This window comes from Pseudacidovorax sp. NFM-22 (genome assembly GCF_021401245.1).
Taxonomy (GTDB): Bacteria; Pseudomonadota; Gammaproteobacteria; order Burkholderiales; family Burkholderiaceae_C; genus Xenophilus.
On the sequence record NZ_JACBFY010000001.1, the window covers coordinates 508,539 to 565,275 of the forward strand.

At 69.5% G+C, this 56,737-nt stretch carries 49 protein-coding genes (1 of these 49 running past the window's edge); 14 read left to right on the plus strand and 35 right to left on the minus strand.

The genetic code is table 11. The features are described 5' to 3' along the window. From L0984_RS02265 to L0984_RS02280, 4 genes are all read right to left on the minus strand, one after another. Nucleotides 1–346 carry the 5' portion of a PqiC family protein gene (locus L0984_RS02265; protein WP_234192142.1) on the minus strand. 290 nt of this gene lie to the left of the window's left edge, so 346 of the gene's 636 nt are visible here — the first part of the coding sequence; its start codon is at nt 344–346; its stop codon lies beyond the left edge, outside the window. Beyond that, nucleotides 343–2,031 carry a PqiB family protein gene (locus L0984_RS02270; protein ID WP_234192143.1) on the minus strand — a complete coding sequence of 563 codons (1,689 nt, stop codon included), beginning with the start codon at nt 2,029–2,031 and terminating at the stop codon, nt 343–345. The genes L0984_RS02265 and L0984_RS02270 overlap by 4 nt, the downstream gene beginning before the upstream one ends. A gap of 109 nt (nt 2,032–2,140) precedes the next feature. Beyond that, nucleotides 2,141–2,902, minus strand: coding sequence for a paraquat-inducible protein A (locus L0984_RS02275; protein ID WP_370645872.1), 762 nt, complete (start codon nt 2,900–2,902; stop codon nt 2,141–2,143). Continuing rightward, nucleotides 2,899–3,570: a paraquat-inducible protein A gene (locus L0984_RS02280; protein WP_017760405.1), complete on the minus strand. Its 672-nt coding sequence runs from the start codon at nt 3,568–3,570 to the stop codon at nt 2,899–2,901. Before L0984_RS02280 ends, L0984_RS02275 begins: the two co-directional genes overlap by 4 nt. A gap of 158 nt (nt 3,571–3,728) precedes the next feature. On the opposite strand from L0984_RS02280, the gene L0984_RS02285 reads away from it, so the two are divergent. Together L0984_RS02285 and L0984_RS02290 are read left to right on the plus strand one after the other, a co-directional pair. After that, the gene (locus L0984_RS02285) at nt 3,729–4,316 is read left to right on the plus strand and encodes a DUF2239 family protein (RefSeq protein WP_234192144.1); all 588 of its coding nucleotides are present in this window, start codon (nt 3,729–3,731) and stop codon (nt 4,314–4,316) included. 59 nt (nt 4,317–4,375) lie between these two features. Beyond that, entirely contained in the window at nt 4,376–5,755 is a 1,380-nt protein-coding gene (locus tag L0984_RS02290; protein WP_234192145.1) for an MATE family efflux transporter, read from the plus strand. Nucleotides 5,756–5,812: 57 nt separating this feature from the next. On the opposite strand, the gene L0984_RS02295 is transcribed toward L0984_RS02290, so the two are convergent. Continuing rightward, nucleotides 5,813–6,808, minus strand: coding sequence for a LysR substrate-binding domain-containing protein (locus L0984_RS02295; RefSeq protein WP_234192146.1), 996 nt, complete (start codon nt 6,806–6,808; stop codon nt 5,813–5,815). 97 nt (nt 6,809–6,905) lie between these two features. Here L0984_RS02295 and L0984_RS02300 point away from each other — a divergent pair, with 97 nt between their 5' ends. After that, nucleotides 6,906–7,922 carry a zinc-dependent alcohol dehydrogenase family protein gene (locus L0984_RS02300; protein ID WP_234192147.1) on the plus strand — a complete coding sequence of 339 codons (1,017 nt, stop codon included), beginning with the start codon at nt 6,906–6,908 and terminating at the stop codon, nt 7,920–7,922. A 21-nt stretch (nt 7,923–7,943) separates the two neighbouring features. Here L0984_RS02300 and L0984_RS02305 read toward each other — a convergent pair whose 3' ends face one another. The 7 genes from L0984_RS02305 to L0984_RS02335 all read right to left on the minus strand — a co-directional run bounded on the left by L0984_RS02305 (nt 7,944) and on the right by L0984_RS02335 (nt 15,662). Further along, the gene (locus L0984_RS02305) at nt 7,944–9,359 is read right to left on the minus strand and encodes an MFS transporter (RefSeq protein ID WP_234192148.1); all 1,416 of its coding nucleotides are present in this window, start codon (nt 9,357–9,359) and stop codon (nt 7,944–7,946) included. A gap of 169 nt (nt 9,360–9,528) precedes the next feature. Further along, nucleotides 9,529–10,080, minus strand: a complete 552-nt coding sequence (locus L0984_RS02310) for a methylated-DNA--[protein]-cysteine S-methyltransferase (RefSeq protein WP_234192149.1) — start codon at nt 10,078–10,080, stop codon at nt 9,529–9,531. 21 nt (nt 10,081–10,101) lie between these two features. Further along, nucleotides 10,102–11,322 carry a multidrug effflux MFS transporter gene (locus tag L0984_RS02315; RefSeq protein WP_234192150.1) on the minus strand — a complete coding sequence of 407 codons (1,221 nt, stop codon included), beginning with the start codon at nt 11,320–11,322 and terminating at the stop codon, nt 10,102–10,104. 173 nt (nt 11,323–11,495) lie between these two features. Continuing rightward, nucleotides 11,496–12,566 (minus strand): ABC transporter ATP-binding protein, encoded by a 1,071-nt coding sequence (locus L0984_RS02320; RefSeq protein ID WP_234192151.1) that lies wholly within the window; start codon nt 12,564–12,566, stop codon nt 11,496–11,498. Nucleotides 12,567–12,571: 5 nt separating this feature from the next. Continuing rightward, the gene (locus L0984_RS02325) at nt 12,572–13,420 is read right to left on the minus strand and encodes a carbohydrate ABC transporter permease (protein WP_076509937.1); all 849 of its coding nucleotides are present in this window, start codon (nt 13,418–13,420) and stop codon (nt 12,572–12,574) included. 10 nt (nt 13,421–13,430) lie between these two features. After that, on the minus strand, nt 13,431–14,312 hold the full coding sequence (locus L0984_RS02330) for a carbohydrate ABC transporter permease (protein WP_234192152.1): 882 nt from the start codon (nt 14,310–14,312) through the stop codon (nt 13,431–13,433). Nucleotides 14,313–14,399: 87 nt separating this feature from the next. Beyond that, nucleotides 14,400–15,662 (minus strand): ABC transporter substrate-binding protein, encoded by a 1,263-nt coding sequence (locus L0984_RS02335; protein ID WP_234192153.1) that lies wholly within the window; start codon nt 15,660–15,662, stop codon nt 14,400–14,402. Between the two features lie 142 nt (nt 15,663–15,804). On the opposite strand from L0984_RS02335, the gene L0984_RS02340 reads away from it, so the two are divergent. Together L0984_RS02340 and L0984_RS02345 are read left to right on the plus strand one after the other, a co-directional pair. After that, nucleotides 15,805–16,503 carry a response regulator transcription factor gene (locus L0984_RS02340; protein WP_234192154.1) on the plus strand — a complete coding sequence of 233 codons (699 nt, stop codon included), beginning with the start codon at nt 15,805–15,807 and terminating at the stop codon, nt 16,501–16,503. Then, nucleotides 16,496–18,067 (plus strand): sensor histidine kinase, encoded by a 1,572-nt coding sequence (locus tag L0984_RS02345; RefSeq protein ID WP_234192155.1) that lies wholly within the window; start codon nt 16,496–16,498, stop codon nt 18,065–18,067. Before L0984_RS02340 ends, L0984_RS02345 begins: the two co-directional genes overlap by 8 nt. 146 nt (nt 18,068–18,213) lie before the next feature. Here L0984_RS02345 and L0984_RS02350 read toward each other — a convergent pair whose 3' ends face one another. Beyond that, nucleotides 18,214–19,203, minus strand: coding sequence for a LysR family transcriptional regulator (locus tag L0984_RS02350; RefSeq protein ID WP_370645873.1), 990 nt, complete (start codon nt 19,201–19,203; stop codon nt 18,214–18,216). Between the two features lie 32 nt (nt 19,204–19,235). Here L0984_RS02350 and L0984_RS02355 point away from each other — a divergent pair, with 32 nt between their 5' ends. Both L0984_RS02355 and L0984_RS02360 read left to right on the plus strand, forming a co-directional pair. After that, nucleotides 19,236–20,429, plus strand: a complete 1,194-nt coding sequence (locus L0984_RS02355; RefSeq protein ID WP_234192157.1) for an MFS transporter — start codon at nt 19,236–19,238, stop codon at nt 20,427–20,429. A 25-nt stretch (nt 20,430–20,454) separates the two neighbouring features. Beyond that, entirely contained in the window at nt 20,455–21,495 is a 1,041-nt protein-coding gene (locus L0984_RS02360; RefSeq protein ID WP_234192158.1) for an aldo/keto reductase, read from the plus strand. Nucleotides 21,496–21,564: 69 nt separating this feature from the next. Here the strand turns inward: L0984_RS02360 and L0984_RS02365 are convergent, their stop codons facing one another. From L0984_RS02365 to L0984_RS02460, 20 genes are all read right to left on the minus strand, one after another. After that, a complete protein-coding gene (locus L0984_RS02365; protein WP_234192159.1) occupies nt 21,565–22,479 on the minus strand; it encodes an SDR family oxidoreductase in 915 nt (304 codons plus the stop codon). A 135-nt stretch (nt 22,480–22,614) separates the two neighbouring features. Further along, nucleotides 22,615–23,556, minus strand: a complete 942-nt coding sequence (locus L0984_RS02370) for a glutathione S-transferase family protein (RefSeq protein ID WP_234192160.1) — start codon at nt 23,554–23,556, stop codon at nt 22,615–22,617. Between the two features lie 93 nt (nt 23,557–23,649). Then, entirely contained in the window at nt 23,650–25,317 is a 1,668-nt protein-coding gene (locus tag L0984_RS02375; protein ID WP_234192161.1) for an isovaleryl-CoA dehydrogenase, read from the minus strand. Nucleotides 25,318–25,344: 27 nt separating this feature from the next. Next, a complete protein-coding gene (locus L0984_RS02380) occupies nt 25,345–26,103 on the minus strand; it encodes a carbon-nitrogen hydrolase family protein (protein WP_234192162.1) in 759 nt (252 codons plus the stop codon). A 2-nt stretch (nt 26,104–26,105) separates the two neighbouring features. Beyond that, entirely contained in the window at nt 26,106–27,122 is a 1,017-nt protein-coding gene (locus L0984_RS02385) for an NADP-dependent oxidoreductase (RefSeq protein WP_234192163.1), read from the minus strand. 15 nt (nt 27,123–27,137) lie between these two features. Further along, on the minus strand, nt 27,138–27,572 hold the full coding sequence (locus tag L0984_RS02390; protein WP_234192164.1) for a PaaI family thioesterase: 435 nt from the start codon (nt 27,570–27,572) through the stop codon (nt 27,138–27,140). A 51-nt stretch (nt 27,573–27,623) separates the two neighbouring features. After that, the gene (locus L0984_RS02395) at nt 27,624–28,421 is read right to left on the minus strand and encodes an SDR family oxidoreductase (protein ID WP_234192165.1); all 798 of its coding nucleotides are present in this window, start codon (nt 28,419–28,421) and stop codon (nt 27,624–27,626) included. 167 nt (nt 28,422–28,588) lie between these two features. Further along, a complete protein-coding gene (locus tag L0984_RS02400; protein WP_234192166.1) occupies nt 28,589–28,804 on the minus strand; it encodes a hypothetical protein in 216 nt (71 codons plus the stop codon). Further along, nucleotides 28,804–30,636, minus strand: coding sequence for an acyl-CoA dehydrogenase (locus L0984_RS02405; protein ID WP_234192167.1), 1,833 nt, complete (start codon nt 30,634–30,636; stop codon nt 28,804–28,806). The genes L0984_RS02400 and L0984_RS02405 overlap by 1 nt, the downstream gene beginning before the upstream one ends. Nucleotides 30,637–30,711: 75 nt before the next feature. Further along, the gene (locus tag L0984_RS02410) at nt 30,712–31,137 is read right to left on the minus strand and encodes a PaaI family thioesterase (protein ID WP_200803393.1); all 426 of its coding nucleotides are present in this window, start codon (nt 31,135–31,137) and stop codon (nt 30,712–30,714) included. Nucleotides 31,138–31,168: 31 nt separating this feature from the next. Then, a complete protein-coding gene (locus tag L0984_RS02415; protein WP_234192168.1) occupies nt 31,169–32,344 on the minus strand; it encodes an acetyl-CoA C-acyltransferase in 1,176 nt (391 codons plus the stop codon). Continuing rightward, nucleotides 32,341–33,843 (minus strand): M20 family peptidase, encoded by a 1,503-nt coding sequence (locus L0984_RS02420; protein ID WP_234192169.1) that lies wholly within the window; start codon nt 33,841–33,843, stop codon nt 32,341–32,343. The genes L0984_RS02415 and L0984_RS02420 overlap by 4 nt, the downstream gene beginning before the upstream one ends. Nucleotides 33,844–33,881: 38 nt before the next feature. Continuing rightward, nucleotides 33,882–35,990: a 3-hydroxyacyl-CoA dehydrogenase NAD-binding domain-containing protein gene (locus L0984_RS02425; RefSeq protein ID WP_234192170.1), complete on the minus strand. Its 2,109-nt coding sequence runs from the start codon at nt 35,988–35,990 to the stop codon at nt 33,882–33,884. Nucleotides 35,991–36,249: 259 nt separating this feature from the next. Continuing rightward, entirely contained in the window at nt 36,250–36,948 is a 699-nt protein-coding gene (locus L0984_RS02430; protein ID WP_076512112.1) for an ABC transporter ATP-binding protein, read from the minus strand. Between the two features lies 1 nt (nt 36,949). Next, nucleotides 36,950–37,726, minus strand: a complete 777-nt coding sequence (locus tag L0984_RS02435) for an ABC transporter ATP-binding protein (RefSeq protein ID WP_234192171.1) — start codon at nt 37,724–37,726, stop codon at nt 36,950–36,952. Between the two features lie 52 nt (nt 37,727–37,778). Continuing rightward, nucleotides 37,779–39,095 carry a branched-chain amino acid ABC transporter permease gene (locus tag L0984_RS02440; protein ID WP_234192172.1) on the minus strand — a complete coding sequence of 439 codons (1,317 nt, stop codon included), beginning with the start codon at nt 39,093–39,095 and terminating at the stop codon, nt 37,779–37,781. A 3-nt stretch (nt 39,096–39,098) separates the two neighbouring features. Further along, entirely contained in the window at nt 39,099–40,046 is a 948-nt protein-coding gene (locus tag L0984_RS02445; RefSeq protein ID WP_370645874.1) for a branched-chain amino acid ABC transporter permease, read from the minus strand. A gap of 155 nt (nt 40,047–40,201) precedes the next feature. After that, nucleotides 40,202–41,434, minus strand: a complete 1,233-nt coding sequence (locus tag L0984_RS02450; protein ID WP_234192173.1) for a branched-chain amino acid ABC transporter substrate-binding protein — start codon at nt 41,432–41,434, stop codon at nt 40,202–40,204. 182 nt (nt 41,435–41,616) lie between these two features. Continuing rightward, a complete protein-coding gene (locus tag L0984_RS02455) occupies nt 41,617–42,852 on the minus strand; it encodes a branched-chain amino acid ABC transporter substrate-binding protein (RefSeq protein ID WP_234192174.1) in 1,236 nt (411 codons plus the stop codon). Between the two features lie 132 nt (nt 42,853–42,984). Then, entirely contained in the window at nt 42,985–44,616 is a 1,632-nt protein-coding gene (locus tag L0984_RS02460; RefSeq protein WP_234192175.1) for a 3-(methylthio)propionyl-CoA ligase, read from the minus strand. A 202-nt stretch (nt 44,617–44,818) separates the two neighbouring features. On the opposite strand from L0984_RS02460, the gene L0984_RS02465 reads away from it, so the two are divergent. From L0984_RS02465 to L0984_RS02485, 5 genes are all read left to right on the plus strand, one after another. Further along, the gene (locus tag L0984_RS02465) at nt 44,819–46,312 is read left to right on the plus strand and encodes a protein adenylyltransferase SelO (RefSeq protein ID WP_234192176.1); all 1,494 of its coding nucleotides are present in this window, start codon (nt 44,819–44,821) and stop codon (nt 46,310–46,312) included. Next, complete coding sequence (gene msrB / locus L0984_RS02470; RefSeq protein ID WP_234192177.1) at nt 46,309–46,731, plus strand: peptide-methionine (R)-S-oxide reductase MsrB; 423 nt, start codon at nt 46,309–46,311, stop codon at nt 46,729–46,731. The genes L0984_RS02465 and msrB overlap by 4 nt, the downstream gene beginning before the upstream one ends. Nucleotides 46,732–46,762: 31 nt before the next feature. Beyond that, nucleotides 46,763–47,311: a septation protein A gene (locus L0984_RS02475; protein WP_234192178.1), complete on the plus strand. Its 549-nt coding sequence runs from the start codon at nt 46,763–46,765 to the stop codon at nt 47,309–47,311. Further along, complete coding sequence (locus L0984_RS02480) at nt 47,308–47,586, plus strand: BolA family protein (RefSeq protein WP_234192179.1); 279 nt, start codon at nt 47,308–47,310, stop codon at nt 47,584–47,586. Before L0984_RS02475 ends, L0984_RS02480 begins: the two co-directional genes overlap by 4 nt. Nucleotides 47,587–47,694: 108 nt before the next feature. Further along, complete coding sequence (locus tag L0984_RS02485; RefSeq protein ID WP_043114965.1) at nt 47,695–48,474, plus strand: foldase protein PrsA; 780 nt, start codon at nt 47,695–47,697, stop codon at nt 48,472–48,474. A 54-nt stretch (nt 48,475–48,528) separates the two neighbouring features. On the opposite strand, the gene L0984_RS02490 is transcribed toward L0984_RS02485, so the two are convergent. Both L0984_RS02490 and purL read right to left on the minus strand, forming a co-directional pair. Beyond that, nucleotides 48,529–49,077, minus strand: coding sequence for a hypothetical protein (locus L0984_RS02490; protein WP_234192180.1), 549 nt, complete (start codon nt 49,075–49,077; stop codon nt 48,529–48,531). A gap of 31 nt (nt 49,078–49,108) precedes the next feature. Then, nucleotides 49,109–53,140 carry a phosphoribosylformylglycinamidine synthase gene (purL, locus tag L0984_RS02495; protein ID WP_234192181.1) on the minus strand — a complete coding sequence of 1,344 codons (4,032 nt, stop codon included), beginning with the start codon at nt 53,138–53,140 and terminating at the stop codon, nt 49,109–49,111. Nucleotides 53,141–53,255: 115 nt separating this feature from the next. Here purL and map point away from each other — a divergent pair, with 115 nt between their 5' ends. After that, nucleotides 53,256–54,101, plus strand: coding sequence for a type I methionyl aminopeptidase (gene map / locus L0984_RS02500; protein ID WP_234192182.1), 846 nt, complete (start codon nt 53,256–53,258; stop codon nt 54,099–54,101). Between the two features lie 14 nt (nt 54,102–54,115). After that, nucleotides 54,116–56,716: a [protein-PII] uridylyltransferase gene (locus L0984_RS02505; protein ID WP_234192183.1), complete on the plus strand. Its 2,601-nt coding sequence runs from the start codon at nt 54,116–54,118 to the stop codon at nt 56,714–56,716. The last annotated feature ends 21 nt before the right edge of the window (nt 56,717–56,737 follow it).

A 56,737-nucleotide genomic window follows, 5' to 3' on the forward strand; every position in this document is an offset into this window, starting at 1 on the left:
CGCGGGTCGCATCGGTGGCGCCGAGGCGCGCCGCCACGCCGCCAGCGAGTGCGTCGCGCAGTTCCTGCTCGAAGGAGGCCGCCCAGCGGCTCTGCTCCAGCACCTGCACCTCGGCGCCGGCCGGGCCGCGTACCACCATCTGCGGCCGCGCCAGGCGCTCGGGCACGGCCAGCGGCGCCATCTCGATGGCCAGGCCGCCGGGCGGCGGCGCCACCAGCGGCTGGGGCGCGGCCGGCTCCGCCAGCGTGTAGTAGCGGTCGGGCTCGGAAGCACAACCTGTGAGGACGGCCAGGGCCATCGCCAGGGCGGCGGTCGCGCCGATGCGTCGTGGTGCAAAGCGGCTCATCGCTTCTTGTCCTCGGGTTTGCCGCGCAGCAGCGATTCGGGGTGGCGCTCCAGGTAGTCCGTCAGCACGCGCACCGATCCCGCCGCGCGCGTCAGCTCCTGCAGCGTCGAGCGCAGGTCCTGCTGCACCGGCGCGTCCTCCGACAGCGTGCGGGTGGCGGCATCGATGGTCTTGCGCGCGTCCTTGACGGCGGCGGCGATCTCGGGCGTCACGTCGTTGTTGATGCGCGTGACGGTGGCCTCGGCGCTGCCCAGCGTCTTGTCGAGCGTGGCCAGGGTCTTGCGCAGGTCGCCCGCGATCTCCTGGAAGGGGATCTTGTTGACCTTGGTCGCGATCTCCTGCAGCTGCTCCTGCAGCTCGTCGAAGCTGCCAGCCACCGTGGGGATCTGGATCGGGTCCTGGTTGGTGTCGACCTTGACCGGCTTCTCCTTGGGGAAGAAGTCCAGCGCCACATAGAGCTGGCCCGTCAGCAGGTTGCCGGTGCGCAACTGGGCGCGCAGGCCACGGCCGATGAGGAAGCGCGTGCGCTCCTGCTGCGTGAAGCGGGGCTCCACCGGCAAGGGCGCCTGCTTGCCGTCGCGCGTGTCGGAGCGCCGCAGGCGGTCGGGGTAGACCGTGACCACCACCGGCATCAGGAACTCGCGCTCGTTGCGGTCGAACTGCACGCCGATGGATTTCACCTCCCCGATGATCACGCCGCGGAAGTCCACCGGCGCGCCGGGCGCCAATCCGCGCAGCGACTGATTGAAGTACATCAGCAGCGTCTGCGGCGGCCCATCCGGTGGCTTCATGGCCGTGGTCTCGTCGTCGGCCAGTGCGAACACGGAGTTCTCGTCGGCAGGCGGACCCATCACGTCATCCGGCGCGGCGAAGGCGATGCCGCCGAGCACGATGGAGGCCAGCGACTGGGTGCGCACCTCGAAGCCGCTGGCGCCCGCCTGCACCTGCAGGCCGCTGGCATGCCAGAAGCGGGTGTTGGCGCCGATGAAGCGGTCGTAGGGCGAATCGATGAACACCCGCAGCGCCACGCCGCGGCCATCGCCGTCGAGTTCGACCGAGGCCACCTGCCCCACCCGCACGCGGCGGAAGTACACCGGCGAGCCGATGTCGAGCGAGCCCGCATCCCGCGAATGCAGCTGGAACTGCCGGCCGCTGGCGTCGCGGGTGACGATGGGGGGCGCCTCCAGGCCAGCGAACTCGCTGGCGGTCTCTTCCTCGGCGCCCGCGTCGGCGCCGATGTACGCCCCCGAGAGCAGCGTGTTCAGGCCCGAGACGCCCGAGGTGTCGAAGCGCGGCCGCACCACCCAGTAGCGTGCGTCCTTGGCGGTGAAGCCCTCGGCGGCGTTCTTGTCCAGCTCGACCGTCACGCGCACATGCGAGCGGTCGCGTGCCAGGCGGATGTTGTGCACGGTGCCGATCTGCACGTCCTTGTACTTCACGGCCGTCTTGCCCGCCTCCAGGCCCTCGGCGGTCTTGAAGGTGAGGACGATCTCGGGACCGCGGTTCCAGAGCACCTTGGCCACCAGCGTGATGCCCACCATCGCCGCGACGATGGGGATCAGCCAGATCAGCGAGGGCACCCAGTCGCGGCGCCGTACCACGCGGGGGCGCGCCAACGCAGGCGGCGCGGCGGGCGCGCCGGCATCGGCAGGGGTCTGGCCTTCGCGAGGCCCGGGTTCACTCATTCACTCTCCTATGCCCTCGCGGGCGCGATTCGGTTGTCAGGCATGCGGACGATTGGCGGGAAGACCGTCAACGTCGCCACGCGCCCATCGGGACGGGGCGGAAAGGCACTCATGCGCCCGCCTTCGACGCTGGCGCGGCGGCGACGCAGTCCGGTTCGGCGGCCTCTTCGTCGTCGGGCATGCCGGCGTCCCAGATCAGCCGCGGGTCGAAGCTCAGCGAGGCGAGCATGGTCAGCACCACCACGGCACCGAAGGCAGCAATCCCCACGCCAGCCTGCACCACGGCGAAGCCCTGGATGCGCACCAGCCCCGCCAGCAGCGAGACCACGAACACGTCGAGCATCGACCAGCGACCGATGAACTCCAGCACCTGGTAGAGCCGCGCGCGCTCGCGCTGGCGCCAGCGGCTGCCGCGCTGCGTGGTGATCACCAGCACGGCCAGCGCCGCCAGCTTGAACAGCGGCACCAGGAAGCTGGCCGTGAAGATCAACGCCGCGAGCCCGTAGGAGCCCGAGATCCAGAAGAAGATGATCCCGCTGAGGATGGTGTCCTGCTGCGTGCCGAGCAGGCTCTTGGTGATCATCACGGGCAGCAGGTTGGCCGGCAGGTACAGCACCACCGCGGCAAGCAGGTAGGCCCAGGTGCGCCGCAGGCTGTCCGGCTTGCGGGCGCGCAGGCGTGTGCCGCAGCGGCCGCAGTGCTCGCCGGGCTGGGCGCCTTCCCACACGGTGCCGCAGCGGTGGCAGTCGAGCAGGCAGGCGTCGTGGGCGGTGACGATGGCACCGCCGCCCTCTTCCACCGGCAGGTGCGGCGTGGCCTGGCCCGCGAGCCGCGCCAGGCGCTCGCGCGTGGCGCGGGCGCGGCCCGTCAAGGCGTGCCTCCGGCGGCGGCTTCGCGCTCGAAGGCCATGCCCCAGAAGCTGCGCGGATCGAAGGACAGCAGCGTGGTCAGCAGCACCGTCAGCCCGACGAAGGCCCACAGCGCGGGACCGAGCACCACCGTCGCCATGCCGAAGAGCTTGACGATGGCCACCAGCACCCCGAGCAGGAAGACCTCGACCATGCCCCAGGGCCGCAGCGACTGCAGTGCCCTCACCAGCACGGCAAAGCCTGGGGGGCGCTGCGATGGACCAGCCGCGGCATCGCCATCGGCCTGCCCGGCCTTCCATACCCGCGGCGCGACCTGCAGGTAGAACAGGATGCACAGCTGCGCCAGCGGAAAGATCAGCGTCGTCGCCAGCACCAGCAAGGCGACGGGCGACATGCCTTCGCCGGCCAGCACCACCACCGCACCGGCCAGCGTGGTCTGGCTGGTACGGCCCTGCAGTTCGATCTCGACGATGGGAAAGAGATTGGCGATGGCGAAGAGGATGAGGCTGGCCAGCGTCAGCGGCAGCAGGCGCTCGCGCTGCTGACCCGGGTGGCGCGCCAGCTCGGTCCCGCAGCGCGGGCAATGCGCGATCTCCCGGGGACGAAGCCGCGGCGCGCGGAACACCGCGTCGCATCCTTCGCATACCGTCACGTCGGGCACCACATTCATCGGCGGGCATTCTGCCAACACCCCGTGAAGTCAGCGGGGCGGCAGGCGCACCAGCCCGCGGCATCCGCCGACCACTACCGCTGTAGGACAGTTTCCCAGTTCATTTTTACCCGGGCGTATTGCAGACTCGATTTCAGCCGGGTAATATTCGGCGCATCATGGATGCTCCCAGTGCGCCGCAGCTGACGGCTTTTCTCGGCTACCAGCAGATCGCCCACGGTCCGCGCGAATCGGTGCTCGCCGAATTGCGCCGCCGGCAGGACAACCCGCCTGCCATCGTGTTCGACGACCACAGCGGCGAGCGGGTGGAGCTGGAGGCGGCCCCCGGCTGCGGCACGCCCTGCCCCGCGGAGGCCGACACCGCAGGCGGCACCCGCCACGCCCGTGGCGTGGGGCGGCCGCGGCTCGGCGTGGTGGCACGCGAAGTCACGCTGCTGCCGCGGCACTGGGAATGGCTCAGCCGCCAGCCGGGCGGCGCCTCGGTGGCGCTGCGCCGTCTGGTGGACGACGCCCGCCGCGTCTACGCGGACCGCGACGCGGTGCGCGCCTCGCGCGAATCGACCTACCGTTTCCTGAGCACCGTCGCGAGCGCCCTGCCCGGCTTCGAGGAGGCCGCGCGCGCCCTCTTCGCCGGCGACCCGGCGCGCTTCGCCGAACAGATTCGCGACTGGCCAGAGGACGTGGCCCGCTACGCCCGGCACCTGTCCGCGAACAGCTGGGCCACCACGCCGGAGCAGACGGCATGAGCGTCCGCACGGCCGCTCCGAAGGACGCTTCCACCGCAGGCGAAGCCAAAGGGGTCTCCATGACTGCCCGCCCGGCGGCCCCAAAGGGCGCTCTCCCAAACCGTCCGCTCTGGAAGACCTTCCTCTTCTTCCTGCTGCCCATGCTGCTGTCCAACGTGCTGCAGTCGCTCTCGGGCACGGTCAACAACATCTACCTGGGGCAGATGCTGGGCGTGCATGCACTGGCCGCGGTCTCGGGCTTCTTTCCGGTGATGTTCTTCTTCATCGCCTTCACCATCGGCCTGGGCGCCGGCGCCTCGGTGCTGATCGGCCAGGCCTGGGGCGCGGCCGAGCCCGAACGGGCGCGTGCCGTGGCGGGCACGGCGCTGTCGGTGGTGCTGGTGTTCGGCCTGCTGGTGGCGGTGTTCGGCGGGCTGTTCACGCGGCCGCTGCTGCATGCGCTGGGCACGCCGCCGGACATCCTGCCCGACGCCACCGCCTATGCCCGCATCATCCTGATCGCGATGCCGGGGCTGTTCGTCTACCTGCTCTCCACCGCCATGCTGCGCGGCGTGGGCGACACCATGACGCCCCTCTACACGCTGGCCATTTCCACCGCCACCGGCCTGCTGCTCACCCCCGCCCTGATCCGCGGCTGGCTGGGCCTGCCGCAGCTGGGCGTGGCGAGCGCGGCCTGGGCCACGGTGGTGGGCTTCGTGCTCGCCAGCCTGTGGATGGGCCTGCACCTGCGCCGGCGCGGCAGCCCGCTGGCGCCCAACCGGGCCCTGCTGCGGCACCTGCGCATCGACTGGCAGTTGCTGCGCGCGGTGCTCAAGGTGGGCGTGCCCACCGGCGTGCAGATGATCGTGGTCTCGCTGGCGGCGGTGGTGCTGCTGTCCCTGGTCAACGGCTTCGGCTCGGCCGCCACGGCGGCCTATGGCGCGGTCAACCAGGTCATCGCCTATGTGCAGTTTCCGGCCATCTCCATCGCCATCACGGCCTCGGTGCTGGGGGCGCAGGCCATCGGCGCCGGCAAGGCCGACCAGTTGGGCCGCATCACGGCCACGGCGCTGGGCATGAACCTGGCGCTGACCGGCGGGCTGGTGCTGCTGGCCTACCTGGCCTCGCGGCCCTTGATGGGCCTGTTCATCACCGACCCGGCGGTGATCGAGGTGGCGCAGCAGCTGCTGCACATCATGCTGTGGAGCCTGGTGGTCTTCGGCATGGGCTCGGCCCTGGCCGGCGTGATGCGCGCCAGCGGCTCGGTGCTGGTGCCCACCGCCATCACCATCGGCGCCGTGCTGCTGGTGGAGGTGCCCGCCGCCTGGTGGATGAGCCACCGCTTCGGTCTCAAGGGCATCTGGATGGCGTACCCAATGGGCTTCTGCGCCATGCTGCTGATGCAGACGGCGTACTACCGCGCCATCTGGCGGCACAAGAAGATCCAGCGGATCGTCTGACATCAGGCCCGCTGCGCAGCGCCGCGGCGCGGCGCCTGCTGCAGGGACGACGCGCCGTCAGTCGTCGAGGCGAAGGGCCGGCCTGTCCGGACCTTTCGCGGGCGCAGGAGACGAGGCGACAGTCGGACCGCCCTGTGCCAGCCGCAGCGGCAGCCGGCTGGCCAACAGGTCGATGGCCATGCGCGTCTTGAGCGGCAGCACGCGTGAGTGGGGCCAGACGGCCTGCAGCGCATAGCCGTAGGGCGCCGGCTCGTCGAAGACCCGCACCAGCGTTCCCGCCTGCACGGCATCGTCCACCAGCCAGGCCGGCAGCCGGGTCAGGCCCATGCCGGCCAGGGCCGCGCCCTTGTTGGCCTCCAGGCTGTTGCAGCTGAAGGAGATGTGCGCGGGGGCATCGAAGACCCGCACGCCGCCGTGCTCGTCGTTGAACTGCCAGGGATGCGGCCCATGCTCGCGCGCATAGCCCACGAAGCGATGCTGCGCCGCCGTGGCGGCCATCGCGTCGAAGCTTCCGGGCGGCGGATGGCGCGCCAGATAGCCGGGCGAGGCGTAGACGCCCATCCATTGGCGCCCGAGCATCCGCGCCGCCAGCACGCTGCTGTCGCCCAGCGGGCCGCTGCGTACCGCCAGGTCGAAGCGCTCGTCCACCAGGTCGATGACGCTGTCGCTGAACACCATCTCCAGCACCAGTTCCGGATGGGCCGCGGCGAGTTCCAGCAGCAGCGGCGCCACCAGCTCGCGCCCCACCAGGATGGGTGCCGTCACCCGCAGGCGCCCGCGCGGGGCGGTGCGGCCCGCATCGACGGCGGCATCGGCTGCGTCGAGTTCGGCCAGCGCGCGGCGGCAGCGCTCGTAGTAGAGCTGGCCGTCCTCGGTCAGGCTCTGGCTGCGCGTGCTGCGGTGGAACAGCCGCGTGCCCAGGCGCGCCTCCAGCCGCGCGACGCTCTTGGCCACGGCCGAGCGGGTGCGTTGCAGCCGCTGCGCGGCCAGCGCGAAGTTGCCCGACTCCGCCGCCGCCACGAAGGCCTCGATGCCCGCCAGTCGTTCGTTCATTGGCGATATTTCCTATCCACTGCGTCGATCCAGTTGCGCCACCAGCGACTTTAGCGCGCCAATAGCATGAACGCTCCCTCAAACAACAGGAGCTTCCATGACGTCCGCGACCACGCTGCAGCGCTGGCAATTCACCGATTTCGGCCTCGAACACCTGGCGCGCGCCGAGGCGCCGATGCCCTCGCCGGGCCCCGGGCAGGTGCTGGTCCAGGTCGACGCGGCATCGCTCAACTACCGCGACCTGCTCATCGCCCGCAACACCTACCGCTGGTCGGCGCCCCTGCCCTTCGTGCCGGCCTCGGACATGGCAGGCACGGTGCTGGCCGTGGGCGACGGCGTGAAGCGCTGGCGTGGCGGCGAGCGCGTGATCAGCACCTTCGTCGCAGGCTGGCTCGACGGCGCGGCGCCCGCCACCGCCCAGACGCTGGGCGTGCCCGGCCCCGGCGTGCTCGCCTCGCACGTGGTGCTGGATGCCGACTGGATCACCGACGCGCCCGCATCGCTGAATGCGGCCCAGGCCAGCACCCTGCCCTGCGCGGCCCTGACCGCCTGGTTCGCCCTGGTCGAGGAAGGCGGCCTGCAGGCCGGCCAGACCGTGCTCATCCACGGCACGGGCGGCGTGGCGCTGTTCGGCCTGCAGTTCGCCCGCATGCATGGCGCGCGGGTGGTGATGGTGTCGGGCAGCGCGGACAAGCGCGCCCAGGCGCTGGCGCTGGGCGCCCACCATGTGCTGGCCCGCGACGCGGACTGGGCGGCCGAAGTAGTGCGGCTGACCGACGGCCGCGGTGCCGAGCAGGTGCTGGAGACCGTGGGCGGCGCCAACCTCGGGCGCTCGCTGCAGGCGCTGGCGCGCAATGGGCGCGTGTCGGTGATCGGCGTGCTGGAAGGCGGGGACATGGCGGGTTCGGCCTTCGACGCCATCGGCCGCCGGGCGCGCATCCAGGGCATCAGCGTCGGCAGCCGCGCGGCGCTGGACCGCATGGTGCGTGCCATCGACCTCAACCGGCTGGAGCCGGTGGTGGCGACCGAGTACGGCTTCGACGACGTGCCCCAGGCCTTCGACCACCTGGCGCGCGGCGCCTTCGGCAAGGTCGTGGTTCGCCTCTCGCGCTGATCGCGAGCGCGGCCCGCCGCGTCAGGCCGCGGCGTGCCCGCTGGCCGTCCTGACGCGCAGCGAACTGAACACGCCGGACACCGCCGCAAAGGCAGCGGCCACGCCCAGCGCCACCTCGGGCCCGGTGCGCAGGTGCGGGTCCCACACGCTGAAGATGACGGCGAGCACGACCGCCCCCACCGTCTGCCCGGTGAGCCGCGCTGTGCCCAGCATGCCGCTGGCGGCACCGCTGCGGTGCGGCGGCGGCGCAGTCACGATGGTGTGGTTGTTGGGCGACTGGAACAGCCCGAAGCCCACGCCGCACAAGGCCATGCGCCAGGCGATGTCGCCATTGCTGGGCGCATCGGGCAACAGGGCCAGCAGCGTCAGACCGATGGCCAGCAGGCCCAGGCCGACCCCGCCCAGCAGCCCGTCGGGCACGCGGCCGATCAGCCGGCCCGCGATGGGCGCCGTGGCGACGATGGCCAGCGGCCACGCCGTCAGCAGCAGGCCGGCCTGCACATGCGTGCGGCCGAAGGCATCGAGCAGCAGGAAGGGCAGCGCGATGTAGGCCAGCATCTGCGCCGCGAAGGCGCTGACCGAGGTGCCCATGGACAGCGCGAAGACCGGGATGCGCAGCAGGTCGACCGGGAACAGCGGCACGCGCATCGGCCACTGCCGGCGCATGTAGATGGCGCCCAGCAGCAGCCCCGCGCCCAGCCACAGCCAGCCGTCGAGGCGAGCGCTTGCCTGGCCGTCCTGCACGCCCAGCCGGTCCACGCCCAGGAAGAAGAGCGAGAACATGCCGACGTTGAGCAGAACGTCCAGCACCCGCATGCGGTCGCCCAGCGCGGGCCCCACATTCGCGGGCAACGCCCCCCAGCCCAGCCACAGCACCGCCACGCCCAGCGGCAGGTTGATGGCGAAGAGCCAGGGCCAGTCGGCCACCGCCAGCACCGCCGCCGCCACCGAAGGGCCCGCCACCGACGAGGCAGCCACCACCATCGAGTTGATCGCCATGCCCTTGCCGAGCTGGGCCCGCGGATAGGTCAGCCGCACCAGCGCCGCATTCACGCTCATCAGGCCCGCCGCGCCCACGCCCTGCACGGCACGCGCGGCGATCAGCCAGCCCAGGCTGCTGGACATCATCGCGCCCAGCGAAGCCACCGTGAACAGCGCCATGCCGGCCATGTAGACGCGCCGGAAGCCGATCTGCTCGCCCAGTCGCGCCAGCGGCAGCAGCAGCACCAGCGTGGCGATCTGGTAGGCGTTGACCACCCACACCGCGTGGGAGGCACTGGCATTGAGCGAGCGGGCGATGCCGGGCAGTGCGAGGTTGAGGATGGTGCTGTCGAGCACCGAGACGATCATGGCCACGATGATCACGGCCATCGCCCGGCCGCGCTGCGGCTGGGGCAGGCCGTCGTAGGCCGGGCTCTGCGTCGCGGCCGGTGTCATGCGCCGCTCCGTGCCGCCAGGCCGGGAGGGGTGGGAACGAAGGCGGGCGGCAGGCGCAGGGAAGGCATCGGCATCCGCCGATTCTGCGCCGCGCACCGCGCTGGCGCCGGCGGGCGGGGCGATGGCCGAGTGCGCGCCGGGGTGGTGCGTGGCCAACTGTGCAGGATGCTCAGCGTTCGTCGAAGAGCGGCTCGCTGCCCCAGGGCCGGGCGCCCTCGATGGCCAGCATGCGCAGCTTGAGCAGCGCCCCGCCCGGCGCCGAGAAGCCGCCCGGCCGGCCGTCCGCGCCGAGGACCCGGTGGCAGGGCACGACCGGCGCGAAGGGGTTGTGGCCCAGGGCCTGGCCCACCGCCCGCGCCCTGCCCTTGCCGCCCAGCGCCTCGGCCAGTTCGCCGTAGGTGCGGGTCTGGCCGGGCGGGATCTGCCGCGCCAGCGCATAGACGCGGCGGTGGAAGTCCGGCACGCCGCGCTCGTCCAGCGGCAGCTCGCACAGGTCGCGCGGCTCGCCCGCCAGCAGGGCGCGGATGCCGTCGATGGCCTGCAGCACCCAGTCGGGGGGCGGCACGGCATCCGACGCGTCCGGACAGCGGCGCAACAGGTGGGCGCGCAGGCCGGCGGCGCCGCCGTCGGCCTCCGGCAGCAGCACGCTGCGCAGGCCGGCCTCGCCCCAGGCCAGGCCGCAGTGGCCGATGGCGGTGTCGAAGACGGCGAGGCCGGTCATGCGGGGCCTGGGCTCAGGTGATCACGTCAGGCAATCGGGCCGCGATGGCAGCCGCCGGCCGCGCACACCCAGCGTCACCAGCGTGAGCGTGAGCGACAGGTACAAACCCGCCGCCATGCCCAGCACCATGGGCAGCGGCCGGCCGTCGTTGAACAGGCTGACCACCGCCATGCCCACCGCCCCGCCCAGCATCTGCAGCGTGCCCATTAGCGCCGCCGCCGTGCCGGCGATGGCGCCGTGGTTCTCCAGCGCAAGCACCGCCGTGGTCGGGATCACCAGGCCCATGAAGGCGCTGGCCACGAAGTACAGGCCGATCAGCACCGCCAGCGAATCGCCGCCCGTCAGGTAGTGCGCCAGCATGAGGCTGATGGCGACGCTGGCGCCCAGCACGCCCACGCGCACCAGCGGCACCAGGCCGAAGCGGGCCGACAGCCGCCCGTTGAGCTGCGCCGCGCCGAAGAAGGCCGCCGCGTTCACGCCGAAGGCGATGCTGTACTGCGTGGGCGTGAGGCCATAGTGGCCGATCATCACGAAGGAGGACGTCGACAGGTAGATGAAGAAGCCCATCATCGCGAAGCCGCCGATGAAGACCAGGCCGAGGAAGTGCGCGTCCAGCAGCAGCCGGCCGTAGGCGCGCAGCGCGCTGCCCAGGCTGCTTTCCACGCGGGCCGAGGGCGGCCGCGTTTCTTCGAGGCTGAAGGCCAGCAGCGCCAACCCGGCCACGGCTGCCACGGCGATGGCCCAGAACACCGCACGCCAGCCCGCGGCGGCGATGACGCCGCTGCCGGCCAGCGGCGCCAGGATGGGCGAGACGCTGAACACCAGCATCAGCAGCGACATCAGCCGCGCCGCGTCGGGCCCGGTGTGCAGGTCGCGCACCACGGCGCGCGGGATCGCCATGCCCGCTGCTGCGCCCAGGCCCTGGACGAAGCGCAGCACGATCAGCGTGTGGATGTCGGTGGCCAGCGCGCAGCCCACGCTGGCGAGCGCGAACAGCGCCATGCCGAAGAACATGGGCGGCCGTCGACCCACCATGTCCGACACCGGGCCATAGAGCAGTTGGCCGATGCCGATGGAGATGAAGAACACCGTCAGGCTCAGCTGCGCGGTGCCGAAGTCGGTGCCCAGCTGATGGCCGATGGCCGGCAGCGCCGGCAGGTACATGTCGATGGCGAAGGGGCCGATGGCCGAGAGCAGGCCGAGGACGACGGCGATGCGGAGGAACCGGGGAGACGAAGACATAGGCGGCGCATTGTCCCGGCTTGGGCGGCATGCCGCCCGTCGGCCCGGATGCGGCCCCGGGCCGTCACGGGCATTGGGCCGGGCCGCGACTAGGCGCCAGCGGCAAGCCTGTCCAGCCAGATGACGGACACGGCTGGCGGCGGCGCCCTTCCCTGCCCGCCGCAGCCGCCGCCTCAGAGCCGCCGCGCGCCCTCTGCGTCGAACAGGTGCACGCTTTCCGCGCCCCACTGCAGGTGCACCGCCTCGCCCACCCGGTCACGCAGCGTGCCGGGCACACGCACCGTCAGCAGGCCCAGCGGCGTGGCCACCTCCGCATAGGTCTCGGGGCCGGTCGGCTCGATCAGCTCCAGCACGCCCTCCAGGCCCGCATCGGCGAAGACGATGTTCTCGGGCCGCAGGCCATACAGCAGCTTCGTGCCGGCAGCCTGCGCCGGCAGCGCCGGATGGCGCGACGGGTCGCAGGGCATCACCAGCCCGCCCGCCTCCACGCCACCGCTTGCCCCCGTGGCGGCATCGATGAAGTTCATGGCCGGCGAGCCGATGAACTCCGCCACGAAACGGTTGGCCGGGCTGCCGTAGATCTGCTCGGGCGTGCCGAACTGCTGCACGAGGCCGTCCTTCATCACCGCGATGCGGTCGCCCAGCGTCATGGCCTCGACCTGATCGTGGGTGACGTAGACGGTGGTGGTCTTGGTGCGCTGGTGCAGGCGCTTGATCTCGGCGCGCATCTCCACGCGCAGCTTGGCGTCCAGATTGGACAGCGGCTCGTCGAAGAGGAAGAGCGCCGGGTCGCGGGCCAAGGCCCGGCCCATGGCCACGCGCTGGCGCTGGCCGCCCGAGAGCTGGCCGGGCTTGCGGCCCAGCAGCGCCTGCAGCTGCAGCATCTGCGCCACGCGCTGCACCGTGGCCTCGCGTTCGGCCTTGGGCACCTTGCGCAGCTCCAGGCCGAAGGCGATGTTCTGCGCAACCGTCATGTTGGGGTAGAGCGCATAGCTCTGGAACACCATGGCGATGTCGCGGTCCTTGCTGGGCAGGTTGGTGACCTCGCGCTCGCCGATGTGCACCGAGCCGGACGTCGGTGCGTCCAGCCCCGCGATGATCGACAGCAGCGTGGACTTGCCGCAGCCCGAGGGCCCGACCAGGATCAGGAACTCGCCGGCCTCGATCTCCAGGTCGATGCCCTTGAGGATGTGGGTGTTGCCCGCGTAGGTCTTGTGGATCTGGCGGATGCCGAGTGCGCCCATGTTCTTCATCCCTTCACCGCGCCGGCCGTCAGCCCGCGCACAAAGTACTTGCCCGCCACCACGTAGACGAAGAGGGTCGGCAGCGCGGCGATCAGCGCCGCGGCCATGTCCACGTTGTATTCCTTGACCGAGCTGGTGGTGTTGGCCAGGTTGTTCAGGCCCACGGTGATGGGCTTGCTGTCGGCGCCGGAGAACACCACGCCGTAGAGGAAGTCGTTCCAGATGGCCGTGAACTGCCAGATGACTGTCACCACCAGGATCGGCACCGACAGCGGCAGCACGATGCGCCGGAAGATCTGCCAGAAGCTGGCACCGTCGAGCATGGCCGCCTTGACCAGCTCGGGCGGCAGGCCCACGTAGTAGTTGCGGAAGAACAGCGTGGTGGTCGGCAGCCCGGCCAGCAGGTGCATGAGGATCAGCCCCCAGATGGAGCTGGCGATGCCCAGCCAGCCCAGCACCTGGCTCATGGGCAGCAGCACCACCTGCATGGGCATGAAGACGCCGAAGAGCATCAGCGCGAACATCGTCTCGCTGCCTCGGAAGCGCCACTGCGCCAGCACGTAGCCGTTGAGCGCGCCCAGCAGCGTGGAGATGGCCACGGCCGGCACCACCATCAGCACCGAGTTCATGAAGAAGGGCTGCAGGCCGCGGCAGTCGGTGCCGGTGCAGGCGGAGCTCCAGGCCTTGCTCCAGGCCTCGAAGGTGGGCTGCGTGGGCAGGGCCACCATGCTGGTGGCGCGCACCTGGTCCATGTCCTTGAAGGAGGTGACCAGCATGACGTACAGCGGCGCCAGGAAGTAGGCCGCGAAGAGCAGCAGCAGCGCCCAGAGGATGGTGCGGTGAACGACGCGCATGGGTGTGTCCTCAGCCCTTCTTGGTCCGCAGTTCGGAGTACAGGTACGGCACCACCACCGCCGCAACGGTGGCCAGCATGACGGTGGCGCTGGCCGCGCCCAGGCCGATCTGGCCGCGGGTGAAGGCCATGGCGTACATGAAGGTGGCCGGCAGGTCGGTGGCGAAGCCGGGACCGCCCGCAGTGAGCGCCATCACCAGGTCGAAGCTCTTGATGGCCAGGTGGCTGACCACCAGCACGGTGCTGAAGAACACCGGCCGCAGGCTGGGGATGATGATGCGCCAGTAGATGCGCGGCAGGCTGGCGCCGTCCACCTGCGCGGCCTTGATGATGGCGTCGTCGATGCCGCGCAACGCCGCCAGGAAGAGCGCCATGACGAAGCCCGCGCTTTGCCACACGCCGGCGATCACCACGCAGTAGATGGCCCGGTCGGGGTCGACCAGCCAGTCGAAGCTGAAGCCCGCGAAGCCCCAGGACTGCATCAGGTGCTCCAGGCCCATGCCGGGGTTGAGCATCCACTTCCAGGCCGTGCCGGTGACGATGGCCGAGATGGCCATGGGGTACAGGTACACCGTGCGCAGCACGCCCTCGGCGCGGATCTTCTGGTCCAGCAGGATGGCGAGCAACAGGCCCAGCAGCGTGCTGCCCCCGATGAAGAGCACGCCGAAGATCAGCATGTTCGTCATCGCGACGCGGAAGCGCTCGTTCTCCCACAGCGTGAGGTAGTGGTCGAGCCCCGCGAAGTCGTAGTTGGGCAGCAGCCGCGACTCCGACACCGACAGGTAGCCGTTCCAGGCGATCAGGCCGTAGATGAACAGGAAGGCCAGCACGAAGCTGGGCGCGATGACCAGCTTGGGCAGCCAGGGCGTGGGCAGGCGGGAAGGCGCGGACATGGGGCTCCCTCGTCGGGCGATGCTGCGGCGGCCCCGGCGCGGGTGGCGGCCGGGGCGGTGCTCGTCAGGTATGCAGCGCGGGGCCGGTCAGCGGGTCTTGGCCGCGGCGGCGATCTTGGCGACGGCGTCCTGTGCGCTCATCTTGTCGCTGTTCCAGTACTGGCTCACGGCGTCCTTCAGCGCGCCTTCGACGGCCGAGGGCACGGCCATGCTGTGGGCCGCGCTGGGCACCAGGGCGCCCGACTTGGCGGTGGCGGCGAAGTCCTTGGCCGAGAGCTTGGCGCAGTCGTCGAACTTGTCCATGGGCACGTCCAGCCGCACCGGGATCGAGCCCTTGGCCAGGCTGAAGGTCTCCTGGAAGGCCGGCGACATGATGGCCTCGGCCAGGTCGTTCTGGGCCTTGATGCGGTCGTCGCCCTTGACCTTGAACATGGCGAAGGAGTCGATGTTGAAGGTGAAGGCCTGCGCGGTGCCCGGCGCGGCCATGCACAGGAAGTCGGTGCCCGGCTTCTTGCCGGCGGCCACGAACTCGCCCTTGGCCCAGTCGCCCATGAACTGCATGCCGGCCTCGCCCTTGATGACCATGGCGGTGGCCAGGTTCCAGTCGCGGCCCGAGGCGGCCTTGTCGGTGTAGGGCTTGATGCGCTTGAAGGTCTCGGCGGCCTTGATCATGGTGGGGCTCTTGAGCGCGTCCTGGTCCAGCTGCACCAGGGCCTTGCGGTAGAAGTCGGCGCCCCCCACGCCCAGCACCACCGTCTCGAAGGTGGTGAAGTCCTGCCAGGGCTGGCCGCCGTGGGCCACGGGCGTGATGCCGGCCTTCTGCAGGGCATCGGCGGTGGCGAAGAACTCGTCCCAAGTGGTGGGCGCCTTGGCCTTGGCCTTCTTGAGCGCCTCGGGGTTGATCCAGAGCCAGTTCACGCGGTGCACGTTGACCGGCGCGGCCACGTAGTTGCCCTTGTATTTCATGATGGCGGCCACGGTGGCCGGCAGCGCCGCGTCCCACTTGTTGGCCTTGGCCACGCCGTCGATGCTGGTCAGCACGCCCTCGCGCGCCCATTCCTGGATGGCCGGGCCCTTGATCTGGGCGGCCGAGGGCGCATTGCCCGAGACCACGCGCGACTTCAGCACCGTCATGGCCGAATCGCCACCGCCGCCGGCGACGGCGAAGTCCTTCCAGGTGTCGCCCTTGGCCTGCAGCGTGGCCTTGAGGGCGGCGGCGGCCTTGGCCTCGCCGCCGCTGGTCCAGTAGTGCAGCACCTCGACCTCGCCGGCCTGGGCGGCACCGGCCAGCGCCAGCAGTGCGGCCGCGGCGGCGGTGCGGGTGAAGGAAGCAGTCGGAAGAACGCGCATGGTCAGGTCTCCTTGAAGCGCCCCGCGGGGCCGTTGAGTGGTCGGCGTCGTCGCCGCGGCCGGATTATTAAAGTCTCTTTAATTTATTAATCTAAGGTTAAACCCGAGGCCGAAGCGGCCCCGCTTCGTTAATCTCGGCGGGATGCACATCCTGCTTGCCGAAGACGACGCCCTGCTGGCCGACGGACTGGCGGCCCAGCTGAAGGGCGCCGGCTTCGCGGTGGAGCACGCACCCAACGGCGCCGTGGCCGAATACCTGCTCGGCCGCCACCGCTTCGACCTCGCCATCCTCGATCTGGGCCTGCCGCTGCTGGACGGCCTGAGCCTGCTGCGCCAGGTGCGCGCCCAGCAGCCGCTGCTGCCCATCGTCGTGCTCACCGCCCGCGACAGCCTGGAAGACCGCGTGAGCGGCCTGCAGGCCGGCGCCGACGACTACGTGACCAAGCCCTTCGACTTTCCGGAGCTGGAGGCGCGGCTGCATGCCCTGCTGCGCCGCACCCGGGCCCGCGGCAGCGGCCTGCAGGTGGGCGGCATGCTGCTGGACCGCGACAACCGCCGCGCCACGGTGGGCGGCGAGGCCATCGAGCTGAGCGGCCGCGAATGGGCCATGCTGGAACTGCTGGCCGAGCGCGCCGGCGAGGTCGTGACCAAGGACGAGATCGTGCGCGCTTGGATGGGCGACGAGGGCGACAGCGCCGCGGTGGGCAACGCGGTGGAGGTCTACGTGCACAAGCTGCGGCGCAAGCTGGAGAAGCCGGGCCTGGTCATCCGCACGGTGCGCGGGCTGGGCTACCTGCTCGAAAGCCCGGCGCCGGCCGCGACGGCGGGCGCACGTGGCTGATCGGCCCTCTCACGCCCCCCGCCGCTTCGCGCCCACCCTGCGCCGCCAGCTCTTGCTGTGGCTGCTGCTCCCGCAGCTCGTGCTGTGGCTGGCCGGCGGCCTCGCGGCCTACCAGCTGGCCGAGCGCTACACCAACGCCGCCGTCGATGCCAGCCTGCTGCAGGCCTCGCGCGCCCTGGCCCGCCAGCTGCGCCCGCTGGACAACGGCCTCCTGATCGACTTTCCGCGCGCCGCTCAGGACGTGCTGGAGGCCGACCCCGACGACCGTCTGCACTACATGGTCAGCACGCCACCGGGCGCCTTCATCCTCGGCAACCACCAGCTGCCGCTGCCGCCGGCCGCCGTCATGGCGCGGCCACCCATCGGCCAGCCCTACTTCTACGACGCGCTGCTGCCGCCCGCCAACGACGAGGTCGGCGCCCGCCAGCCGCTGCGCGTGGCCGCCCTCTTTCTGCGCCAGGGCGGCCGCGACGACCCGAACGCAGTGCTGCTGGTGCAGGTGGCGCGCAGCCGTACCAGCCGCGAGGAACTGGCGCGCGGCATCCTGTGGGACACGCTGCTGCCCCTGGCCGGCCTGATCCTGCTGATGACCACGGTGATCTGGCTGGGCATCCGCGCCGGCCTGGCCCCGCTGCTGCGCCTGCGCCGCGAGGTGGAAGGCCGCGCGCCCACCGACCTCACACCGATCCGCCTCGACGCCGCGCCGGGCGAGGTGCGCGCGCTGGTGATGGCCGTGAACGGCCTGCTGGCGGCCGTGCAGCACAACCTGGCGCAGCAGAAGCGCTTCATCAGCGATGCTGCGCACCAGATGCGCACACCGCTGGCGGGCCTCAAGTCACAGGCCGAAGTGGCGCTGGCCCTGGCCGGCGACGAGGCCCAGCGCGAGCGCCTGCGCCGCGTGCACGAAAGCGCCGACCGCAGCGCGCACCTCGTCAACCAACTGCTCACCCTGGCGCGCGCGGAGCCCGACACCGCCGCGGCCCGGGGCTCGCCGGTGGACGTGCGGACGCTGGCGCAGGAGCTCACCGCCACGCTGGTGCCGCGGGCGCTGCGCGAGGGCATCGACCTGGGCTTTGCGCCCGTGGAGGAAGAAGGAAGCCCGGTGGGTGAGATCGCGACAAATGCTTCCGACGCCGCTGGCGCTGGCGCTGGCGATGGCAATGCCCACAAAGCGATGGACTCCGCAGCAATCACCACGCCCGCCGAGGCGCCACCTCTCGTCGTCATCGGCCATGCCTGGCTGCTGCGCGAGGCCCTCAGCAACCTGATCGACAACGCCCTGCGCTACGCCGGCCGCGGCGCCGTCGTGACCGTCGACGTTCAGCGCGACGGCGACGAGGCCGTGCTCAGCGTCACCGACGACGGCCCCGGCATCGCGCCGGAGGACTCGTCCCGCGTCTTCGAGCGCTTCGTGCGCGCCACCGATCAAGGCAACGGCTGCGGGCTGGGCCTGCCGATCGTGAAGGAGATCGTGGAGCGCCAGGGCGGGCGCGTGACGCTGGCGCCGGTCCAGCCGCGCGGGCTGTGCGCCCGCATCCATCTGCCGCTCGCGCCGGCAACCTGAAACCCCGTGCTGCGCCGCGCCGCGCCCAATGCCGGCCGATCATTCAAGAACCGTTCGGGCTGAGCCTGTCGAAGCCGGGGCGCAAGCCCGCCGACCCGCTCAGAGCGGCAGGGTCGAGTGACCGGGATTGCGCGCAAAGACAGTGTTCAGGCCGCAGGCTCCGGCACCCGGTCCGCACCCTCGAAATCCGCATGCGCGGCCAGGAAGTCCAGCACCGCCCGCACCCGCGCCGGCAGCCGCCCGGGCCGGCCCAGGTAGACGGCATGCAGCGGCTCCAGCTCGTGCGGGTTGAACGCCTCCATCACCGGCACCAGACGCCCCGCGCGCAGGTCGGGCAGCACGTGGTAGACGGACAGGCGCGCCAGCCCCACGCCTTCCATCGCCAGCAGGCGCAACGCCGCACCGTCGCTGGCGCGGGCGCTGCCCACCACCGGCATCGCGGCCGCACGGCCATCGACGACCAGCGGCCAGTCGGGCACGTTGCGGCGGTAGGTGGAGCCCAGACGGTTGTGGCGCGCGAGCTCCTCCACCGTGGTGGGCGTTCCGTGCCGCGCCAGGTAGTCGGGTGAGCCGACGATGGCCTGCGCCGTGTGGCCCAGCAGCCGGCCCACCAGATCCGAAGGCGGCAGCTTGCCCCAGCGGATCGCGATGTCGCAGCGCTCCTCCATCAGGTCGACCACGCGGTCGGTCAGCACCACGTCCACCTGCAACTCCGGATAGGCCTCCAACAGCCGCGGTACCAGTGGCAGCAGCAACCGATGCCCGAAGGGAATGCTGGCATTGATGCTGACCCGCCCGCGCGGTGCAGCGCCGGCCCCGACGCAGCGTTCGGCCTCGTCCAGGTCGGCCAGCACCCGCAGGCCGCGCTCGTAGAAGAGCTGGCCTTCGGCCGTGAGCTGCAGCTTGCGGGTGGAGCGGTGCACCAGTTGCACCGACAGGCGCGCCTCCAGCCGGGCCACCAGCTTGCTGATGGCCGAGGGCGTCAGGCCCAGGTGCCGCGCCGCGGCCGAGAAGCCGCCGCGGTCCACCACCTGCACGAAGGCCTCCAGTTCGCCGGCGCGGTTGACCTCGACCCGCGCGGGGCCCGACTTGTGAATTGGCTTCACAGCTGCTTGTCCAGAGAGCGTCCTAGTCATCGTGGCGCGATCAGATCACAGTCTCGGCCATCATGCCTCTCGCACTTCTTGCCCTCACCGCCGGCGCCTTTGGCATCGGCACCACCGAATTCGTCATCATGGGCCTGCTGCAGCAGGTCGCGGCCGACCTGCGCGTGTCCATCACGGCGGCTGGCCTGCTCATTTCCGGCTATGCGCTGGGCGTCGCCGTCGGCGCGCCGGTGCTCACGCTGGCCACGCGGCGCCTGCCGCGGCGCACGGTGCTGATCGCGCTGATGGGCGTGTTCACCGCCGGCAACATCGCCTGCGCCCTGGCGCCCGACTACGCCACGCTGATGGCCGCCCGGGTGCTGACCTCGCTGGCGCACGGCACCTTCTTCGGCGTCGGCGCCGTGGTGGCCGCGGGCCTGGTGCCGCCCGAGCGCCGGGCCTCGGCCATCGCACTGATGTTCACCGGCCTCACCGCCGCGACGCTGCTGGGCGTGCCGGCCGGCGCCTGGATCGGGCTGCAGTGGGGCTGGCGCGCCACCTTCTGGGCCGTGGCCGTGGTCGGCGTGGTGGCGCTGGCAGTGCTGATGCGCTTCGTGCCGCAGCAGGTGCAGGCAGAGGCGCCCGCCACGCTGGCCGAGGAGCTGTCGGTGCTGGCCCGGCCGCAGGTGTGGCTGAGCCTGGCCATCACCATCCTGGGCTTCGGGGGCGTGTTCGCCTTCTACACCTACGTGCAGCCGGTGCTGACGCAGGTGACCGGCCTGTCCGTCGCGGCCGTGTCGCCGCTGTTGCTGGTCTTCGGCGGCGGGCTGGCGGTGGGCAACATCCTCGGCGGCCGGCTGGCCGACCGGGCGCCGATGCCGGCCGTGATCGGCACCCTGCTCGCGCTGGCCGTGGTGCTGGCGCTCGCCCCGCTCGCCATGCCGCACCGGGTGGCGGCGGCGGTCTTCCTGGCGGCGCTGGGCGTGGCCGCCTTCGCCACCGCCGCGCCGCTGCAGGCCCGCATGCTGGAGCAGGCGGCCGGCGCGGGTCAGAACCTCGCGTCCAGCCTGAACATCGCCGCCTTCAACCTGGGCAACGCCCTGGGCGCCTGGGTGGGCGGCGCGGTCATCGACCACGGGCCCGGGCTGCAGGGCCTCGGTCCGGCAGCGGCCGGGCTCACGCTGGCCGGGCTGGCCCTGGCGCTGGTCAGCCGGGCGATGCAGCGTCGTCGCCTGTCCGCCGACACGCCTTCCGCGCCGCGCCGCTGCAACGCCTGACTCACACACCCAAGGAGAAACAACCATGGAACACCGACTGCTCGGCCGCTCCGGCTTCCGCGTCCCGGTGCTCGGCTTTGGCGCCGGCACCTTCGGCGGACAAGGGCCGCTCTTCAGCGCCTGGGGCCGCACCGACGTGGACGAGGCCCGCGAGATGATCGCCATCTGCCTGGAGGCCGGCGTCTCGCTCTTCGACACGGCGGACGTCTATTCCGACGGCGCCTCCGAGCGCGTGCTGGGCGAGGCGCTGCAGGGCCGGCGGCATGAGGCCATCCTGTCGACCAAGCTCACGCTGCCCACCGGGCCCGGGCCCAACGACCGCGGCTGGTCGCGCCACCATCTGATCGGCGGCGTGGAGGCCGCGCTGCGACGGCTGCGCACCGAGCACATCGATCTGCTGCAATTGCATGCCTTCGACGCCGCCACGCCGGTGGAGCAGATGCTGCGCACGCTGGACGACCTGGTGCGCAGCGGCAAGGTGCGCAGCATCGGCGCCTCCAACTTCGCGGGCTGGCAGCTGATGAAGGCGCTGGCCGCGGCCGACCGACTGGGCACGGAGCGCTTCGTCGCCAACCAGGCCTACTACTCACTGGTCGGCCGCGACTACGAGTGGGAGCTGATGCCGCTGGGCATCGACCAGGGCCTGGGCGCCATCGTCTGGAGCCCGCTGGGCTGGGGCCGGCTGACGGGCCGCATCCGCCGCGGCCAACCGCTGCCCGAAGGCAGCCGCCTGCACCAGACGGCCAGCTTCGCACCGCCGGTGGAGGACGAGCGCCTGTTCCGCGTGGTCGAGGCCATGGACACCGTGGCCGAGGAAACGGGCCGCACCCTGCCGCAGATCGCCATCAACTGGCTGCTGCAACGGCCCACGGTGAGCAGCGTGCTCATCGGCGCGCGCGACGCGACGCAACTGCGCCAGAACCTCGGCGCCATCGGCTGGCAGCTGAGCGCCGCGCAGATGGCCCGCCTGGACGCCGCCAGCGCGGTGACGCCGCCCTATCCCTACTACCCGTACTGGAACGGCCAGTTCACCGAGCTGGCACCGCCAGCCGTGCCTGTGGGTTGAGGCCAAGCGCGCGCAGCGACCTCGGCCTTGCTCGCCTGCAAGCGTGCGCTCCGCCGAAGGCAGCCCCGCTCAACCGCCGCGCAACTGCGCCTTCAACTGCGCCCCCACTTCCGGCCGCTCCAGGAAGGGATCGGCCGGGTTCTGGATGGCCACGATGTTCTCCATGCGGCTCTTGACGTTGCCCAGGGCCTTGGCGCCGGTGTGGCTGAAGACGTAGAACTGGTTGTCGCCGATGGCCTGGAAGACCTTGTGCGCCACCTCGGCCGCCGTGACCTTGCCGCTGGAGACGGCCTTCTCGGACATGGCCTGGCCGATCAGCTGGCTCTTGGTCAGCTGGCCCTGCGCCAGCGCGCCGCCCGGCCGGTTGCGCTCGCTCTGCACGATGGCAGTGGGCACGAAGTAGGGGCACAGCAGGCTGGCGCCGATCTGGTCGGTGACCAGGCGCAAGTCCTGGTACATGGTCTCGGTCAGGCTCACCACGGCCGCCTTGGCGGCGTTGTAGATGCCCATGTTGGGGGCCGTGAGCAGACCGGCCATGCTGGCGGTGTTGGTGATGTGGCCGCGGTAGGCCGGGTCTTTCTCGGCGGCCTCCAGCATCATGGGCACGAACAGGCGCACGCCGTGCACCACGCCCCACAGGTCCACGCCCAGCACCCATTCCCAGTCGGCGACCGAGTTCTCCCACACCAGACCGCCGGCACCCACGCCCGCGTTGTTGAAGACGAAGTGCGGCGCGCCGAAGCGCTCCTTCACGGCCGCGGCCAGGGCTTCCATCTCACTCGCGTTGGAGACGTCCACCTTCCGCGCCATCACCTGCACGCCGGCGGCCTTCATCTCGGCCTCGGCCTTATCGAGTGCGTCCTGCTGCACGTCGACCAGCACGAGGTTCATGCCGCGCGCCGCGCCGATGCGCGCGCACTCGAGGCCGAAGCCGGAAGCGGCGCCGGTGAGCACCGCGGTCTTGCCGTGGAAGTCCTGGATCATGGAAGTCGGTCCTTTTGCCGTTGTCTCTGGAATGCGGAGGATTGCCGCTGTGCGACCGATTGGAGCGCCCGCGGTGCCCCATGGCTGTCTTGCAGGCGACGTCGGCGGGCAGCCACCCCGCCGCCATCGCGCCGATCAGCCCGCGTCGGCCGCCTTCAGCACATAGCCCGTGCGCGGAAAGTGCACATGCAGCGTGCCCGCGCGCTCGTCCTCGCGGGCCAGCGTGAAGTGCGTGCGCGTGGCGGCCACCAGCGTGCCGACGGTCTCTTCCAGGCCGAAGCTCTCGGCGCGGATGGTCACCGCGCTGCCCAGCGGAATGCCATGGTCGTCCTGGAAGGTGCTGTCGGTCAGCAGGGTCTTGGGTGCGGCGGCCTTGGCGATGGCCAGCGCATCGGCCGAGCTGATCTTCTCGAAGCTGCCGTGGCCGATGGCCTTGATGCGGTCCATCCAGTCGACCACCGCGGGCGTGAGCTGGAGGATGGACTTCACGGCATTGACGCGGCTGGTGTACCAGAGCGGGTGGTAGGCCGCGAAGTCGGCGATGCAGGGCACCTCGCCGAGCAGATGGCTGCGGTCGTCCAGCATGTCGGACAGGCGCCGCAGGTAGTTCTTGTACGCGGCGGCGGCATCGGCGGGCTTGATGCGGGCCATGTTGCCGGCGGTCATCTTGCCGCGGTCTTCGCCAAAGGCCTTGGCCGCCTCGGCCGGCAGGCTGGCGAAGAGTTCGGCCGCGCCCTTGGGCTGCAGGTTCCAGGCCATGGCAGCCCAGAACAGCGTGCTGTCGGCCCACTGCGCCACGATGCGGGCCAGGCCTTTCTCGGGCTCGGGGTAGAGGGTGGGCTCGGGCTGCAGGTGCTCCAGCACGTCGGCGATGAGGGCGGTGTCGCAATACACGTCCGCGCCCACCTGCAGCACCGGCGTGCGGCGGTAGCCGCCGGTCAGCGCCACCAGGTCGGGTTTGGGCATGACCGAGGGAATGATCACCGACTTCCAGGCCAGCTTCTTGTGGCCGAGCAGCAGGCGCACCTTCTCCGAGAAGGGCGAGGCGGCGTAGTGGTGCAGGATGATGTCTGCCATGGGGACTCCGGAAAGGGACGGCGGCGTGGCGCCGGATTCAGCGGCGCGGGCCGCTGCGTGGGTCGGATGCGAAGAACGGGTGGAACGGGCCGGTCAGCGCGGCATGGCCCGGGCCAGGATGGCGTCGAAATCGGCGCCCTCGCCCAGTGTGCCGAAAGTCTGGCCCCAGTCGCCCCCGATGCGCGAGGCGCAGAAGGCCTCGTGCACCGCGGCCGGCGCCGTCTGCACCAGCAGCGCGGCCTGCACGGCCAGCGCCACGTCCTGCGCCAGGCGACGCGCCTGGGTTTCGGTGGCCATGGCCTCCACACGCGTGGGCAGGGCGTCCATCAGCCGGTCGAGCGCCGGATGCGCGCCACGGGCGGGCGCCAGTTCGTTGGCGAGCGCGGCGGCGATGTCGCCCTTGCGCAAGGCGCGCAGCAGGTCGATGGCCATGATGTTGCCGGCGCCCTCCCAGATGGAGTTGACCGGCATCTCGCGGTAGATGCGGGCCAGCACGCCTTCGCCGCCCTCCTCCACATAGCCGTTGCCGCCCAGGCATTCCATGGCCTCCTGCGCCAGCGCGGCGCCGCGCTTGCAGATCCAGAACTTGGCGATGGGCGTGAGCACGCGGGCGAGCAGCCGCTCGCGCGGGTCCTGCGCGCGGTCGAAGGCACGCGCGAGGCGGATCGACAGGGCGACGGCCGCTTCGCTTTCGAGCGCCATGTCGGCCAGCACGTTCTTCATCAGCGGCTGCGCGATCAGCGGCTTGCCGAAGGCGCTGCGTTGCGCCGTGTGGTTGAGCGCCTGGGCCAGGGCCTGGCGCATCAGGCCGCTGGTGCCCAGCGAGCAGTCGAGCCGGGTCATGGTGCCCATCTCGAGGATCTGCGGCACGCCGCGCCCCTCCTCGCCCACCAGCCAGGCGGTGGCGCCGTGGAACTCGACCTCGGAGCTGGCATTGGCCTTGTTGCCCAGCTTGTCCTTCAGGCGCTGGATGCGCAGCGCGTTGCGCGTGCCGTCCGGCAGCACACGCGGCAGGAAGAAGCAGGAGAGCCCCGCCGGCGCCTGCGCCAGCACCAGGAAGGCGTCGCACATCGGCGCCGAGAAGAACCACTTGTGGCCGGTGAGCGCATAGCGCTCGCCCCAGGCGTCGCTGCCGTCGCGCACCGCCTGCGTGGTGTTGGCCCGCACATCGGAGCCGCCCTGCTTCTCGGTCATGCCCATGCCCATGGTCACGCCGGGCTTGTCGCGCCAGACGGCCAGCTGCGGGTCGTACCAGCGGCTCTGCAGCTTGGGCGCCCAGTCGGCATAGATGGCCGAATTGCCGCGCAGGCCGGGCGTGGCCGCATAGGTCATGGAGATGGGGCACAGCATCGAGGGCTCCAGCTCGGTGAAGAGCATGAAGCCGGCGGCGCGCTGCACATGCGGCGAGCGGCCGGCCGCGGTTGCTGCCGGATCGCCCGCCTCGGCCCAGGGCGTGCCGTGCAGGCCGGCGCCCACGGCGGCGCCCATGAGCGCGTGGTAGCTGGGATGGAACTCCACCTCGTCGATGCGCCGGCCGAAGCGGTCGTGCGTGTGCAGCACCGGCGTGTGCACATTGGCCAGGCGCGCATGCTGCTGCATCTGCGCCGTGCCCACCTCGCGGCCCAGCGCCTGCAGCGGCGAAAGGTCAAGACTGGGTGCGTTGAAGCGCAGGGCGTCCTGCAACGCACGGTGGGTGGCGAACAGGTCGTAGTCGACCAGCGGCTCGGGCTGGTTGAAGACTTCGTGGGTCATGTCGGCCATGGCGCCCTCCTTGAACAGGCTCGTCGTTTACAGCGGCACGACGCGGGCCGACCAGCCAGCCCCCGCCGCCTCTTGATCGATCACCAGCAGATGCTCGCCAGGGCCTTCGACCTCGGCAAGAAGACTTCCATCCGGCAGCCAGAAGGCGCTGCGCCCTGCCGACACATAGCCGCCGGACGGGCCGCCATGGTTGCTCAGCAGCACAGGCATGCCATGGGTCTTGGCACGCATCTGGAGCAAGGCCGCGTCATGGCCATAGCCGCCCACGGAGATGAGCGCGCTGGCCACATAGACCTGCGCGCCCGCTTCGTGCGCCTGCGCCGCGTGGCTCGCCGTGCAGAAGTCGGCGCAGACCGCCAGGCCCGCGCGCAGGCGGCCCGTGTCGATGAGAAAAGCGCCGCCGGGCCCCGCCGATGCAAAGGCATCCTCTCCCGGATGCAGATGCTGCTTCAGACACACCCGCGGCGGCGCGTGTGGCGAGAGCACGATGGCCGCGATGTGCGGCAGTCCGCCCGCCGCATGCGCCACCGGCGCGCCCACGACGACGGCCATGCCTGCCGCATCGACCGCCGACTGCAGTGGCGCCAGTACGCCATCGGGTAGCGACGCATCGATCAGGCAATCGCGCAGCAGATCCGGCTCGTAGCCGCTCAGCGAGAGTTCGGGAAACACCAGCAAGTCCACGGCTGCCGCCTGCGCCGCACGGATGAGGCGCAGGTGCGACGCCACGTTCGCCGCCAGGTCGCCCGGGCGGGAGATCGACTGCGCCGCGGCGAGCCGGACCATGCTCAAACCAGCTTGACCAGCTGCTTGCCGAAGTTCTTGCCCTTGAGCAGGCCCAGGAAGGCCTCGGGCGCTTTCTCGATGCCCTCGGCGATGGATTCGCGCGGACGCAGCTTGCCGGTGGCGACCAGCGTGCCCAGCTCCTTGAGCGCCTCGGGCCAGACTTCCATGTGCTCGCTGACGATGAAGCCTTCGAGCTTCACGCGGTTGATCAACAGCAGCGTGGGGTTCTGCAGGGGCAGCGGCTGGCCGTCGTAGCCGGCGATCATGCCGCACAGGGCGATGCGGGCGAAGGCGTTCAGGCGCAGCAGCACCGCATCGAGGATGTAGCCGCCCACGTTCTCGAAGTAGCCGTCGATGCCGTCGGGGCAGGCTTCCTTCAGCGCGGCGCTCATGCTCTTGACATCGGGGTGCTGGCGGTAGTCGATGCAGGCGTCGAAGCCCAGTTCGTCCGTCACGTACTTGCACTTGTCCGGGCCGCCGGCGATGCCGACCACGCGGCAGCCACGGGCCTTGGCCAGCGCGCCGAAGGCGCTGCCGACGGCGCCGCTCGCGGCCGTGATGACCATCGTCTCGCCGGCCTTGGGCGCGATGATCTTGACCAGGCCGTACCAGGCCGTCACGCCGGGCATGCCGACGGCGCCCAGGTAGTGCGACAGCGGCACGTGCGTGGTGTCGACCTTGCGCAGCATGCCGGGCTGGTTGGCATCGACCACGCCGTATTCCTGCCAGCCGCCGAAGCCCACCACCTTGTCGCCCACGGCGAACTTGGGATGGCGGCTCTCGACCACCTCGCCCACCGTGCCGCCCTGGAAGGTCTGACCCAGGGGCTGCGAGGCGGCATAGCTCTTGGAGTCGTTCATGCGGCCGCGCATGTACGGGTCCAGGCTCAGGTAGTGGTGGCGCACCAGCACCTGGCCCTCTTCCAGCGCCGGGGTGTCGGCGACGACGAGCTTGAAGTTGGCCAGTTCGGCCTCGCCGGTCGGGCGGTTGTCCAGGTGGATCTGCTTGTTCTGCGGCATGGTGGGCTCTGTGGGTCAGTCGGTGGAAACCGGTTGGAGGGAATGCACGCCCCGGCCATCGACCGGCAGGCGCTTGACGTACTTGAAGGTGCCGGTGGCGTGCGTGCACAGGCGGCCCGCGGCATCGACGATGCGCGCCTCGGTGAAGGCCATGGTGGCCGTGCGGTGCATCAGGCGGCCGTAGGCCACCAGCGGTCCGCGGGCGGGCTGCATGAAGCTGGTCTTCATCTCGATGGTGACCACCCCGATCTCCGGCTGCACGCTGCGTGCGGCGGTGGCCATGGTCACGTCCAGCAGCGTCATGCAGGCGCCGCCGTGCGCCACCTGGAAGCTGTTGAGGTGCTCATCGGCCGGCGTGTAGTGCAACTCCGATTCACCGCCCTCGAAGCGGTGCATCGTGAAGCCCAGGTGGTGGACGAAGGGAATGTCGACGCCGAAGGAAATGTTCATGGTCTGGAAGGCCGCCGCACGAGGCGGCGCGGGTTCGATGGAAAAGCGGGTTCAGGCCGCGCCCAGCACGACGCTGGTGCCGCCATCCACCGCCATCCACTGGCCGGTGATGTGCTTGCCCGCGTCGCTGGCGTACAGCAGCGTGATGCCCTTGAGGTCTTCATCATCGCCCAGGCGGTTGAGCGGCGCGGCGGCCTTCATGTTGTCCTCGCCCAGCGCGTCGATCAGGCCCGAGGCCATCTTCGTGCGGAAGAAGCCCGGGCAGATGGCATTCACGTTGATGCCATGGCGGCCCCACTCTGCCGCCAGCGTGCGGGTGAAGCCGATCACCGCGGTCTTGGAGGTGTTGTAGGCCAGGGTCTTCATACCGATCGGGTTGCCGTTGAGGCCCGCGATCGAAGCGATATTGATGATGCGCCCGGTCTTCTTCGGGATCATGTAGCCGTTGGCGATCTGCTGGCTCAGGATGAAGTAGCCGCGGACGTTGAGGTTCATCACCTTGTCCCAGGCGGCCACCGGATGCTCCTCGGCCGGGGCGCCCCAGCTGGCGCCGGCGTTGTTGACCAGGATGTCCACGGCGCCCATGCGCTCCAGCGTTTCGTCGGCCAGGCGGCGGGTGTCTTCTTCCTTGCTGCAGTCGGCGGCGATCCAGCGCGCATCGATGCCGGCCGCCTGCAGCTCGGCCGCGGCCTGCTCCAGGTCCTCGGCCTTGCGCGAGCTGAGCATGACCCGGGCACCGGCCTCGCCCAGCGCATGGGCCATCTGCAGGCCCAGGCCGCGGGAGCCGCCGGTGATCAGGGCGACTTTGCCCTTGAGGTCGAACAGTTGCTGGACGGTGCGTGCGGTCATGGCTTATGTCTCCGAAAGTTTGGAAAGGACGGGGGCGGCGCGACGCCAGTGATCCAACCCGTTCGCCCTGAGCCTGTCGAAGGGCCTCGGCACTGGCGCCCCCGGCTTCGACAGGCTCAGCCCGAACGGTCCTGGGTCAACGGGCCGTCATTGCCTCAGGGGCCGGTTCAGGGCTTGATGCGGGAACGGATGTAGATCAGCACCACGCCGGCCAGCACGGCCACGCCGCCGGGCACGCCGATGGACCAGCCCAGCGGCTCGTCCTGGCGCGCGGTGGCGATGCCCAGCACCACGGTGAACAGGCCGGCGTAGATCAGGATCCAGCTCAGCTTCTCGGTCCAGTGGCGCTGCTTGGCCGGGCGGGCGGGGGCTTGGGAGGTCATCAGAAGGCGTCTTCGGGAAGGTCTGCGCAGACGGGCTCGCGGCTCTCGACCACGTTGAGCCAGGCGCCGATCTTGGGCAGTTCGTAGCGGAAGAAGTAGGTGGCGGCGCCGAGGCGGCCGGTGGTCGACACCGAGGTCGCGCCATTGTCCTTCTCGATGGCCTTGTCGGCGACATCCAGCCACATCCACGCCAGGACCATGTGGCCGAAGGCCTGCATGTAGGGCACCGCATTGACCAGCGCCTCGGCCGGGTTGCCGGTGGACCAGGCGGCCTGGATGGCCGCCGTGACGCGGCCGAAGGCCTGGCCCAGCGCGTCGGCAAAGCCGGCCAGCTCGGGCCGTGCAGCGGCGCGACCAATGGTCTCTTGCACGCGAGCGCCCAGCAGCTGCAGGCCCTTGCCACCTTCCATCAGCACCTTGCGGCCCAGCAGGTCGGCGGCCTGGATGCCATGCGTGCCCTCATGGATCATGTTCAGGCGGTTGTCGCGCCAGTACTGCTCCACGGGAAAGTCGCGGGTGTAGCCGTAGCCGCCGTGGATCTGGATGGCCAGCGAATTGGCCTCCAGGCACCATTCGCTGGGCCAGCTCTTGGCGATGGGTGTCAGCACCTCCAGCAGCAGGCGGGCATCGTCGGCGGCCTCGGGCGTGCCGGTCTTCTGCTCGTCCACCAGGCGGGCGCAGTACAGCTGCAGCGCCAGCGCGCCTTCGCAGTACGCCTTCTGTGCCAGCAGCATGCGACGCACGTCGGCGTGCTCGATGATGCGCACCTGCGGGCGGGTGGCATCCTTGCCGGCCGGGCCCACGGGCCGGCCCTGCGGCCGGTTCTTGGCGTAGTCGAGCGAGGCGTGGTAGCCCGCCATGCCCAGCATGACGGCAGCGGTGCCAACGCCGATGCGGGCCTCGTTCATCATGTGGAACATGCAGGCCAGGCCCTGCCCCGGCTTGCCGACCAGGTAGCCCACGGCGCCGGCCTTGCCGTCGACCGGGTACTTGCCCTCGCCGAAGTTCAGCAGCGTGTTGGTGGTGCCGCGCCAGCCCAGCTTGTGGTTGAGACCCGCCAGCGCCACGTCGTTGCGCACGCCGGTCAGACGGCCTTCGGTGTCCACCATCCTCTTGGGGACGATGAACAGGGAGATGCCCTTGACGCCGGGGATCAGCTTGCCCTCGGCGTCCGGAATCTTCGCCAGCACGATGTGGACGATGTTCTCGGTCAGCTCATGGTCGCCGGCCGAGATCCACATCTTGTTGCCCTTGAGCCGGTAGCGCGGGCCGAGCGGGTCGTTCTCGAAGCCGTCGCCATCCGGCACGGCGCGCGTGGCCACGTCCGACAACGAGGAGCCGGCCTGCGGCTCCGACAGGCACATGGTGCCGGCCCAGCGGCCCGAGAACTCGTTGAGCGCGAACACCTGCTTCTGCATCTCGGTGCCGTGCACCATCAGCAGGTTGGCATTGCCGCTGGTCAGCATGTTCGAGCCGATGCTCACCGACGCCATGGCGAAGAAGGAATTGGCCGCCGCCTGCACCGTGTAGGGCAGCTGCATGCCGCCGATGTCGTAGTCCTGCGCGGCCGCCATCATGCCGCTCTCGACGAAGGCCGCATGCGCTTCGTGCGTGGCGCGCGGCAGAACGACCTTCTCGCCGTCGAAATGCGGCTCTTCCACATCCACCGTGCGATTGGCCGGCGCGTACTTCTCGCGTGCGATGCGCTCGCAGGTGTCGAGCACGGCATCGAAGGTCTCGCGCGAATGGTCGGCGAAGCGCTGGCGCTCGTTCAGGCGCTCGGCATGGAGCCAGTCGTAGAGCAGGAAGTCGAGGGTGTCGCGATAGCTCATGGTTGTCTCGTCGTGAAGAAGACCGCGCCGGGGTTCGGCGCGGGTTGGGGCGGTAGTGGCCTGGACGCCCTGTGCTCAGCCCTGCGCCGCGATCAGGGCCATGGTGCCCGCCGCCTTGACGGCCAGCGTGCGCTGCCCATCGGCCGCCACCGCATAGACCTCGGCCTCGGCAAAGCTCAACTGGCGTCCCGCCCGCAGCACCCAGGCCTCGCACTCCAGGCGCACACCGCGGGCGCCTCGCAGGAGCGTGGTCTTGAACTCGGCGGTGACGATCCAGAAGCCATCCGGCGCCATCGTCTGCGCCGCCGCGCCCATCGTGTGGTCGGCGATGGAGGCCATGACGCCGGCATGGACCACCCCGGTGTGCTGCAGGTGGCGCGGCGCGAGCGTGAGCGCCGTGCGCACCCGCCCTGCTTCGCCGCCCGTGGCCTGCACGCCCAGGTCGGCCATGAAGGGCGCACTGGCGAAGAAGCCCTGCAGCGTGGGCAGATCGACCTTCATCGCCATGCCTTCGGTGCGCGTCCGCTGAGGATCAGAGAACCTCGAACACGCCGGCAGCGCCCATGCCGCCGCCGATGCACATGGTCACCACCACCTTCTTGGCGCCGCGACGCTTGCCTTCGATCAGCGCATGGCCGGTCAGGCGCTGGCCGCTCACGCCGTAGGGGTGGCCCACCGCGATGGCGCCGCCATTGACGTTCAGGCGGTCGTCCGGCAGGCCCAGCTTGTCGCGGCAGTACAGCACCTGCACGGCGAAGGCTTCGTTCAGCTCCCACAGGTCGATGTCATTGACCGTCAGGCCCAGCTTCTTGAGCACCTTCGGGATGGCGAAGACGGGGCCGATGCCCATTTCGTCCGGCTCGCAACCGGCGACGGAGAAGCCCAGGAAACGACCGAGCGGCTTCAGGCCCTTGCGCTCGGCATAGGCTTCGTCCACCACCACGCAGGCACCGCCGCCGTCCGAGAACTGGCTGGCATTGCCGGCCGAGATCAGGCCGCCGGGCATGGCCGGGCGGATGCCGCTGATGCCTTCCTTCGTGGTGCCGGGACGGATGCCCTCATCGTTCTCGACGGTCACTTCCTTGGTGATCAGGCCCAACTGGCCGTCGGCCACGCCGGCCAGCACGGTGATCGGCGCGATCTCGTCCTTGAACTTGCCGGCTTCGAGCGCGGCGGTGGCGCGCTGCTGGCTGCGCGCGCCGTATTCGTCCATGGCCTCGCGGCCGATGTTGTAGCGCTTGGCCACCTGCTCGGCGGTCTGCAGCATGTTCCAGTAGATCTCGGGCTTGTTCTTGACCAGCCAGGGATCGGTCAGCATGTGCTTGTTGGCCTCGTTCTGCACGCACGAGATGCTTTCCACGCCACCGGCCACGTACACGTCGCCCTCGCCCGCGATGATGCGCTGGGCGGCGGTGGCGATGGTCTGCAGGCCCGAGGAGCAGAAGCGGTTGATGGTCATGCCCGAGGTGGTGATGGGCAGGCCGGCGCGCAGGGCAATCTGGCGCGCGATGTTGCTGCCAGTCGCGCCTTCGGGCGTGGCGCAACCCATGATGACGTCGTCGACCTCGGCGCCATCGATGCCGGCGCGCTGCACCGCATGCTGCACGGCGTGGCCGCCGAGCGTGGCGCCGTGGGTCATGTTGAAGGCCCCCTTCCAGCTCTTGGCGAGCGGCGTACGGGCGGTGGAAACGATCACGGCGCGGGTCATGGTGTCTTCCTTTGAATGGAGGCGGAAACGGAAGCGGGCTGCGACGCGTTGCGCAGCAGCTGCTGGTAGAAGCCGATCATGTCGCCGTAGGCGGCAATGCTCAGGCGTTCGTTGGTGCCGTGGAAGCGAGGCAGGTCCTCGTTGTTCACACGGATGGGCGAAAAGCGGTAGACCGCCTTCGAGATGCCCGTGAAATGGCGCGAGTCGGTGGCGGCGGTCATCAGGCCGGGGGCCACCACCGCATCGGGAAAGCGCTCGCGGATGCTGCGCTCGATGAGCGCATAGCCCGTGCTGTCGGTGGGCGAGACGGGCGAAGGCTCGGCATTGCCGGGATAGGCCTTGATCTGGATGTCGTCGTCGGCCAGCGCCTTCTTCAGGTGGGCCTGCACGCTGTCCAGCGTATCGCCGGGCAGCACGCGGAAGTTGACGGCCGCCTCGGCGCGGCCAGGCAGCACGTTGTCCTTGTTGCCGGCGCGCACGATGGTCAGCGCCGTGGTGGTGCGCAGCATGGCATTGCTGCTGGGGCTCTTCTCGAGCTGGCCGCGCACCAGCGGCTCGGTCAGCCACAGGTTGGAGAGCATCACGCGGTTGAGCGGGCTCATCTCCGGCGCCAAGGTGCCGAACATCTGACCCGCCACGCCGCGGATGCCCCCCGGCATGGGCGAGGCCTCGAGCCGGGCCAGCGCCGCGCTCATGCGACCGATGGCGCTGTGCGCGGGCGGCATGGAGGAATGGCCGGGCGAAGTGTCGAGCGTGAGGAAGAAGGTGCCGTAGCCCTTCTCCGCCAGGCCGACCAGCGCGGCCGGCTTCGACAGGCCGGGCAGCACGCCGTCGAGCACCAGCAGGCCCTCGTCGAGCACCCATTCCAGCTCGACGCCGCGCGACTGCAGCAGCTCGGCGATGGGCCTGGCGCCGCGCAGGCCGCTGACCTCCTCGTCGTCGCCCATCACGAAATAGAGGGTCTGGCGCGGCTGGAAGCCTGCCGCCAGCAGCGACTCCACGGCCTCGAGCTGGGCCAGCAGGTTGCCTTTGTCGTCCATGGTCCCGCGGCCCCAGATGAAGCCGTCCTTCACCTCGCCGGCGAAGGGGTCCACGCTCCAGGCGCGCTCGGTGCCAGGCGCGATGGGCACCACGTCCTGGTGCGCCATCAGCGCGGCGGGCATGGCCTTGGGGTCGCGCCCTTCCCAGGTGAAGAGCAGCGCATGCCGGCCCACCACCTCCTTGCGCAGCGCCCCATGCACACGCGGGAACTGCTGGGCCAGGTAGGCCTGGAACCTGTCGAATTCGGTGCTGGACTCGCCCGAGCCGTCCATGGCCGAGATGGTGCGAAAGCGCACCGCCCCGGCCAGCCGCTGCGCTGCCGACGCGAGGTCGATGTCCGCCTTCGGTGCGGGCGCCACGGTGACCTGCCGCGAGCCCTGGCGCCAGGTGTTGAGGCCCAGCGCCGCGGCCAGCAGCACCAGCGCGGCGAGCAGGATCAACAAGAGGCGGCGGATCATCGGCAGTCGGTGCGGCAGTGCGTCAGTGGTTCAGCGCCTCAGGCCTGGTCGAAGCCCTTGCCCTCGGCCGCCAGCTTGCGGATCAGCCCCGCCGGCTCCCAGAACTTGGCATCGTCGTTGGGGTTGCGGCCGAAGCGCTGCATCGCCTGCACCACGTTGAACAGCCCCTGCTGGCTGGCATAGTGCATCGGCCCGCCGCGGAAGATCGGGAAGCCGTAGCCCGTGATGTAGACCATGTCGATGTCGCTGGCCTTGCTGGCGATGCCGTCTTCGAGGATGTGCGCACCCTCGTTCACCAGCGAATACACCAGTCGCTGCACGATCTCGTCGTCGCTGATCTTGCGCGGCGTGATGCCCAGTTCCTTGCGGTGGGCGACGATCATGTCCTCCACCAGCTTCGACGGGATCGCGTCGCGCTTGCCCGCCTGGTAGTCGTACCAGCCTGCACCCGTCTTCTGGCCGAAGCGGCCCAGCTCGCACAGCTTGTCGGCGGTGCGGCTGTACTTCATGTCGGGCTGCTCGACCGAGCGGCGCTTGCGGATCGCCCAGCCGATGTCGTTGCCCGCCAGGTCGCCCATGCGGAAGGGGCCCATGGCAAAGCCGAACTTCTCGATGGCCTTGTCCACCTGCGCCGGCGTGGCGCCTTCGTCCAGCAGGAAGCCCGCCTGGCGGCTGTACTGCTCGATCATGCGGTTGCCGATGAAGCCGTCGCACACGCCCGAGACCACGGCCGTCTTGCGGATCTTCTTGGCCAGGCTCATCACCGTGGCCAGCACGTCCTTGCCCGTCTTGGCGCCGCGCACCACTTCCAGCAGCTTCATCACGTTGGCCGGGCTGAAGAAGTGCATGCCGATCACGTCCTGCGGACGCTGGGTGAAGGCCGCGATCTTGTCGACGTCGAGCGTGGACGTGTTGGAGGCCAGGATGGCGCCTTGCTTGGCCACGGCGTCCAGCTGGGTGAACACCTTCTCCTTGACGCCCAGTTCCTCGAACACGGCCTCGATGATGAGGTCGCAGGCCTTCAGGTCGTCGTAGCTCAGCGTGGTCTTGAGCAGCGCCATGCGCTCCTCGTACTTCTCGGCCTTGAGCTTGCCCTTCTTGACCTGGGCCTCGTAGTTCTTGCGGATGGTGGCGACGCCGCGGTCCAGCGCGTCCTGCTTCATCTCGAGGATGGTCACCGGGATGCCGGCGTTCAGGAAGTTCATGCTGATGCCGCCGCCCATGGTGCCGGCGCCGATCACGCCCACCGTCTTGATGGCGCGCTGCGGCGTGTCGTCCGGCACGTCGGCGATCTTGCCGGCGGCGCGCTCGGCCATGAACAGGTGGCGCAGGGCCGCCGATTCGGGCGTGAACATCAGGGCGATGAAGTTCTGGCGCTCGAAGGCCATGCCGTCGTCGAACTTCATCTTGGTGGCGGCCTGCACGGCCTCCACACACTTGAGCGGCGCGGGATAGTTCTTCGACATGCCGCCCACCATGTTCTTGGCGAACTGGAAGTAGGCATCGCCCTGCGGATGGCGGCAGGGCAGGTTGCGCACCAGCGGCAGGTCGCCGCCCTTGGCGGCCACGTCGCGGGCGAAGGCGATGGCTTCTTCGAGCACCGACTCGGCCGAGCCGGCCATCTTGTCGAACAGCTTCTGGCCCGGCAGGCTGGCCAGGCGCTCGCTCTTGACCGGCTCGCCGCTCACGATCATGTTGAGGGCGGCCTCGACGCCCAGCACGCGCGGCAGCCGCTGCGTGCCGCCAGCACCGGGGATCAGGCCCAGCTTGACTTCCGGCAGGGCCACGTTGGTGCCGGGCGCGGCCACGCGGTAGTGGCAGCCCAGGGCCAGTTCCAGCCCACCACCCATGCAGACCGAATGGATGGCGGCCACCAGCGGCTTGGTCGAGGCTTCGAGCGCCAGGATCACCGACAGCAGGTTGGGCTCGGCCAGCGCCTTGGGCGAGCCGAATTCCTTAATGTCCGCGCCGCCGGAGAAGGCCTTGCCCGCGCCGGTGATCACCACGGCCTTGACGGCCGAGTCGGCCAGGGCCTTGGCCAGGCCGTCGGTGATGCCGACCCGCGTGGCGTAGCCCAGGCCGTTGACCGGCGGGTTGCTCATGGTGATCACGGCCACGTCGCCGTGGACTTTGTATTCAGCCGTCATGCTGCGTTCCTTGGGTTGCGATGAGGGAGCGTTCGGAGCCTTGCGCAGGTCGCCGGCGAGCCCGGCGTGCGCTGTTGTCTCCTAAAAAAGCACGAGTGTTCTTTTCGGGGCATTCTAGGCAGATCGGATGTCGCGACAACCGCTGCCAGTCGCTCCCGGGACAAACAGCCGGGAGCTTGCACCGGCGGCCGCGCGAAGGCAAAAAAGAAGGGGCTCGCGCCCCCACTTTCGGCAGGGCCAAGGCCCTTGCATGGAAGCTTCAGACCTCCAGCCATTCCTTGCGGATGTTGGCGTCCGCTCGCAGGCCGTCGGGCGTGCCGTCGTACACGATGCTGCCGTGGCCCATCACCAGCGCCCGGTCGGAGATGTGCATGGCGATGGTGAGCTTCTGCTCGATCAGCAGCACCGACACGCCCTTGTCCTTGAGCGTGCGCAGGTACTGACCCACCAGCTCGACGATCTTGGGCGCCAGGCCCTCGGTCGGCTCGTCGATGATGATGAGTTCGGGGTCGCCCATCAGCGTGCGGCACAGCGTCAGCATCTGCTGCTCGCCGCCCGAGAGTACGCCGGCCTCGGTGTGCTGGCGCTCCTTGAGGCGCGGGAACATCTGGTACATGTCGTCGAAGCCCCAGCGGCTGCCCTTGCCGGCGCCCTTCTGTCCGAGCATCAGGTTCTGGTGCACGGTGAGCTTGGGGAAGATGTCGCGGTTCTCCGGCACGTAGCCGATGCCGAGGTGCGCGATCTCGTAGGCCTTGCGGCGCAGGATGTTCTGGCCCTTCCAGTGCACCGCGCCCTCGCCGTGCACCAGACCCATGATGGCCTTGGCCGTGGTGGAACGGCCCGAGCCGTTGCGCCCCAGCAGCGCGACGATCTCGCCGGGCTGGATGGCGAAGGAGACGCCATGCAGCACATGGCTCTTGCCGTAGTAGGCGTGCAGGTCTTCGACCTTGAGCGTCATCTCAGTGTCCTCCTTGTTCGTCGGCCACCGGCGAACCCAGGTAAGCCTCCTGCACGCGCGCGTTGGCGCGCACGGCCTCGGGCGTGTCGAAGGCGATCACCTCGCCATACACCACCACCGCGATCTTGTCGGCCAGGCCAAAGACCACGCCCATGTCGTGCTCCACCGTGAGCAACGTCTTGCCGACGGTCACTTCCTTGATCAGGTTGATGAAGTGCGTGGTCTCGGTCTTGCTCATGCCGGCCGTGGGCTCGTCCAGCAGGATCACGCTGGCACCGCCGGCGATGGTCACGCCGATCTCCAGCGCGCGCTGCTCGGCATAGGTCAGGTTGACAGCCAGCACATCGCGCTTGCGCTCCAGGCCCACTTGGCGCAGCAGCACCTCGGTGCGCTCGTTGGCGTCGTCCAGCCGCGACAGGAAGCGCAGGAAGGTGTAGCGGTAGCCCAGGCTCCACAGCACGCCGCAGCGCAGGTTCTCGAACACCGACAGCTTGGGGAAGATGTTGGTGATCTGAAAGCTGCGCGACAGTCCCTTGCGGTTGATCTCGTACGGCGCCAGGCCGTCGATGCGCTCGCCGTGCAGCAGCACCTCGCCGCTGGTGGGGTGAAGGCGGCCGCTGATCAGGTTGAACAGCGTGGACTTGCCCGCGCCGTTGGGGCCGATGACCGCGATGCGCTCGCCGGCGCGCACCGCCAGGTGGGCGCCGCGGATGATCTCGGTGCGGCCGAAGCTCTTGCGCAGGTCCTTCAGCTCGATCGCGTATTCGCTGTTGCTCATGCTCGGCTCTCCACGCGGGCCATTGAATGTCGGGGTGCCATGTTCATGCCCTTCATGCGGCCGTCTCCTGACGCTTGATCTGCGCCTCGATCTCCTCTTGCGCCTGGCCCCAGCGGCGGGCGAAGCGGCGGCGGACCTGGTCGAACAGTGCCAGACCCACCAGCGCGACGGCGGCGACCAGCGTCCAGTGCGTGGCCGAGGATGTGTCCAGGGCGATGCCGAAGAAGCTCACCGTCGGCCCGAGCGCCGCATTGAGTTGCATGTGGTAGAGCATCTCGACGATGCCCGCGAAGCCCGCCGCCATCAGCGCGCCCGTGGCCGCCAGGCCGACATAGAGCCAGGTGAAGCGACCCAGCTTGCCGAAGCGCGCCACCCGCACGTTCATCATGATCAAGCTGGCCACGCCGCCGGGCGCGAACATCACCATGAACAGGAACACCAGGCCCAGATAGAGCAGCCAGGCCTTGCTCAGCTCCGACAGCAGGATCGATGCGAACACCAGCAGCACCGCGCCGATGATGGGACCGAAGAAGAAGGTCGCGCCACCCAGGAAAGTGAACAGCAGATAGCCGCCCGAGCGGATCGTGGAGAGGCTGTCCGACGCGTTGACGATCTCGAAGTTGATGGCAGCCAGCCCGCCGCCGATGCCGGCGAAGAAGCCCGCGATGATGAACGAGAGATAGCGCACGCGCTGCGTGTTGTAGCCCACGAACTCCACCCGCTCCGGGTTGTCGCGCACGGCGTTGAGCATGCGGCCCAACGGCGTGCCCGTGAAGGCGAACATCAGGGCCGTGCAGATGAAGCAGTAGACGGCGATCAGGTAGTACACCTGGATCTGCGGGCCGAAGTTCCACATCAGGAACTTGCCGTAGACGCGGTCGGTGGTGATGCCGCCCTCGCCGCCGAAGAAGCCCGGGAACATCAGCGACATGGCCGCCACCAGTTCACCGATGCCCAGGGTGATCATGGCGAAGGTGGTGCCCGACTTCTTGGTGGTGACGAAGCCGAAGAGGGCGGCGAAGAAGGCCCCCGCCACGCCGGCCACCACCGGGATCAGCACCAGCGGCATCGGGATCTGGCCCTTGGAGGCCATGTTCATCGCATGCACTGCGGCGAAGGAGCCCAGGCCGGTGTAGACGGCATGGCCGAAGCTCAGCATGCCGCCCTGCCCCAGCAGGATGTTGTACGACAGGCAGATGATGATCAGGTAGCCGATCTGCGAGAGCATCGTCAGCGCCAGGCTGCTGGTGAACACCAGCGGCGCCACGATCAGCGCGAGCGCGAACAGGCCCCACACGAGGATGCGGCCCAGGTTCAGCGGCTTGAAGCGGTGGTAGGTGGTCGGCGAAGTCATGGGAAGGGCACTCATCGATCAGTCCTCACGGGTTCCAAGCAGGCCCTTGGGCCGGAAGATCAGGATCAGCACGAGGAAGAGGTAAGGCAGGATGGGCGCCACCTGCGAGATCGTGAGCTTGAGCAGCGGATAGCCGAAGGTCTGCTCGGTCACCGCCATGCCCAGCGCGCGCAGGCCGGAGGCCATGGACTGGTCCAGCGCCACGGCGAAGGTCTGCACGACACCGATCAGCAGCGAGGCCAGGAAGGCACCGGCCAGCGAACCCATGCCGCCCACCACCACCACCACGAAGATGATCGAGCCCACCGAGGCGGCCATGGCCGGTTCGGTGACGTAGGTGTTGCCGCCGATCACGCCGGCCAGGCCGGCCAGCGCGGCGCCGCCGCCGAACACCAGCATGAAGACGCGCGGCACGTTGTGGCCCAGCGCCTCGACCATCTCCGGATGCTTGAGCGCCGCCTGGATCACCAGCCCGATGCGGGTACGGGTGAGCAGCAGCCACACGGCCACGAGCATCAGCAGCGCCACCAGCATGATGAAGGAGCGCGACTTGGGGAACTGCGTGCCGTACAGCGTGAACAGCGGTCCCTGCAGCGCCTCGGGCAGGCCGTAGGGCACCGTCGAGCGACCCCACACCAGCTGCACCACTTCGAGGATGAGATAGGACAGGCCGAAGGTGACCAGCAGTTCGGGCACGTGGCCGAACTTGTGGACCCGGCGCAGGCTGTAGCGCTCGAAGGCGGCGCCCAGCGCCCCCACCAGCAGCGGCGCGACGAACAGCGCCGGCCAGAAGCCGAGCACGCCCGAGAGCGTGTATGCGAAGTAGGCACCCAGCATGTAGAAGCTGGTGTGCGCGAAGTTGAGCACCCCCATCATGCTGAAGATGAGGGTCAGGCCGGAGCTGAGCATGAAGAGCAACAGCCCGTAGCTCACGCCGTTCAGAAGAGAGATGAGAAAGAATTCCACTGTCGTCGAGCCTCAGGAAAACATCCGGCCTCGGGACCGGAGGCGGTCTCCGGCGGGCGCGGTGAGCGTGGCCGGCGATGCGCCGGCTGGCAGCGGAGGGGCCGCATCCGGGCCGGCGCGCGGCATGCCGGCGCGGCCCGTGCTACCCGACGGTATCAGGACGGCCGCTTCATCTGGCAGCTGGTCGGGGTGCTGGCCACATAGGGCTCGTAGTACTTGACCGGTGCCAGCGTGTAGCCCGTGTTCTCGGGGCTGTAGGGGTACTTGGCGCTGGCCTTCTCCCAGCGGGTGATCCACAGGCCCTGCTGCAGCTGGTGGTCGGCCTTGCGCATCTCGACGTCGCCATTGAAGCTCTTGAACTTCATGCCTTCCATGGCGGCCGCGACCTTCACAGGGTCGGTGGACTTGGTCTTGACGAAGGCCTCGTTCAACATGGAGAAGGCCGTGTAGATCACGGTCGTGTACATGTCGTCGTTGAACTTCTTCTTGTAGGCCTCGGTCAGCGGCTTGATGGGGCCTTCGGCGTTGTAGTGGCTGTAGCCGACCTGGTAGACCTTGCCGTCCGACGCCGCGCCCATGGCCGTGGGCGTGCCGCTGGTGACGGCGTAGTAGGTGTAGTACTTGACGTTGAGGCCGGCGTCGTTGCCCGCCTTGATCAGCAGCGCGAGGTCGGAGCCCCAGTTGCCGGTGATCACCGTGTCGGCGCCGGACTGCTTGATCTTGGCGATGTACGGCGCGAAGTCACGCACCTGCGCCAGCGGATGAAGGTCGTCGCCCACAATCTGCACGTCGGGCCGCTTGCGCGCCAGGTTCTCCTTGGCGAACTTGCTGACCTGCTGGCCGTGCGAATAGTTCTGGTTGATCAGGTAGACCTTCTTGATGTCAGGCTGATCCTTCATGTAGGTGGTCAGCGCCTCCATCTTCATGGAGGTGTCGGCATCCAGGCGGAAGTGCCAGTAGCTGCACTTGCTGTTGGTGAGGTCCGGGTCCACCGCCGCGTAGTTGATGTAGACCACCTCCTTGCCCGGGTTGCGCGCGTTGTGCTTCTCGAGCGCGTCCATGATGGCCAGGGCCGGGCCGGAGCCGTTGCCCTGCACCACGTAACGGGCGCCCTGGTCCATGGCCGAGCGCAGCGCGGCCGTGGTCTCCTGCGGGCTCAGCTTGTTGTCGATGCCGATGATCTCGAACTTGACGCCGGCCGCATTCTTCTTGTTGAACTCCTCGGCCAGGAACTGGAAGGTCTTCAGCTGGTTGGTGCCCACCGCCGCCATCAGGCCCGACAGCGGATCGAGCCAGGCGATCTTGACGGTCTCGCCCTGCTGGGCGAAAGCGGGGGCGCCGAAAGCCAGGATGCAGGCGGCGGCAGTCAGGTTGAAAGAGGTCTTCAAGGCATGTCTCCTGTGTGGTGTCCCGGGTGCCGGAACTTGCACGAGCGTACAGTGCTTCGCTGCACGCTCGCTAGGGGAAAGCCCCGCGATCCCCCTCTGGAGAAAGCCTTTTCTATCACCCGTGCGACAGCCGCCGCCGCACCATTTCTACCCTCGGGTAGCACACGACTGGTGCATGCGGATCAGGGCCGCTTCATCTGGCAGCTGGTGGGGGTGCTGGCCACGTAGGGCTCGTAGTACTTGACCGGCGCGAACGTGTAGCCGGTGTTCTCCGCGTCGTACGGATACTTGCCGCCGGCCTTCTCCCAGCGCGTGATGTACAGGCCCTGCTGCAGCTGGTGGTCGGCCTTGCGCATCTCGACCTCGCCGTTGAAGCTCTTGATCTTCATGCCCTCCAGTGCCGCGGCCACCTTGACGGGGTCGGTCGACTTCGTCTTCACGAAGGCCGCATCCAGCAGCGCGAAGGTGTGATAGATCGAGTTCTGCGTCATGTCGTCGTTCATGCGCTTCTTGAAGTCGGCCATCAGCGGCTGGATGGGCGGGCCCATGTTGTAGTGGCCGTAGCCGACCACGTACACCTTGCCGGCGGCCGAGGCGCCCATGGCCGTGGGCGCGCCCGAGCCGAAGGCGTAGTAGGTGTAGAACTTCACCGTGTCCAGCAGGCCTGCATCGTTGGCGGCCTTGATGAGCAGCGCGAGGTCGGAGCCCCAGTTGCCGGTGATCACCGTGTCGGCGCCCGACTGCTTGATCTTGGCGATGTACGGTGCGAAGTCGCGCACCTGCGCCAGCGGATGCAGGTCGTCGCCCACGATCTGGATGTCGGGCCGCTTGCGCGCCAGGTTCTCCTTGGCGAACTTGCTGACCTGCTGGCCGTGCGAGTAGTTCTGGCCGATGAGGTAGACCTTCTTGATCTCCGGCTGGTCCTTCATGTAGGTGGTCAGCGCCTCCATCTTCATGGAGGTGTCGGCGTCCAGGCGGAAGTGCCAGTAGCTGCACTTGCTGTTGGTGAGGTCCGGGTCCACCGCCGCGTAGTTGAAGTACACGACCTCCTTGCCGGGATTGCGGGCGTTGTGCTTTTCGAGCGCGTCGATGATGGCCAGCGCCGGACCGGAGCCATTGCCCTGGGTCACGTAGCGTGCGCCCTGGTCCATGGCCGAGCGCAGCGCGGCCGTGGTCTCCTGCGGGCTCAGCTTGTTGTCGATGCCGATGATCTCGAACTTGACGCCCGAGGCATTGGTCTTGTTGAAGTGTTCGGCCAGCAGCTGGTAGGTCTTGAGCTGGTTGGTGCCGACCGCGGCCATGAGACCCGAGAGCGGGTCCATCCACGCGATCTTCACGGTCTCGCCCTTCTGGGCGAAGGCGCTGGTGGCCATCACGGCCACCGCGGCGGCGGCAAGGTGCTTCAAGCGGACATTCATCGGTGTTGTCTCCGGGTGTTGGGTCCGCGCAGCGTAGCCACCGGGCCGCCGCCGGCGCTCAGGGAACACCCGAAAAAAAGGCCGCGTATGCGGCCTTCCCTATCGCGCAGGCGACAGCCCGCCGTGAATGGCTCAGAGCCCGGGCAGCTTGTAGTCCTTGAGCAGCTCGCGGATGCGCGTCTTGAGGATCTTGCCGGTGGCGCCCAGCGGGATCGCGTCGACGAATACCACGTCGTCGGGGATCTGCCACTTGGCCGTCTTGCCTTCGTAGAACTTCAGCAGTTCCTCGCGCGTGACCTCGGCGCCGGCCTTCTTCGCCACCACGACGATGGGCCGCTCGTCCCACTTGGGGTGGAACACGCCGATGCAGGCCGCCATGGCCACGGCAGGATGGGCCACGGCGATGTTCTCGATGTCGATGGAGCTGATCCATTCGCCGCCGGACTTGATCACGTCCTTGCTGCGGTCGGTGATCTGCATGAAGCCGTCGGCGTCGATGGTGGCCACGTCGCCGGTGGGAAACCAGCCGCCCCCGCGCAGCGGGTCGCCGCCCTCGCCCTTGAAGTACTCCTTGACGATCCACGGGCCCTTGACGAGCAGGTCGCCGTAGGTCTTGCCGTCCCAGGGCAGTTCTTCGCCGTCGTCGCCGACGATCTTCATGTCCACGCCGAAGATGGCGCGGCCCTGCTTCATGCGCAGCGCCAGCTGCTCCTCGGGGGGTAACGAGAGGTGCTTGTTCTTGAGCGTGCACAGCGTGCCCAGCGGGCTCATCTCGGTCATGCCCCAGGCGTGCAGCACGTCCACGCCGTACTGCTCGCGGAAGGCGTTGATCATGGCCGGCGGGCAGGCCGAGCCGCCGATGACCGTGCGATTGAGCTTGCCGAACTTGAGGCCCTGCGTCTGCATGTGGCCCAGCAGCATCTGCCAGACCGTGGGCACGCCGGCCGCGAAGGTCACGCCCTCGGCCTCGATCAGTTCGTAGACCGACTTGCCGTCCAGCGCCGGGCCGGGGAACACCACCTTGGCGCCCACCAGCGCCGCGGAGTACGGAATGCCCCAGGCATTGACGTGGAACATGGGCACCACCGGCAGCACCGAATCGCGCGCCGACAGGCACATCACGTCGGGCAGGCAGGCAGCGTAGGCGTGGAGGATGGTCGAGCGGTGGCTGTAGAGCGCGGCCTTCGGATTGCCCGTAGTGCCGCTCGTGTAGCACATGCTGGAGGCCGAGTTCTCGTCGAAGCTGGGCCAGTCGTAGGCATCGGCGTGGCCCCCGATCCAGCTTTCGTAGCTGACGAGGCCGGGCACGCCGGTGTCGGCCGGCAGCCTGTCGGCATCGCACATCGCCACCCATTTCTTCACCGTCGGGCAGCGTGCATGCACGGCCTGCACCAACGGCAGGAAGCTGAGGTCGAAGCACAGCACCTGGTCTTCGGCATGGTTGGCGATCCACGCGATCTGGTCGGGATGCAGGCGGGGGTTGATGGTGTGCAGCACCCGGCCGCTGCCCGAGACGCCGTAGTACAGCTCCAGGTGACGGTAGCCGTTCCAGGCCAGCGTGGCCACCCGGTCGGAGAAGAGCAGGCCTTCGGCCTCCACGGCGTTGGCCACCTGGCGCGCGCGGCGCGCGCAGTCGGCCCAGGTGTAGCGGTGGATGTCGCCCTCGACACGGCGCGAGACGATCTGGCCGTCGCCGTGATGGCGCTCGGCGAACTCGAGCAGGTTGGAAATCAGCAGGGGGCGGTCTTGCATCAGGCCCAGCATGTGGGAGGCTCCTTGGTAGGGAAGGCGAAGGCGGATGGGGTCGTGTGTCGCATGGCTGCGCGGCAGCCCGGGCGTGGAATGCTGGCGCCGGGCGCGCCGGCCATGGACAAAGCCGGCTGAGTATTGCGCAGTGCAGCATGCGCACCCCATCGGGAATCCCCGTAAATCCGGCGGGCGAAAGGGCTTCACGGACAATCCGGCGATGAGTTCCCTGCCCTCGTCCAGCCCCTCCGTGCCCAGCGTGGAGGGCCATGCCGCGCCGCACTGGCGCGAAGGCTTCGCGAGCCTCGGCCCGGCCTTCTTCACCCGCCTGCGCCCCACGCCCCTGCCCTCGCCGACGCTGATCGCCACCAGCGAGCCGACGCGGCAACTGCTGGGCTGGTCGCGCGACTGGCTCGAATCGCCCGAAGCCCTGCAGGCGCTGGCCGGCAATGCCGTGCTGGAAGGCAGCGATCCGCTCGCCACGGTCTACAGCGGTCACCAGTTCGGCGTCTGGGCCGGCCAGTTGGGCGACGGCCGGGCGATCCTGCTCGGGGAGACCGACAGCGGCTTCGAGGTCCAGCTCAAGGGCGCGGGCCGCACACCCTACTCGCGCATGGGCGACGGCCGGGCCGTGCTGCGCTCCAGCATCCGCGAGTTCCTGTGCAGCGAGGCGATGCACGCCCTGGGCATTCCCACCACGCGGGCGCTGGCGCTTGTCGGTTCGCCCGCGCCGGTCGCGCGCGAAAGCATCGAGACCGCCGCCGTCGTCACCCGTGTCGCGCCCAGCTTCATCCGCTTCGGCCACTTCGAGCATTTCGCCGGCCGCGGCCAGCACGAGGAACTGCGCCAACTGGCCGATTTCGTCATCGACCGCTTCTACCCCGACTGCCGCGGCGACACGCGCTTCGGCGGCAACGCCTACGCCAGCCTGCTCAATGCCGTGAGCGAGCGCACCGCCGCGCTGATGGCGCAGTGGCAGGCCGTGGGCTTCTGCCATGGCGTGATGAACACGGACAACATGTCCATCCTGGGCCTGACCATCGACTACGGGCCCTTCCAGTTCCTCGATGGCTTCAACCCGGCCCACGTCTGCAATCACAGCGATTCGCAGGGCCGCTATGCCTACAACGCCCAGCCCAATGTCGCCTACTGGAACCTGTTCTGCCTGGCCCAGGCGCTGATGCCGCTGATCGGCGAGGAAGAACTGGCGCTGGCGGCCCTCAAGTCGTACCGCGAGGTCTTCCCGCTGCGCTTCGAGGCCGCCATGCTGGCCAAGCTGGGCCTGGCCCAGCCCGTGGCCGGCGACGCCGCGCTGCTGGAGGCGCTGCTGCGGGTGATGGCCGCCGAGCGCATCGACTGGACCCTCTTCTGGCGCCGCTTCGCCCATTACCGTGCGGGCGGCCCGGCCGATCCGCTGGACGACCTCTTCGTCGACCGTACCAGCTGGCGGCATTGGCTCGCGGCCTTCGAGCGCCGGCCGACCGAGGCCGACGCGGCGGCGGCCGTCGCTACACTGCGCGCCAACCCGCGCTTCGTGCTGCGGAACCACCTGGGCCAGCAGGCCATCGAAGCCGCCCAGAAGGGCGACTTCTCCGGCGTCCACACCTTGCTGAAGCTGCTGGAGGCCCCATTTGACGAGCATCCCGGCATGGACGCCTATGCCGACTTCCCGCCCGACTGGGCCTCCGCCATCGAAATCAGCTGCTCCTCATGACCGAACCGACCATCCGCAAGACCGACGCCGAATGGAAGGCCCTGCTGGCCGAAAAGGGCGCCGAACCTGTTGCCTTCAACGTCACCCGCCACGCCGCGACCGAGCGGCCGTTCACCGGCAAGTACGAGGCCCACTGGGCAGACGGCAGCTACCACTGCATCTGCTGCGGCGCCAAGCTGTTCGACTCCGACACCAAGTTCGACGCCGGCTGCGGCTGGCCCAGCTTCTCGGCCGAGGCCGTGCCAGGCGCCATCACCGAGCATGTGGACCGCTCCCACGGCATGGTGCGCACCGAGACCGTGTGCAGCCAGTGCGGCGCGCACCTGGGCCACGTCTTCCCCGACGGCCCGGCGCCCACGGGCCTGCGCTATTGCATGAACTCGGCCTCGCTAGACTTCAAGCCCGAAGGCGGCGAATGAGCCACCCCGAAGGCGCCCACCCATTCCCTGCATGAAAGCCCTGCTCGACTTCCTGCCGATCGTCCTCTTCTTCGGCGCCTTCAAGTTCTACGGCATCTACGTGGCCACCGGCGTGCTGATGGCCGCCACGGTGGTGCAGATGGCCATCGTCTACGCCATGGAGCGCCGGCTGCAGCCCATGCAGAAGGCCACCCTGGTGCTGATCCTGCTGTTCGGTGGCCTCACGCTGGCGCTGCACGACGACCGCTTCATCAAGTGGAAGCCGACGGTGCTCTACGGCGCCATGGCCCTCGCGCTGGCCGTGGCCCTGTGGGGCATGGGACGCAACGTGCTCAAGATGCTGCTGGGCAGCCAGCTGGTGCTGCCCGATCGCATCTGGCGCCGCCTGGGCGTGGCCTGGGTGTTCTATTGCGCCTTCATGTCGGCCATCAACGCCTATGTGGCGCTGTACTTCAGCACCGACGCCTGGGTCAACTTCAAGCTGTGGGGCTACGTCTTCCCCATCGCATTCCTGGTGGCGCAGGGCCTGTATGTGGCGCCGCATCTGCAGGCACAGCCGGACGACAAGGAGTCGGCATGACTGGGGACACGTCGGGCCTGCCACGCGTGGAGGAACTCGAGGCCGCATTGCGCGCGCTGCTGCAGCCCACCCATCTCGAAGTGCTGGACGAAAGCGCCGCCCATGCGGGCCACTCCGGTGCCGGTCCGGCGGGCTGGGGCACCCACTTCCGCGTGCGTGTCGCCTCCCCGCTTTTCGCGGGCCGCACGCGGGTGGCGCGGCATCGCCTTGTGTATGATGCCGTCCAGCCTTTTGTTTCACGCGGCCTGCACGCGATCGCCATCGAGACACTCTGAGCAAGCGCTGCGCCGGCCCCGTCGGCACCTGCCGCCAGGCCTCCTTCCCCCTCCCCTCCATCGGCCCGATTCCGGCGCCAATCCGACCCTCCTAGCCGTTTTCCGATCATGAAAAAACAAGTGCTCCACGTCCTGGCCGCTGCCGCGCTGGCGGCTTCGCTGCCCGCCCTGGCGCAGAACGCCGCCATCGTCAACGGCAAGCCCGTGCCGAAGGCGCGCATGGAGGTGCTGGCCCAGCAGCTGGCCGCTGCCGGCCGTCCGGTGACGCCCGAGATGCAGGACCAGCTGCGCGAGGAAGTGATCACCCGCGAAGTCTTCATGCAGGAAGCACAGAAGCAGGGCCTGGACCGCAGCGACGAGTTCAAGGCGCAGATGGAGTTGGCCCGCCAGGCCATCCTGATCCGCCAGCTGTTCGACAACTACCGCAAGACCAACCCGGTCACCGACGCCGAGATCCAGGCCGAGTACGACAAGATCGCGGCGGCCAACAGCGGCAAGGAATACCACGCCCGCCACATCCTGGTGCCGACCGAGGACGAGGCCAACAAGATCCTGGCCGAGCTCAAGAAGGGCGCCAAGTTCGAAGACCTGGCCAAGAAGTACTCGAAGGACCCGGGCTCCGGCGCCAACGGCGGCGACCTGGACTGGACCACCCCGGCCAGCCTGGTGCCCGAGTTCTCGCAGGCCATGGTCAAGCTCAAGAAGGGCGAGACCACCGCGGCGCCGGTCAAGTCCGAATTCGGCTGGCACATCATCCGCCTGGACGACACGCGCGAGATGCAGTTCCCCAAGCTGGACGAGGTGAAGGCCCAGCTGACGCAGCAGATGCAACAGCAGAAGCTGCAGAAGTACCAGGAAGAGCTGCGCAGCAAGGCGCGCGTCGAATAAATCCGCCGGCCACCGCCAGGCGGCGACGGTTCAGGGCGCCCGGCGCCCGACTGGTCAATTCATGAATCGCGGCCCGGATGCTTCCTGCGTCCGGGCCGTTTCGCCATCTGGCGCCGCCAGGCCCCATCCGCCGCGCTCCGCGCCCTGCAACAGCAGGGTCTGCAAGGCCGTGGCCGCCGCAGCCGGCACGTTCAATTCCACATCACGGCCATCGGTGGTGCGCCAGCGGATGGTCAACTGGCCCGCCGCATCGCTGCCCACGGGCACCGACAGCGTGACCTCGCCCACCACCGGGATGACCCCTTCGAGCAGCGGGCGGGATCCGGCGGGCGCCTGGGGCGGCGTGGCGAAATCCGCATCGCGCAGCGCCTGTGCGCGCGCGGATTCCGCCAACAGATCCGCCGCGCCTTCGGACAGCGGCACCGCTCCCCATTCCGCCGCCACATGGGCGCGCGAGACCGCCTGGTGCAACGGCCCGTAGAGCGCCAGCAGCAGGCGGCGCGTGATCCAGAGGCTCAGCCGCTCCCCGGTCTGCGTGCTCAGGTGCAGCAGCAGCCGGTCTTCCGGCGCGACGTACTCGACGGTGATCTGGTGCAGTTGCATGGGCGCGAGTATGCGCGCCCCGCCCTGCCGCTCAGCCGACCCAGCGGCGGGCGTTGCGCCAGATTTCCATCCAGGGGCTCGGCGCCGCGCGATCGCCCGAGGTCCAGCTCATCTGCACGTTGCGGAACACGCGCTCGGGGTGCGGCATCATGGCCGTGAAGCGGCCGTCGGCCGTGGTCACCGCCGTGAGGCCGCCCGGGCTGCCGTTGGGGTTGAGCGGATAGCGTTCGGTGGCCTGCCCCGCATGGTCCACGAAGCGCATGGCGGCGATGGCGCGGCCCGCGTCGCCACGGTGGCGGAAGTCGGCATAGCCCTCGCCGTGGGCCACGGCGATCGGCACCCGCGCACCGGCCATGCCGGCAAAGAACAGGCTGGGCGAATCCAGCACTTCCACCTGCGACAGGCGCGCCTCGAAGCGCTCGCTGCGGTTGGTGGTGAAGCGCGGCCAGTCCTGCGCGCCGGGGATGATGTCGGCCAGCTCGGCGAACATCTGGCAGCCGTTGCACACGCCCAGGCCGAAGGTGTCGGCGCGGCCGAAGAAATCGCCGAACTGCTGCGCGAGCCGCGGGTTGAAGGTGATGCTGCGGGCCCAGCCGATGCCGGCACCCAGCGTGTCGCCGTAGCTGAAGCCGCCGCAGGCCACGATGCCCTGGAAGCGGGCCAGGTCGGCGCGGCCACTCTGCAGGTCGGTCATGTGCACGTCGACCGATTCGAAGCCGGCCTCGTGGAAGGCATAGGCCATCTCCACATGCGAGTTGACGCCCTGCTCGCGCAGGATGGCGACGCGCGGCCGAGCACTGCCCACGAAGGCGGGCGCAGTGCCAAAGCCTTCCGGCAGGTGCAGATGCAGGCCGGTGTCGGCCGGGTCGCCGGCGGTGGCGTGCTCGGCATCGGCGCAGTCGGGGTTGTCGCGCTCGCGGCAGATCTTCCAGCTCACGCTGTCCCACACCTGGTGCAGGTCGGCCAGCGTCGCGCTGAAGACGGCCTTGGTGTCGCGCCAGACTTCGACCTTGCCCTTGCCGGCGTCGATGGGCGAGCTCTCGGGCCGGGTCTTGCCGACGAAGTGGCTGAACACGGACAGGCCGTGCGCACGCAGCGTCTGCATGACCTCGTTGCGCTCGGCGGTACGCACCTGCAGCAGCAGGCCCAGTTCCTCGTTGAACAGGGCCTTGAGCGTGAGCTCCTCGCGGCGGGCGCTGACCTGCTGCGCCCAGTTCTTGGCGTCGCCCGTCTCCATGCGGCTGTCGCTGATGCCGTCGCCTTCGGTGATGAGCAGGTCGACGTTGAGCGACACGCCCACATGGCCGGCAAAGCCCATCTCGCAGGCCGCGGCGAACAGGCCGCCGTCGCTGCGGTCGTGCAGGGCGAGCAGCTTGCCTTCGGCGCGCAGCTGGTTGACGGCGTCCACCGTCTTGACCAGCAGTTGCGGGTCGTCCAGGTCGGGCACGCGGTCGCCGGTCTGGCCCAGCACCTGGGCCAGGATGCTGCCGCCCATGCGGTGCTGGCCACGGCCCAGGTCGATCAGCACCAGCGTGGTGTCGGCTTCCTGCGCGTCGAGCTGCGGCGTGAGCGTGCCGCGCACGTCGTCGATGCTGGCGAAGGCGCTGACGATCAGGCTCACCGGCGAGCTGACCTTCTTCTTGTCGGTGCCCTCGGCCCATTGCGTGCGCATGGACAGCGAATCCTTGCCGACCGGTATGGAGACACCCAGCGCCGGGCACAGCTCCAGGCCCACGGCCTTGACCGTCTCGTACAGCGCGGCGTCCTCGCCCGGCTCGCCGCAGGCGGCCATCCAGTTGGCAGACAGCTTGACGCGCGCCAGCTCGATGGGCGCGGCCAGCAGGTTGGTGATGGCCTCGGCCACGGCCATGCGGCCCGAGGCGGCGGCGTCCATGGCGGCGAGCGGCGTGCGCTCGCCCATGCTCATCGCCTCGCCGGCAAAGCCGCGGAAGTCGGCCAGCGTGACGGCGCAGTCGGCCACCGGCACCTGCCAGGGGCCCACCATCTGGTCGCGGTGCGTGAGGCCGCCCACCGTGCGGTCGCCGATGGTCACCAGGAAGCGCTTGGAGGCCACGGTGGGATGCGCCAGCACCTGAATGGCCGCCTGCTGCAGGTCCACGCCCGTGAGTTCCAGCGGCTTGAAGTTGCGGTGGATGCGGGCCACGTCGCGGTGCATCTTGGGCGGCTTGCCCAGCAGCACGTCCATGGGCATGCCCACGGGCTGGTTGGCGGCGTCGGCCTGCGCGTCGGCCACCACCAACTCGCGCTGCTCGGTCGCCACGCCCACCACGGCGAAGGGGCAGCGCTCGCGCTCGCAGAAGGCGCGGAACTGGTCCAGCGACTGGGGCGCGATGGCCAGCACGTAGCGCTCCTGGCTCTCGTTGCACCAGATTTCCTTGGGCGCCAGGCCGGACTCTTCCAGCGGCACGGCGCGCAGGTCGAAGCGGGCGCCGCGGCCGGCGTCGTTGGTCAGCTCGGGGAAGGCGTTGGAGAGTCCGCCCGCGCCCACGTCGTGGACGGCGAGGATGGGGTTCTTCGTGCCCTGCTGCCAGCAGTGGTTGATGACCTCCTGCGCCCGACGCTCGATCTCGGGGTTGCCGCGCTGCACCGAGTCGAAGTCCAGTTCGGCCGCGTTGGCGCCGGTGGCCATGGAGCTGGCGGCACCGCCGCCCATGCCGATGCGCATGCCGGGGCCGCCCAGCTGGATCAGCAGCGTGCCGGCGGGGAACTGGATCTTGCTGGTCTGCGTGGCGTCGATCTGGCCCAGGCCGCCCGCGATCATGATGGGCTTGTGGTAGCCGCGCTGGACGGTGTCCACGTCGCTTGCCACCGTCTGCTCGTACTCGCGGAAGTAGCCCAGCAGGTTGGGCCGGCCGAATTCGTTGTTGAACGCCGCGCCGCCCAGCGGGCCCTCGGTCATGATCTGCAGCGGGCTGGCGATGTGGGCGGGCTTGCCGTAGCTGCCCTCTTCCGGCCAGAGCTTGGACACCGTGAAGCCCGTCAGGCCCGCCTTGGGCTTGGAGCCGCGGCCGGTGGCGCCCTCGTCGCGGATCTCGCCGCCGGCGCCGGTGGAGGCGCCCGGGAAGGGCGAGATGGCCGTCGGGTGGTTGTGCGTCTCCACCTTCATCAGCACGTGGTGCAGCGCCGCTTCCTTGGCATAGGTGGGCGCCTCGGCGCCCAGCTCGCTGCGGGCCACGAAGCGCTCGATGGCATGGCCTTCCATCACCGACGCGTTGTCCGAATAGGCGATGACCGTGTGCTGCGGATTCGTCTTGTGGGTGTGGCGGATCATGCCGAACAGGCTCATCGGCTGGCGCTCGCCGTCGATGGTGAAGTCGGCATTGAAGATCTTGTGGCGGCAGTGCTCGCTGTTGGCCTGCGCGAACATCATCAGCTCGACGTCGGTCGGGTTGCGGCCCAGCTTGCCGAAGGCATCGACCAGGTAGTCGATCTCGTCCTCGGCCAGGGCCAGGCCGAAGGTGGTGTTGGCCTCGACCAGCGCGGCGCGGCCGCCGCCCAGCACGTCCACATGGGCCATGGGCTGCGGCGGCAGCTCGGCGAACAGGGCCGCGGCGCCGTCGACGCCGGGCAGCACCGACTCGGTCATGCGGTCGTGCAACAGGCCGGCCACCTGGGCCAGGGCCGTGGCGTCCAGCACCGGCGCGCGGCCCAGCAGGGGCGCCTTCAGGCCGACGTGGTACTGCGTGACGCGCTCCACGCGGCGCAGGGCCAGGCCGCAGTTGCGGGCGATGTCGGTGGCCTTGGAGGCCCAGGGCGACACGGTGCCCAGCCGGGGGCTGACGACCAGCGTGGCGCCCTGCGGCGCAGCGCCAGCGTCGAAGGGCTCGCCGTAGGTCAGCAGCGCGGCAAAACGTTCGCGCGCGGCGGCATCCATCTCGGCATCCGACAGAACCAGGTGCACAAAGCGCGCCGTGATGGCGTTAATGCGCGCGTCCACCGCCTGCAGGCGTGGCAGCAGCTGGCGTGCACGGAAGTCGCTGAGCGCCGCCCCTCCTTCGAAGATGGTCACGACGGGAGGAACGGTGGATGCGGGCTGCGTCACGGTGGGCGGGGCCTGGGGCCGGAAGGACAGAAGGGGGAGGCGGTGCAACCGGCCGCTGACTGGGGCCGTTCGCGAAAACCCGGCATTTTAGGGGGTCGGATGGGATAATCCCCGGATGAGCATTACCTACCACGACGCCGAAGGCATTGCCGCGATGCGCGTCGCCTGCCGCCTTGCGTCCGAGGTGCTGGACTACCTGACGCCCTTCATCAAGCCCGGCATCACCACCAACGAGATCGACCGGCTGGCCGCCGAGTACATGGTCACGCAGGGCACGACCTCCGCCACGGTGGGCTACAAGGGCGCGGGCGACGTGCCCTTCCCCAAGTCGCTGTGCACCTCGGTCAACCATGTGGTGTGCCACGGCATCCCGGACGACAAGCCCTTGAAGAAGGGCGACATCATGAACATCGACGTCACCGTCATCAAGGACGGCTGGTACGGCGACAACAGTCGGATGTTCGTGATCGGCGACGCTTCCATCGCCGCCAAGCGGCTATGCCAGGTCACCTTCGAGGCCATGTGGCACGGCATCCTGCAGGTCAAGCCCGGCAACCACCTGGGCGACGTGGGCCATGCCATCCAGCGCTTCGCCGAGGGCAATGGCTATTCGGTGGTTCGCGAGTTCTGCGGCCACGGCGTCGGCCGCACCTTCCATGCCGAGCCCCAGGTGCTGCACTACGGCCGCCCGGGCACGATGGAAGAACTCAAGCCCGGCATGATCTTCACCATCGAGCCGATGATCAACGCCGGCAAGCGCGACATCAAGGAAGACCACCGCGGTGGCCGCTACGACGGCTGGACCATCGTGACGCGTGACCGCTCGCTCTCCGCCCAGTGGGAGCACACGGTGCTCGTCACCGAGACCGGCTACGAGGTGCTGACCCTGTCCGCCGGCAGCCCGCCGCTGCCCGCCTTCGTGCCCGCCGCCAGCGGCCAGCCGGCGCCCGTCGCCGCCTGACGCACCCGGCTGGCATGGGGTTTTCCGTCGCCGTCGATCTGCCGGCCAGCCTGCGCGAGCAGCTGCGCGCCGGCAAGAGTGCCGTGTTCGAGCGCCTGCTCGCGCCGCAGGGTGTGCGCAACATCCACGCCGTGCTCAAGGAGCTGGCGGCCGAGGCCGACGCCGCCTTGCGCGCCTTGTGGCAGGACGCCGGCTTTGGCGACCAGCTGGCCCTGGTGGCCGTCGGCGGCTACGGCCGCGGCGAGCTCTTTCCCTACTCCGATGTCGACGTGCTCCTGCTGCTGCCCGAGGGCGGTGAGGTCGAGCCGGCGCGGCTGGAGGCCTTCATCGGCCGCTGCTGGGACGCGGGGCTGGAGATCGGCTCCAGCGTGCGCACGCTGGGCGAGTGCCTGAGCGAGTCGGCCAAGGACGTCACCGTGCAGACCGCCTTGCTCGAATCCCGCCACGTCTGCGGCAGCAAGCGCCTGTTCACCGCCTTCCGCAAGGCCTTCGACGAGGCCATGGACCCGCATGCCTTCTTCCTGGCCAAGTCGCAGGAGATGCGCCACCGCCACCTGAAGCACGACGGCACGCCCTACTCGCTGGAGCCCAACTGCAAGGAATCGCCCGGCGGCCTGCGCGACCTGCACGCCGTGCGCTGGGTGGCGCAGGCGGCCGGCTTCGGCAAGCGCTGGGAAGACTACGCCCGCGACGGCTTGGCCACGCCCTTCGAGGTCAAGCAGATCAAGCGCAACGAGGCGCTGCTGTCGCTGATCCGTGCCCGCCTGCATGCCGTGGCCAAGCGGCGCGAGGACCGGCTGGTGTTCGACCTGCAGACGGCCGTGGCCCAGACCTTCGGCTACGAGAACGAGTCGGGCCGCCGAGCCAGCGAGGCGCTCATGCGCCGCTACTACTGGGCGGCGAAGGCGGTGACGCAGCTCACCGAGATCCTGATGCTGAACATCGCCGAGCGGCTCAACCCGCAATCGGCCACGCTCATGCGCATCAACGACCGCTTCTTCGAGAAGGGCGGCACCATCGAGGTGGCCAGCGACGACCTGTACGAGAAGGATCCGCACGCCATCCTCGAGACCTTCCTGCTCTACCAGAAGACCATCGGCGTCAACGGGCTGTCGGCGCGCACGCTGCGTGCGCTCTACAACGCCCGCGGCCGCATGGACAGCCGCTTCAGCAACGACCGGGTCAACCATGCGACCTTCATGCGGATGCTGCTGGAGCCGCGCGGCATCACGCACGCCATCCGGCTGATGAACCAGACCTCGGTGCTGGGGCGCTACCTGCGCGTGTTCCGCGGCACGGTGGGGCAGATGCAGCACGACCTGTTCCACGTCTACACGGTGGACCAGCACATCCTGATGGTGCTGCGCAACGTGCGGCGCTTCTTCATCGCCGAGCATGCGCACGAGTACCCCTTCTGCTCGCAGCTGGCGGCCGGCTGGGACAAGCCATGGATCCTGTACGTGGCGGCGCTCTTCCACGACATCGCGAAGGGCCGCGGCGGCGACCATTCCGAGCTGGGCGCACGCGACGTGCGCCGCTTCTGCCAGAAGCACGGCATCGGGCGCGAGGACACGCGGCTGATCGAGTTCTTGGTCGCCAACCACCTGGTGATGAGCAACGTGGCGCAGAAGCAGGACCTGTCGGACCCGGAGGTCATCGGCGCCTTCGCCCAGCGCGTGGGCAGCGAGCGCTACCTGACGGCGCTGTACCTGCTGACGGTGGCCGACATCCGCGGCACCTCGCCGCGCGTGTGGAACGCCTGGAAGGGCAAGCTGCTGGAAGACACCTACCGCCGCACCTCGCGCGCCCTGGGCGGCCACCTGCCCGACCCGGACGCCGAGGTGGAGGCCCGCAAGCGCGAGGCGCTGACGCTGCTGCAGCTGCATGCTCAGCCCTTCGAAGCGCACAAGGCGCTGTGGGACACGTTGGACGTGAGCTACTTCATGCGCCACGACGCGGGCGAGATCGCCTGGCACGCCAAGAAGCTGTCGCGCTTCGTGGCGCCCAAGGGCATCCCGGCCGACCCCCATGCCAAGTCCATCGTGCGGGCGCGCCTGTCGCCGGTGGGCGAAGGGCTGCAGGTGGTGGTCTACACGCCCGACCAGCCGGACCTGTTCGCGCGCATCTGCGGCTATTTCGACCAGGCGTCCTTCAGCATCCTGGACGCCCGGGTGCACACGGCCACCAACGGCTACGCGCTGGACACCTTCCAGGTCGTGACGACCTTCCTGCCCGAGCACTACCGCGAGCTGATCAGCATGGTGGAGACCAACCTGGCGCAGACGCTGGACGCCTGGGGCGAACTCCCCGCGCCCAGCCGGGGCCGGGTGTCGCGGCGGGTGCGCAGCTTCCCGATCCAGCCGCGGGTGTATCTCACGCCCGACGAGAAGGCGCAGCGCTGGCTGCTGACGATCTCGGCCAGCGACCGGGCCGGCCTGCTCTACAGCGTGGCCCGCGTTTTGGCGCGCCATCACCTGCACCTGCAACTGGCCAAGGTGACGACGCTGGGCGAGCGGGTGGAGGACAGCTTCCTGATCAGTGGCCCGGAGCTGCACGGTCAGAAGGCACAGCTGGCCATTGAGACCGAGCTGATCGAGGCGCTCGAAGCGGCTTGAGGGCTTGAGGGCTTGAGGGCT

Excerpts from the sequence above, each read along its gene's own strand:
- L0984_RS02270 (WP_234192143.1), bottom strand. The coding sequence starts at position 2,031 with ATGAGTGAACCCGGGCCTCGCGAAGGCCAGACCCCTGCCGATGCCGGC.
- L0984_RS02280 (WP_017760405.1), bottom strand. The coding sequence starts at position 3,570 with ATGAATGTGGTGCCCGACGTGACGGTATGCGAAGGATGCGACGCGGTG.
- L0984_RS02285 (WP_234192144.1), top strand. The coding sequence starts at position 3,729 with ATGGATGCTCCCAGTGCGCCGCAGCTGACGGCTTTTCTCGGCTACCAG.
- L0984_RS02290 (WP_234192145.1), top strand. The coding sequence starts at position 4,376 with ATGACTGCCCGCCCGGCGGCCCCAAAGGGCGCTCTCCCAAACCGTCCG.
- L0984_RS02295 (WP_234192146.1), bottom strand. The coding sequence starts at position 6,808 with ATGAACGAACGACTGGCGGGCATCGAGGCCTTCGTGGCGGCGGCGGAG.
- L0984_RS02300 (WP_234192147.1), top strand. The coding sequence starts at position 6,906 with ATGACGTCCGCGACCACGCTGCAGCGCTGGCAATTCACCGATTTCGGC.
- L0984_RS02305 (WP_234192148.1), bottom strand. The coding sequence starts at position 9,359 with ATGACACCGGCCGCGACGCAGAGCCCGGCCTACGACGGCCTGCCCCAG.
- L0984_RS02310 (WP_234192149.1), bottom strand. The coding sequence starts at position 10,080 with ATGACCGGCCTCGCCGTCTTCGACACCGCCATCGGCCACTGCGGCCTG.
- L0984_RS02315 (WP_234192150.1), bottom strand. The coding sequence starts at position 11,322 with ATGTCTTCGTCTCCCCGGTTCCTCCGCATCGCCGTCGTCCTCGGCCTG.
- L0984_RS02320 (WP_234192151.1), bottom strand. The coding sequence starts at position 12,566 with ATGGGCGCACTCGGCATCCGCCAGATCCACAAGACCTACGCGGGCAAC.
- L0984_RS02325 (WP_076509937.1), bottom strand. The coding sequence starts at position 13,420 with ATGCGCGTCGTTCACCGCACCATCCTCTGGGCGCTGCTGCTGCTCTTC.
- L0984_RS02330 (WP_234192152.1), bottom strand. The coding sequence starts at position 14,312 with ATGTCCGCGCCTTCCCGCCTGCCCACGCCCTGGCTGCCCAAGCTGGTC.
- L0984_RS02335 (WP_234192153.1), bottom strand. The coding sequence starts at position 15,662 with ATGCGCGTTCTTCCGACTGCTTCCTTCACCCGCACCGCCGCCGCGGCC.
- L0984_RS02340 (WP_234192154.1), top strand. The coding sequence starts at position 15,805 with ATGCACATCCTGCTTGCCGAAGACGACGCCCTGCTGGCCGACGGACTG.
- L0984_RS02350 (WP_370645873.1), bottom strand. The coding sequence starts at position 19,203 with ATGACTAGGACGCTCTCTGGACAAGCAGCTGTGAAGCCAATTCACAAG.
- L0984_RS02355 (WP_234192157.1), top strand. The coding sequence starts at position 19,236 with ATGCCTCTCGCACTTCTTGCCCTCACCGCCGGCGCCTTTGGCATCGGC.
- L0984_RS02360 (WP_234192158.1), top strand. The coding sequence starts at position 20,455 with ATGGAACACCGACTGCTCGGCCGCTCCGGCTTCCGCGTCCCGGTGCTC.
- L0984_RS02365 (WP_234192159.1), bottom strand. The coding sequence starts at position 22,479 with ATGATCCAGGACTTCCACGGCAAGACCGCGGTGCTCACCGGCGCCGCT.
- L0984_RS02370 (WP_234192160.1), bottom strand. The coding sequence starts at position 23,556 with ATGGCAGACATCATCCTGCACCACTACGCCGCCTCGCCCTTCTCGGAG.
- L0984_RS02375 (WP_234192161.1), bottom strand. The coding sequence starts at position 25,317 with ATGGCCGACATGACCCACGAAGTCTTCAACCAGCCCGAGCCGCTGGTC.
- L0984_RS02380 (WP_234192162.1), bottom strand. The coding sequence starts at position 26,103 with ATGGTCCGGCTCGCCGCGGCGCAGTCGATCTCCCGCCCGGGCGACCTG.
- L0984_RS02385 (WP_234192163.1), bottom strand. The coding sequence starts at position 27,122 with ATGCCGCAGAACAAGCAGATCCACCTGGACAACCGCCCGACCGGCGAG.
- L0984_RS02390 (WP_234192164.1), bottom strand. The coding sequence starts at position 27,572 with ATGAACATTTCCTTCGGCGTCGACATTCCCTTCGTCCACCACCTGGGC.
- L0984_RS02395 (WP_234192165.1), bottom strand. The coding sequence starts at position 28,421 with ATGACCGCACGCACCGTCCAGCAACTGTTCGACCTCAAGGGCAAAGTC.
- L0984_RS02400 (WP_234192166.1), bottom strand. The coding sequence starts at position 28,804 with ATGACCTCCCAAGCCCCCGCCCGCCCGGCCAAGCAGCGCCACTGGACC.
- L0984_RS02405 (WP_234192167.1), bottom strand. The coding sequence starts at position 30,636 with ATGAGCTATCGCGACACCCTCGACTTCCTGCTCTACGACTGGCTCCAT.
- L0984_RS02410 (WP_200803393.1), bottom strand. The coding sequence starts at position 31,137 with ATGAAGGTCGATCTGCCCACGCTGCAGGGCTTCTTCGCCAGTGCGCCC.
- L0984_RS02415 (WP_234192168.1), bottom strand. The coding sequence starts at position 32,344 with ATGACCCGCGCCGTGATCGTTTCCACCGCCCGTACGCCGCTCGCCAAG.
- L0984_RS02420 (WP_234192169.1), bottom strand. The coding sequence starts at position 33,843 with ATGATCCGCCGCCTCTTGTTGATCCTGCTCGCCGCGCTGGTGCTGCTG.
- L0984_RS02425 (WP_234192170.1), bottom strand. The coding sequence starts at position 35,990 with ATGACGGCTGAATACAAAGTCCACGGCGACGTGGCCGTGATCACCATG.
- L0984_RS02430 (WP_076512112.1), bottom strand. The coding sequence starts at position 36,948 with ATGACGCTCAAGGTCGAAGACCTGCACGCCTACTACGGCAAGAGCCAT.
- L0984_RS02435 (WP_234192171.1), bottom strand. The coding sequence starts at position 37,726 with ATGAGCAACAGCGAATACGCGATCGAGCTGAAGGACCTGCGCAAGAGC.
- L0984_RS02440 (WP_234192172.1), bottom strand. The coding sequence starts at position 39,095 with ATGAGTGCCCTTCCCATGACTTCGCCGACCACCTACCACCGCTTCAAG.
- L0984_RS02455 (WP_234192174.1), bottom strand. The coding sequence starts at position 42,852 with ATGAATGTCCGCTTGAAGCACCTTGCCGCCGCCGCGGTGGCCGTGATG.
- L0984_RS02460 (WP_234192175.1), bottom strand. The coding sequence starts at position 44,616 with ATGCTGGGCCTGATGCAAGACCGCCCCCTGCTGATTTCCAACCTGCTC.
- L0984_RS02465 (WP_234192176.1), top strand. The coding sequence starts at position 44,819 with ATGAGTTCCCTGCCCTCGTCCAGCCCCTCCGTGCCCAGCGTGGAGGGC.
- msrB (WP_234192177.1), top strand. The coding sequence starts at position 46,309 with ATGACCGAACCGACCATCCGCAAGACCGACGCCGAATGGAAGGCCCTG.
- L0984_RS02475 (WP_234192178.1), top strand. The coding sequence starts at position 46,763 with ATGAAAGCCCTGCTCGACTTCCTGCCGATCGTCCTCTTCTTCGGCGCC.
- L0984_RS02480 (WP_234192179.1), top strand. The coding sequence starts at position 47,308 with ATGACTGGGGACACGTCGGGCCTGCCACGCGTGGAGGAACTCGAGGCC.
- L0984_RS02485 (WP_043114965.1), top strand. The coding sequence starts at position 47,695 with ATGAAAAAACAAGTGCTCCACGTCCTGGCCGCTGCCGCGCTGGCGGCT.
- L0984_RS02490 (WP_234192180.1), bottom strand. The coding sequence starts at position 49,077 with ATGCAACTGCACCAGATCACCGTCGAGTACGTCGCGCCGGAAGACCGG.
- map (WP_234192182.1), top strand. The coding sequence starts at position 53,256 with ATGAGCATTACCTACCACGACGCCGAAGGCATTGCCGCGATGCGCGTC.
- L0984_RS02505 (WP_234192183.1), top strand. The coding sequence starts at position 54,116 with ATGGGGTTTTCCGTCGCCGTCGATCTGCCGGCCAGCCTGCGCGAGCAG.